Below are 57,380 nucleotides of genomic sequence, written 5' to 3' on the forward strand. Positions count from 1 at the left end.
ACCACCCCGACCGGTCCTGCGGCTGCCCGCTGCTCGGCCCGCCCGGGCCGGTGGACCGCTACCGGCCCTCGGCCGCCCAGCAACGGTTCCTCGCAACGCGGGATCGCACCTGCCGGCACCCCGGCTGCACCGTGCCCGCCGGCTGGGCCGACCTCGACCACGTCATCCCGCACGCCGACGGCGGCGCCACGGCCTGCGAGAACCTGTGCTGCCTGTGCCGCCACCACCACCGGCTCAAGACCTTCGCCCCCGGCTGGACCCACACCCTCAGCGACGACGGCGTCCTCACCGTCATCACCCCCACCGGGGTCACCCGCACCACCCGACCACCCGGCTATCGCGTCCTCACCGCACCACCGCAACCACCACCGCCACCACCGGCGGAGGACCCACCACCCTTCTGAGGCCCCGCCGCGGGCGCCGGCCGCCGTCAGTCGCGGGCAGGGAGCGCGTTCCACTCCGCCCAGGTGAGGTCCCGGCCGACGAGCCGGGCAGGGGCGGGCAGCGGCCACTCCTCGGCCAGCCACCGGGGCACGAACTCGTCCAGCGCGCGCTCGACGTCGCTGCCCACGAGCCGGTCGACGACCCACCACGACACCTCGGCCCCGACGTCGCCGGTCTTGGTGGGCGGGTCGATGTAGACACAGCCGAGCAGCTCGGCCTCGTCCTCGGGGAAGACCCCGTAGAGAAAGCTCTCGTGCGCGGCGATCTCGCGCTCGTGGTGCGCGAGGTCCTCGCGATCGGCCTCGACCGTCATGTGCGCCGGGGGCCAGCCCCACGCCTCGCCGTAGATCGACCACAGCCGCTCCCGCGATCCCATGACCGCCGGGTGGTCGATCTCGGTGTCCGCCGCCCCCATCGGGCGCAGGTGCTCCCCCGTGGGCAGCTCGGCACGCAGGGGGTGGGTGAAGGTCTCCGGCAACCAGGGCACGCGCCGGAACCTAGCGCCACCGGCGTCAGCGCGTCCGGCGGAGCAGCGCCATGAACATGGCGTCCGTGCCGTGCCGGTGCGGCCACAGCTGCGCGTAGTCGCCGCGCGCGATGCCGGGGATCTCGGGGAACAGCGGCGCCACCGGCAGCACCTCGACGTCGTCCCGGGCGGCGGCGGTGTCGACGACGGCCACCGTCTCCTCGGTGTGCGGCGAGCACGTGACGTAGGCCAGCACGCCGCCCGGGCGCACCGACGCCAGCGCGGCGGCGAGCAACTCGGTCTGCAGTTCCACCAGCGACGGGACGTCCTCCGGTGTCCGCCGCCAGCGGACCTCCGGACGGCGCCGCAGCGCGCCGAGCCCGGTGCAGGGCGCGTCCAGCAGCACCCGGTCGAAGCTCCCGGGCGCCCACGGTGGTTCGCGGCCGTCGGCGGCCACCACCTCGACGTCGTCCTCGCCGGTGAGCGCCTGGCGCACCAGCTCGGCCCGGTGCGGGGCGCGGTCGGCCGCGGTGAGCCGCACGCCCCCCGGCCGGGTGGCGGCGAGCAGCCCCGCCTTGCCGCCCGGCCCGGCGCACATGTCCAGCCAGGCGCTCTCCGGCCCCTCGATCGGCGCCCGGGTGAGCAGCAGCGCGGCCAGCTGGCTGCCCTCGTCCTGCACCGCGGCGCGGCCCGAGCGCACCGACGCCAGGCGGCCGGGGTCTCCCCCGCCCAGCCGTACCGCGTACGGCGACCACGGCCCCGGCTCGCCGCCGGACTCCTCGGCGAGGTCCTCCCGCGCCATGCGCCGGGCGACCAGGTGCACCTCCGGGGCGGCGTCGTCGGCCAGCAGCGCCTGCTCCAGCTCCGCCTCGTCGCCGAGCGCGTCCCGCCAGGCGTCGACGATCCACCGCGGGTGGTCGGTCGTCAGCGCCAGCCGCTCGTCGCCCTCGGGGGCCAGCCTCGCCAGCCACGCGGCCCGGTCACCGCCCGCGGCGACCTTCCGCAGCACGGCGTTGACCAGCCCGGAGGCGCCCGCGCCCACGATCGCCCGGGTGAGGTCGACGGTGGTGTCCACGGCCGCGTGCGAGGGCACCCGGAGGTCGACCAGCTGGTAGGCGCCCAGCCGGAGCAGGTCCAGCACCCGGGGGTCCAGCTCGCCCAGCGGGCGGGAGACGAGGCCGGAGAGGATCGCATCGAGCGTCCCCTGCGCGCGCAGCGTCCCGTAGGCCAGCTGGGTGGCGAAGCCGGCGTCCCGCGGGTCGAGCTGCCGCTCGCGCAGCAGCTGCGGCAGCAGCAGGTTGGCGAACGCCTTCCGCGAGGAGACGGCGTCCAGGACGTCGTAGGCGGTCAGCCGGGCGCCGTCCAGCACCGGGCGGCGGGTGGCCGGGTGCCGCCGTCGCCCCTGACCGCCGCCGCGCGCCGGGCGGGTCACTCGCCGCCCAGCCGCTCGCCGGGGGCCGGCCGGGCGCCGCGGGCCCAGTCGGCCGCCGGGAACATCCGCTTGCCCGCCGGCTGCACGTCGCCCAGCCGCACCGGGCCGCTCCCGGTACCCACGAGCACCTCCCGGCCCTCGGCATGCACCTCGCCGGGATCCAGTGCGGCTCCGTCGGGCAGCGGCGTGACGGGCCCGAGCCGCAGCCGCTCGCCGCGCCACGTCGTCCAGGCACCGGGCGCCGGCGTCACCCCCCGGATCCGCCGGTCCACCACGTGCGCGGGCAGCGCCCAGTCGACCCGGGCGTCCGCGGTCTCGACCTTCGGGGCCAGGCTGACGCCGTCGGCCGGCTGCGGACGGGCCTCCAGTGCTCCGGCGGCGATGCCGTCGAGGGTCGCCAGGAGCAGCTCCGCGCCGCTGACCGCCAGGCGCTCGAGCAGGTCACCGGCGGTGTCCCGCGGCCTGATCGTCTCGGTGAGGGTGCCGTACACCGGGCCGGTGTCCAGCCCCGCCTCCAGGAGGAACGTCGATGCCCCGGTCACCTCGTCGCCGGCCATGATCGCGTGCTGCACCGGCGCGGCGCCCCGCCACGCGGGGAGCAGCGAGAAGTGCAGGTTGACCCAGCCGTGCCGCGGCACGTCGAGCGCCGCCTGGGGCACGAGGGCGCCGTAGGCGACGACGGGCACACAGTCGACGCCGAGCTCCACGAGCTGCTCGAGGAACTCCGGGTCCCGGGGGGTCCGTGGCTGGAGCACCGGGACGCCGGCGGCATCGGCCCGCTCGGCGACCGGCGAGCGGCTGACCTTGCGGCCTCGCCCCGAGCGGGCGTCCGGGCGGGTGAGGACGGCGACGACCTCGTGGTCGGAGGCGAGCAGCGCCTCCAGGGACGGGACGGCGGGTGCCGGGGTGCCGGCGAACAGGAGCTTCAGTGCGGACTCACCTTCACGACGGGGAGGTAGCTGCCGTAGCCGGCCCACTCGGCGGCCTGGATCTCGGCGAGCGCGGCGGCGCGGTCGACCTCGGACAGCCGGTCGACGAACAGGACGCCGTCGAGGTGGTCGGTCTCGTGCTGGATGGCCCGGGCCAGCAGCTCCGAGCCCTCGACGCGCACCGGGTCGCCGTGCATGTTCCAGCCGGAGGCGACCACGTGCAGGTGCCGGCGGCAGTCGTAGCGCAGGTCGGGGATGGACAGGCAGCCCTCGGGGCCGTCCTGCACCTCCTCGCCCACGGCAGCGACGTCCGGGTTGACCAGGTGACCCACCTCGCCGTCGACGTACCAGGTGAACACGCGCAGCCCGACGCCGATCTGCGGCGCCGCGAGCCCGGCACCCCCGGCCGCCTGCATGGTCTCGGTCAGGTCGGTGACGAGCTGCCGGAGCTCGGCGTCGAAGTCGACGACCGGCGCGGCCGGCCGGTGCAGCACCGGGTCGCCGAACAACCGGATGGGGGTGACGCTCACCCGACGATCGTAGGCGGCCGCCGGTTCACACCAGGGTGAGCGGGTCCAGCTGCACCCGGACGTGCTCGGGCACCTTGCGCGCGCTGCGCACGCCCTGCACCTCCGCCAGCGCGTGCGCCAGCGCGGCGCCCTCGGTGCGCGGCACCCGCACCAGGTAGCGCTCCCGCTCGCCCTCCTGCCCCTGCCTGGGCGGCTCCGGGACCGGCCCGAGGAGGTCGGCGTCGGCGGGCAGCCGCGCCGCGGCCAGGAAGTCGCCCAGCGCGGCCGGCGAGCCCACCAGCGACGCCATGCGGGTCACCGGCGGGAAGCCGAGCTCGCGGCGGTCGGCCAGCTCGCGCTCAGCGAGCCAGCCCGGGTCCCAGCGCACCAGCGCCTGGACGACGGGGTGCCCGGCGTCGGCGGCCACGACGACCTGCCCCCCGGCCGAGGCGGGCCGCACCAGCGATGCGGCGTTGGTCCACCGGCGCAGCGCCTCCTCGCCGGCGCGCAGGTCCGCCCGGCCGAGCAGCGCCCAGGAGTCCAGGAGCAGCGCGGCGCCGTACCCGCCGTCGGCCACCGGCTCGGCACCGGGCGTGGCCACGACCAGCGCGGGACCCGCCGGCACCGTGGCCAGGACGCCGGAGGTGCTGCCGGAGGTGCGCACGGTCGTGCCCGCGAACGCCCGCGCGAGCTCCTCGGCGGTGCGCGACTCCCCCACCACCGCGGCCCGCAGCTTCGTGCCGTGGCAGTGCGGGCAGTCGAAGGTGGCGGCCGGGCGGGCGCACCAGCGGCAGGCCGGGATCCGGGTGCCGCCGGGGCCCGGCCGCGGGGAGATGCCCAGCGGACCGGCGCAGTGGGCGCACCGTGCCGGCGCCCGGCAGCGCGCGCAGGACAGCGACGGGACGTAGCCGCGGCGGGGCACCTGCACCAGCACCGGGGCGCCGGCGGCCAGCGCCCTGCGCGCCGCGTCGTAGGCCAGCGAGGGCAGCCGGGCGGTGCGGGCCGCTGCGTCGCGCGCCAGCTCGAAGTCGTCCCCGAGCGCCTGCACCCGGGGAGCCGCGGCGCGCAGCACCGCGCGGTCGGCGACCAGCTCGTGCGCCCAGCCGGACTCCACCAGCAGCGCGGCCTCGGCGGTGCGCGAGGTCCCCGCGACGACCGCGGCGCAGGAGTCCAGCCAGGCCCGCTGCACCAGCACGTCGCGGGCGTGCGGGTAGGGGGCACGCTCCTCGGAGTGCAGGTCGTCGCCGTCGTCCCACACGACCACCAGACCGAGGTCGCGGACGGGGGCGAACATCGCCGCCCGGGTGCCCAGCACCACCTGGGCGGCGCCGCGGGAGGCCGCGAGGAAGCGGCGGTAGCGCTTCTCCGGCGCGTCGTCGGCCCGCAGCACCGTGAACGAGTGCTCCGGCAGCAGCCGCTCCGCCGCCGCCGTCAGCCGGTCCAGGTCCTTGCCGTCGGGCACGACGACCAGGGCGCCGCGTCGGCCCGACAGCGCGGCGCGGCAGAGCTCGACCATCCGGGTGGGCCAGTCCTCACCGGGCAGCGCCGTCCAGACGGCGCGCGCCGGGCGCCCCTCGGCCAGGGCACCCAGCAGCGCGGGGCCGGCCTGGTACCGGGCGAAGCCGACCGCATCCGGCGGGGCGGGCAGCTCCTCGGGGGTGGGCGAGGGGCGCTTCTCGGCGGCCCCCCGGCGCGGCGGCAGGGCCAGGCGGAGCACGTCGCTCGCGGTGCCCGCGTACCGGTCGGCGACGGCGCGGACCAGGCGGGCGACCTGCGGGGTGAGCACCGGCTCCCCGGAGGGCACGTGCGACAGCGGCTGCAACCTGCCCGCGAACTCGGTGGTGCCCGCCAGCTCCCACACCACGCCGTCGACCAGCCGGCCGTGGAACCGGACCCGTACCCGGCAGCCGGGCCGCACCGTGTCGGCGTACTTCTCCGGGACCGCGTAGTCGAACGGCCGGTCCAGGTGGGCCAGCGGGACGTCGACGACGACCCGGGCGACCTGCACCGGACCAGTGTCCCCGGCCCCACCGACAGGACCGCGCTCCTCCCCCGGCCCCGCGGCGGGCGGGCGGGGCCGGGGGGCGGGCTCGGGCCTCAGGCCCCCACGGCCGAGCGCAGCGCCTCGACGCGGTCCAGCCGCTCCCACGGCAGGTCCAGGTCGGTGCGGCCGAAGTGGCCGTAGGCGGCGGTCGGCCCGTAGATGGGGCGCAGCAGGTCCAGGTCGCGGACGATGGCGCCGGGGCGCAGATCGAACACCGAGGTGATCGCCTTCTCCAGCACCTCGTCGGCGACCGTGCCGGTGCCGTGCGTGTCGACGAACAGGCCGACCGGGTGCGCGGCGCCGATGGCGTAGGCGACCTGCACCTCGCAGCGGCGGGCGAGGCCGGCGGCGACGACGTTCTTCGCCACCCAGCGCATCGCGTAGGCCGCCGAGCGGTCCACCTTCGACGGGTCCTTGCCGGAGAAGGCGCCGCCGCCGTGGCGGGCCATGCCGCCGTAGGTGTCGACGATGATCTTGCGGCCGGTCAGGCCGGCGTCGCCCATCGGGCCGCCGATGACGAACTTGCCGGTCGGGTTCACCAGCAGCCGGTGGCCGGTGGTGGGCAGGCCGAGGGCGGCCAGCTCCGGCTCGACGACGAGCTCCTCGATGTCGGGGGTCAGCAGCGTCTCGATCGAGATGTCCTCGGCGTGCTGCGAGGAGACGACCACGGTGTCGACCGCCACCGGCCGGTCGTCCTCGTAGACGACGGTGACCTGGGTCTTGCCGTCGGGCCGCAGGTAGGGCACCGAGCCGTCCTTGCGCACCGCGGACAGCCGGCGGGAGAGCCGGTGAGCGAGCGCGATCGGCAGCGGCATCAGCTCGGGGGTCTCGTCGGTGGCGTAGCCGAACATCAGGCCCTGGTCACCGGCGCCCTGGCGCTCGATCGCGTCGTCCTCGGAGCTGCCGCCCGTGCGCGACTCGTACCCGGTGTCGACGCCCTGGGCGATGTCCGGCGACTGGGCGCCGATCGACACGCTGACGCCGCACGACGCGCCGTCGAAGCCCTTGCGGGAGGAGTCGTAGCCGATGCGGAGGACCGTCTCGCGGACGATGGCCGGGATGTCGACGTAGCCGGCGGTGGTGACCTCACCGGCGATGTGCACCTGGCCGGTGGTGATGAGGGTCTCGACGGCGACCCTGCTGCGCGGGTCCTGCGCCAGCATCGCGTCCAGGATCGAGTCGCTGATCTGGTCGGCGATCTTGTCCGGGTGGCCCTCGGTCACCGACTCGGACGTGAAGAGACGGCGTGGCATGTCGGTACTCCTGGGTCGCGGGACACGATTCGGCGAGCCGCTCGGTGCCACGACTCGTGGAGGGACGTTACCCGGGCGAGACCGGGCGCCCCTCGGCGCGGGTGGACCCGTGCCAGGGCCTCGGCGCCGGCGCCTCCGCGCCGCAGTGCGCCCGCGTCCGTGCGGGAGCCCGACCCGGTCCGCGCCGGACCCCGCCGAGGAGGCGGCCCCGCCCCGGTCGCGTGAAACCACCGGGGGCGGGGCCTGGGCCCGCCGCTCATGGCGAGTGGGCGGAGGACCTGGACCCGACCGTACGTGCCGACGGCCCCGCCCGTGGACGGGTGGGGTCGGGCACGGGAACGCGCGGTGGCGGGAGAACGCGCCCGGCACGGTGACTAGACAGAGCGTCTGAGTAGAGGCACTATCGAGTCATGACCGGCCCCGCCCAGCCCAGTGAGTGGCTGCGCGGGGTCCTGGAACTGTGCGTGCTGCGCGTCATGGCCGACGGACCGACCTACGGCTACGCCATCGCCAGCGAGCTGGCGGCCGCCGGTTTCGGGGACGTCAAGGGCGGCACGCTGTACCCACTGCTGGCCCGGCTGGAGAAGAACTCGCTGGTCACCGTGGCCTGGCGGACGGGAGACGGGGGGCCGGAACGCAAGTACTTCACGCTCACCGACGCCGGGCGCCGCGAGCTCGAGCACGGCCAGGACCGGTGGCAGAGCTTCTCCGCCCGGGTCACCGACCACCTGTCGGCCGCCGACGCCATCACCCCGAGGAGCAGATCGTGAACGAGACCCCGCGCGTCCAGGAGCCGCACCAGGAGGTCTGGCAGCGTCCCTTCGTCCTCGCTCAGCAGGAGTGGTGCGGCGCGTTCGTGCTCGAGCTGCGGCTGCGCGACGTCCCCGGTCCGGTGATCGGGGAACGCCTGGCGGAGGTGGAGCGGCACTGCGCGGAGAGCGGCGAGACGCCAGCCGAAGCGTTCGGCGATCCGACGTCCTACGCCCGGCAGATCGACACGGAGAGCTCGCCCGAGCGGGTGTCCGGGGTCTGGACGGTCGCGGCGCTGGGCGCGGCGCAGGCCGTCGCCCTGATCGTGGGCACGGCAGCCACGCGGACCTGGGCCGAGGGTGGCGTCCTGACCTGGAACGGCGTCCAGGTCGGCTGCCTCGCCCTGGTCCTGCTCGTGGTGCTGGCCGTCCCCCGACTGGTCCGTCCGCTGATCACCCACACGTGGGTGGTCGGCCCCGCCGTGGTTGCCCTCGTCGTGCTGGCCTCGCTGGGCTCGGCGGTGTCCGGCCGGTTCGTGACGTCGTCGGTCCTGCCCGTGCCGGCGGCCGTGGTGGCCGTCGGGTTGTTCGGCGTGGTCGTGGTCCTGGCCTGGCTCGAGTACCGGGAGCTGGCGACCGACGACCTGGTCACCTCACCGCTGCCCCCCGCTGCGGGCGACGGGGCGCAGCAGGTCCGGCGTCGCTGGAACGCGCTCGTGCCGACAGCGCTGGTCCCGGTCTGCTACCTCGCCCTGGGGGCCGCTCCCTGGTTCGTGGGCTGAGCCTCGTCGCCGGGCCGCGATGGGCCCCCAGGGCGAGCTCCGGGCCGTGCTGGGCCCACCGGACGGGTCAGCGGCCCGTCAGCCGGGCTGCCGCCACGGTCCAGATGCCGGCGGCCACGGCGTCCTTGCTGCCCCGCGGCACCTCGGTCGCGGAACCGTCGGCCGCGAGCACCACGACGGCGTTCTCGGACCGGCCGAAGACCTGGCCGGCCGACACGTCGTTGACCACGAGCAGGTCGCAGCCCTTGCGGGCGAGCTTCGCGCGGGCGTGGGTGAGCACGTCGCCGTCGTCGTCACCGGTCTCGGCGGCGAAGCCGACCACGAGCCGGCCCGGCGCGCGTTCGGCGACCAGCTCGGCCAGGACGTCGGGGTTCCGGACGAGCTCGACGGCGCTCGGCTCGCTGGCCGCGCCCTTCTTCAGCTTGGTGGCGGCGACGCCGGCCGGCCGGAAGTCGGCGACCGCGGCGCTCATGACCACGACGTCGGCGGCGCCCGACTCCGCCAGCACGGCCGTCCGCAGCTCCTCGGCCGTCCCGACCGGGACCACCCGGACGCCGAAGGGCGCGGGCAGCTCCACGTTGGCGGCCACCAGCACGACCTCCGCGCCGCGGGCGGCGGCGACCCGCGCCAGGGCCCAGCCCTGCTTGCCCGACGACCGGTTGCCCAGGTAGCGCACCGGGTCCAGCGGCTCGCGGGTGCCGCCGGCACTGATGACGACCCGGCGGCCGGCGAGGTCCTGCGGCAGCGCGTCGGCGCCCCCGTCGAGCACGACCGCGGCCAGCGCGGCGATGTCGGCGGGCTCGGGCAGCCGGCCGGGGCCGGAGTCCGGTCCGGTGAGCCGGCCGACGGCGGGCGGCAGGACCACCGCTCCGCGGCGGCGCAGCGTGGCCACGTTGTCCTGCGTGGCGGGGTGCAGCCACATCTCGGTGTGCATGGCCGGGACGAACACCACCGGGCAGTGTGCGGTGAGCAGCGTCGCGGTCAGCAGGTCGTCCGCCCGGCCCGCCGCGGCCCGGGCCAGCAGGTCGGCGGTGGCCGGGGCGACGACGACGAGGTCGGCGGTCTGCCCGATCCGCACGTGCGCCACCTCGGGGACGTCGGACCAGACGTCGGTGGTGACCGGGTTGCCCGACAGCGCCTCGAACGTGGCCGCGCCGACGAAGTGCAGCGCGCCGGGCGTGGGGACGACGCGGACGTCGTGCCCGGCCTCGGTGAAGGCCCGCAGCAGCAGCGCGGCCTTGTAGGCGGCGACGCCGCCCCCGACGCCCAGCACGATCCGGCTCATGCGCTCATCCTCCCCCACGCACGACGACGCCCCCGGCACAGGCCGGGGGCGTCACCAGAAAGGGATGGAACGGCCCCCTCGCAGGGCCCCACCACGAGCGGAGCGAGTGGTGGGGGGCGAGGGGGTCCTTCCTCAGTTCTCGCCGGCGGTGTGCGCCAGGAGCCCCTCGTTGATCTCGCGGAGCGCGATGGACAGCGGCTTCTCCTGGGGCGCGGTGTCGACCAGCGGGCCGACGTACTCCAGCAGGCCCTCGGAGAGCTGGCTGTAGTAGGCATTGATCTGGCGCGCGCGCTTGGCGGCGAAGATGACCAGGCCGTACTTGCTGCTGGTGCGCTCGAGCAGCTCGTCGATCGGCGGGTTGGTGATGCCCTCGGGGGCGGGTGCGACTCCGGACACGGTCGGACGGGTCTCCTCGATCGTTTTCGTGGGAGCGGGCGGGCCGGCTGACCGGCGGGCTCACTCGTGGGCGCCGCTGCCCGGAACGAGACCGGGTGACGGCGCAGTCAGCAAGCCTACCAACTCGTCCGCGGCGCGGGACACGTCGTCGTTGACGACCACCACGTCGAACTCCCCGGACGAGTCGAGCTCGGCCTGCGCGATCGCCAGCCGCCGCTCCTGCACGGCGACCGGCTCCGACCCCCGGCCGGCCAGCCGGCTGACCAGCTCGGCCCAGGACGGCGGGGCCAGGAAGACCAGCTGCGCCTCCGGCGCCCGCGCCCGCACCTGCCGGGCACCCTGCAGCTCGATCTCCAGCAACGCCGGCCGCCCGGTGGCCAGCTGGGCCCGGACCGGCGCCACCGGGGTGCCGTAGCGGTTGCCCGCGTACTCGGCCCACTCCAGCAGCCCGTCCTCGGCGATCAGCCGGTCGAACTCCGCGTCGGAGACGAAGTGGTAGTGCACGCCGTCGACCTCACCCGGCCGGGGACGACGAGTGGTGGCCGACACCGACACCCACACGTCGGGGTGCCGCCGCCGGACCTCGGCTATCACGGTGCCCTTGCCGACCCCGGAGGGTCCGGAGAGCACGGTCAGCCGTGCCGGTGTCGCTGCAGCCACTCGTCGTCCTCGCCCGGGGTCGTCGGCGGTGCCGGCGGCCCCTCCTCAGACGGAGCCGTCAGCGGGAACCTGCTCGGCGTCGACCTTCTCGCCGCCGAACTCGGCCTCCAGCGCCCGCCGCTGGTTGGCGCCCAGCCCCCGCACGCGTCGCGTGGGGGAGATCTCCAGGCGTTCCATGATCTTCGCAGCCCGGGCCTTGCCGACCCCGGGCAGGGATTCCAGGACGGCGGAGACCCGCATCTTGCCGATCACTTCGTCGGTCTCGCCCTGCTTGAGGACGTCGCCGACCGTGGCGCCCTTGCTCTTGAGTCGCTCGCGCAGCTCGGCGCGCGCCTTGCGGGCGGCGGCCGCCTTCTCGAGAGCGGCGGCCCGCTGTTCCGGGGACAGGTCAGGCAGGGGCATGGTGCAACCCAATCGTCTCGTTCGTCGACCGTGCTCCGGCCGGCGGTCGTTCGGTTCGCGGGGACGCACCGCGCCCCCGCTGCGAGCCTCACCGTCGCGTTGGTTCCCGGCAAATCCGCTGGTCACGCACGAACGAGCAGGGCGGTCGCGGAGCCGTACGACCCCGGGTCCGCACGATAGCCGCCCATTGGGTCACTCGGTGTGATCATGCCTGGTCAGCCCCGGTATTCGGACGGTCTGGTTTCGCCGGGGCGGCTCCCGGCGCAGGTGGCGCGCCCGCCCCCGACACGCCGACGACACGACACGCCCGGCAGGGATGCGGCGCTGCTCAGGGGCCCGGCTGGACGGCGACGATGGCCACGTCGTCCTGACCACCGCGGGGCACCATCCGCGCGAGGACGGCATCGCACAGGTCCTCCAGCTCCTCCCCGGCGTGGTGGCCGACGGTCGCGAGCAGCAGCTCCAGTCCGTCGTCGAGCGTGTGCCCGCGGTCCTCGACGAGACCGTCGGTGAACAGCAGGAGTGTCGACCCGGGCGGCAGGGTCGTCTCCTCGGTGCGCCGGTGCGCGGCCGGGTCGACGCCCAGCAGCAGATCGGGTCGCCCGGCGCGGTACGTGAGCAGCCGGGCGGTGCCGTCGGGTTCGAGGAGGACCGGTGGGGGGTGCCCGGCGTTGGACCAGCGCAGCCGTGCGCCGCCCCCGCCACCGGCACCCGTCGGCGACAGCTCGGCGAGGATCGCCGTCGCCATCGTCGCGAGCTCCAGCCCCTCGGCGGCCTCGTCGACCGCGGTCAGCACCTGGTCGGGCGCGCCCGCGGTGGTGTAGGCGATGCCGCGCACGAGCGACCGCAGCTGGCCCATGGCCGCCGCTGCCCGCGTGTCGTGTCCCACGACGTCGCCGATGACCACCGTCAGGTCGCCGGTGCGCCGGCGGAAGGCGTCGTACCAGTCGCCACCCACCTGGGCCTCCCGCGCCGCGGCGACGTAGCGCACCGCGACGCGGGCGAAGGGCAGGTCCGGCGGGGCGGTGAGCAGGCTGTTCTGCAGCTCGGTGGCCAGGTGCCGCTGGCCGGCGTAGAGCCGGGCGTTGTCGAGCGCGATGCCCGCCCGCCGGCCGATCTCCCTCGCCAGGGACAGGTCGCGCTCCCCGAAGGGCGCGGCACCGGCCCCGCGGGCCAGCAGCAGCGAGCCCAGGATGCCGGACCGCCCGGGCACCGGCACCGCCAGCGCGCTCGCCGTACCCAGGCGCTCCACGAGACCGCGCAGCTCGACGTCGGGCACTTCCTCGACCAGGGTGCCGGCGTCGACGACCGGCAGCAGGACCGCCTCCCCGGCCGCCGCCCGCCGGCCGAGCCCGCTCCCCGTACCCCGCGCGGCCACGAGCGCCTCGATCCGGCGGGCCACGGGCGCCAGCGCCGGGTCGCGCTGCCGGACGACGTGGGCGGCGAGCCGGTCGTGCTCCTCGCGCACCTGGACGCTCGCCCAGTCCGCCATCGCGGGGACCACCGCCTCGGCCAGCCGGGCGATCGATTCGGAGACGTCCAGGGAGCCGGCGAGCGACTCCGAGACCCGCGCGAGCAGGCTGACCTGACCGGCGAGCCGGTCCCGCTCCCGCTCCGCCTCCCGACGGGCGGTCACGTCGACCGCCAGGAGGAGCGCCACGGGCCGGCCGTCGTCGGTCTGGCTGCGGACCGCGGTCAGCTCCACGTCCACGCGGCCGCCGACGAGGACGTGGGCCGCCGTCGGGGTCGCCTCCGGGAGCTCGCTGCCCGAGGTCGCCCCGGCGAGGACCGGCGCCAGGAAGGCGGCGGCGCCCGGGAGCACGGTGTCCACCGGCCGGCCGGTGGGCGTGCGGACGAGCTCGAACAGGACCTCGGCACGGCGGTTCCAGCCCACCAGCGCCCCGGCGGGGTCCACGACGAGCACCGCGATGGGGGCGTGCTCGAGCACCCCGCCCACCTCCGCCGGGCCGCGCGGGGCGTCCTCGATCGCACCGGCCGCCCGGCGGGCCACTGCGGCCAGCACGGCGCTGTGCCGGCGCCGGTCGACGGCCGCCCGGCGGATGGCGCGCAGGCGCTCGGGCAGGTCCGGCTCGCCGGGCGAAGCGACCAGCAGCTCGAGCGGCACCCCCGGGGCGTACGACGTCTCGCGCCGCAGCGTCGTCGGGGTGGTCGACAGCACGGCCACGGCCGCCCCGGGCGCCAGCCGGTGCGCGCGCTGCACCAGCGCCACCGGAGCGGCGGCCAGCGAGCCGATCACCACCAGGTCGACCGGTTCGGGCGGGTCGACGAGGCGGACCTCCAGCTCCCCGGGGGCGACGTGGTCCATGCCGGGCAGCGCCCGGAGCAGCTCGACGTCGGTGGTGGAGGGCTCGACCAGGACCCAGCGGCCCGCGCCGTCCGGGGGGCCGGTCACTCGCCCAGCAGCGGCAGGCCGAGCGCCGCCCGGCCGGTCCAGGTGCGCAGGATGTCGGTCGTCGGGCTCATCACGTCGGCCGCCCGGGCGTCGCGCAGGTGACGCTCCAGCGGGGACCGGTCCCGGTAGCCGATGCCACCGACCAGGGTCATGGCCTCGTTGGTCACGTCGACGGCGCACCGGGCCACCTCGGCCTTCGCCGACGTCAGGCCCGGCAGCGCCGCGGGTCCGCCGGCGTCGGCCTCCTCGGCCGCCCAGTGGACCAGCCGGCGGGTGCGCTCCACCTGCGCCCAGAGGACGCCGAGCCGGTGCTGCAGCAGCGGCTCGCCCGCCAGCCGGCGGCCGGTGTGCGCGTGCGCCCGGCGGGACAGGTGCGCGGTGGCCTCGTCGAGCGACGCCTGGGCCACGCCGACGTAGGTGCCCGCCATGGCCATCAGGAAGTACGGCGCCACGACCTCGAAGACGTACCAGATCTGGTCGCCCTCGGTGCCGAGCAGGTGCTGGGGGGCAAGCCGGACGTCGTCGAGCCGCATGCCCCGGGAGGAGTTGCCGCGCATCCCGATGCCGGTCCACTCGTGCCCCCAGGCCACGCCCTCGGCGTCCGCCGGCACCAGGACGCAGGAGAACTCGCCCACCGGGGCCCCGGGGTCGGCCGCCACGGTGCTCACGACGTAGGAGTCGGCCCTGCCCCCGTTGGTCACGAACGACTTCTCCCCCGCGACCAGCAGGCCCTCGCCGTCCCGGGTCATCCGGGTCTGCGGCAACCAGAACTGGGCTCCGGTGCCCGGCTCGGACAGGGCCAGGGTGGTGAGGTGCTCACCGGCCACGATCGCGTCGAGGAACTCGCTCCGCTGCCGGTCGGTGTGCTTGGCCGACAGCACGGCGGTGGCCACGCAGTGCATGCCGAAGCACAGCGCCGTCGACGCGCACACCCGGCCCAGCGCCTCGCAGACCGCCTCCACCCCGCGCAGGCCCAGCCCGGAGCCGCCCACCGACCGGGGCGCGGCCAGCCCACCCAGCCCGGCGGCCTGCAGCGCGCGCACCGCTTCGGCCGGCCAGACCCCGGAGTCGGTCCGCTCTACCAGGGGCAGCGCGACGGTCCGCGCCACCTCCTCCGCGCGGGCGACGGCGTCCGCCACGCTGGTCGGGGTCGTGGTCACGATCGCCGAGGATAGGCGGACCGCTGCGCGGTCGAGGCGGCCGGGAGCAGGGCGTTCACCCGACGGAGGCCCACGGCCGCACCCGCCTCACGCGGCCAGCGCCTCTGCCCAGCGCTCCGCGGCGGCGCGCAGTGCGGCCGGGTCCGGACCGGCGCCGAGCACGTCGCGGGAGACCGTCGGCACGACGGCGCGCCCGGCGCCGAAGAGCCGGCGCAGGTCGGCCGCTGTGCCCCCCTGGGCGCCGAGGCCGGGCGCCAGGATCGGCCCGCCGAGCCCGTCGAGGTCCACGTCGAGCTGCTCGAGCGTGGCGCCGACGACGACGCCGAAGGACCCCAGGGCCGGGCCGAATCCGATGTCCGCCGTCCCGCCGGAGACGTTCCAGCCGCGGACGGTGTCGACGACGACCTGGGCGACCGACCGCTCCCCCACCACGGCGTGCTGCAGGGCGGCCGCGTCGGGGTTGGACGTGCGGGCGAGGACGAACAGCCCGCCGCCGGCGGCGCTCGCCGTGGCGACCGCGGGCGCCAGCGACTCCGGCCCGAGGTAGGGGCTGACGGTCATCGCGTCGACCTGCAGCGGGTGGCGGTCGCTCAGGTAGTCGGCGTAGGCGGCCATCGTCGAGCCGATGTCGCCGCGCTTGGCGTCGAGCAGCACCAGGGCGCCGGCAGCACGGCTGGCGGTGACCGCCTCCTCCAGCACCGCGATCCCCCGGGAGCCGAAGCGCTCGTAGAAGGCCAGCTGCGGCTTCAGCACGGACACCGTGCCGGCGAGCGCCTCGACCACCGCGTCGGTGAAGCGGCGGAGCCCGTCCAGCGAGTTCCCCACCCCCCAGTCGAGCAGCAGCTGCTCGTGCGGGTCGATGCCGACGCAGAGCGGGCCGCGCTCGGCGACGGCGGCCGACAGGCGCTGCCCGAAGGGGTCGGTCACGGGGCCTCCACGGCTCGGGGCAGGGTCTCGCCCAGGGCGGCGACGCACCGCTGGGCGAGGAACGGGTCGGCGAACGCGCCGGCCGCGGACTGCACCGCGTCGGCGCCGGCGGTGAAGATCGCCTCGAAGGACGCCGGGTCGGTGACCCCGCCCATGGCGAGGACGTCGAAGGGCACCCCGCCGGCCTCCCGCAGCGCGACGAGCCGCCGGGTGAAGTCCAGCGCGGAGTCGCGGACCGCGATGCCCGAGAGCCCGGCCAGCTCGCGGCCGGGGAAGGTGGGCCTGCCGTCGCTGCGGCGCACCCGGCTCTGCAGCGTGTTGATCCCGGCGATGCCGTCGACCAGCGGGGCGAGCCGCGGCACCAGGGCCGCGAGCCGGGCCTCGTCGAGCCAGGACAGCTTCGCCACCAGCCCGGTGCGGTCGTCCAGCGCCCGGCGCACCGCCTCCACCACGGCGACGGTCGCGTCGGGGTCCAGGCACAGCGGCGGCTTCACGCCGCTCCCGGAGGCCGACAGCGTGTTCGGGCACGACAGGTTCAGCTCGACGACCGACGCCCCGGCCTCCTGCGCCAGGCGTGCGGTCCGGGCGAAGTCCTCGACCAGCTCGAGCCCGTTCCCCTCCCCCATGACGCTCACCAGCAGCAGCTGCTCGTCGCCGACCGCGTCGACGGCGCGCGCCAGGTCGGGCATCCACTCCTCCGGCGCCGGGGAGGGGACGCCGAAGGAGTTGACGCTGCTGACCGCCGGCGAGCCCGGCGCGACCCAGTCCCAGGGGTCGGCGACCACGTCGGCGTCCGCTCCCGGCGGGAGGCCGGCGGTCTCCCGGGCGGCGAACACCCAGTTCGGCTGCTCGTTGGGCGGGTGGGCGCGGCCGCGGACGGTCTTGTAGGTCAGCACGTTCCAGCCGTTGGCCGCGTTGTGCCGCACCCACGCCTCGCTGCCGTTGAGCACGCAGGCGGGCACGCCGATCGGGAAGCCCACGGTGCGCCCCAGCAGCTGCCAGCGCCGGCCGCCTGCCGTCGGCCGCTCGGGCAGCCGCGGGCCGAGCGGCCGGTCGAGGTTCTCCCGGAAGGACCCGAGGACGTCGTACGCCGGCGTGGGCAGCCCGTGGGCGGCCAGCAGCTCGGGCTGCCGGGCGAAGAAGAGCACCCGGGTCAACAGCGGCAGGTCGTCCTCGCCGGCCGCCCCGGAGGCCAGCCGGGCGGCCAGGTCGGTGGCCGCGCCGGTCAGCGCGTCGAGCTCCGGCCGCGGGGGCCGCCCGAACCGGGTGACCCCCGCGGCGAACGCCGCCGGCAGCCCCTCCAGGAGGCCGCGCGCGACGAGGTCGTCGCGCAGCCCCTGGACCGCACCCGGCGACGGCGTCGTCACGCCCCCGTCCCGGCGAAGCTGCTCGGCCCGCCGTGCGTGCCGCCGGCCAGCGCCGCGTGCACCTCCTGCAGGCTGCGCACGCCGATGCCGCCCTGCCGCAGCGCCTCGATGCCCTGGACCGCGGCCGCCATGCCCTGCACCGTCGTGATGCACGGGATGCCGGCGCTCACCGCGGCCGTGCGGATCTCGTAGCCGTCCAGGCGGGGGCCGCTGTTGCCCGGCGCACCGAACGGCGTGTTGAACACCAGGTCGACGTCGCCGGCCTGGATGAGCTCCACGATGTTGCCCGGGCCCTCGCTGAACTTGCCGACCACCTCGGCGGCCACCCCGTGGCGGCGCAGCACCTGCGCCGTGCCGGTGGTGGCCAGCAGGCGGAAGCCCAGGTCGGCCAGCCGCTTGATCGGGAAGACCGCGGAGCGCTTGTCCCGGTTGGCCAGCGACACGAACACCGTGCCCTCGGTCGGCAGCGAGCCGTAGGCGGCGGCCTGCGACTTGGCGAACGCCGTTCCGAACTGCGCGTCCAGGCCCATGACCTCGCCGGTGGACTTCATCTCCGGGGACAGCACGGTGTCCACCCCGAACCCCTCGACGGTGCGGAAACGGTGGAAGGGCAGCACCGCCTCCTTGACTGCGATCGGCGCGTCTTCGGGCAGGTCGGTGCCGTCGCCGGTGGCCGGGAGCACGCCGGCGGCGCGCAGGTCGGCGATGGACTCGCCGACGGCGATCCGCGCGGCCGCCTTGGCCAGCTGCACCGCCGTCGCCTTGGAGACGAAGGGCACCGTGCGGCTGGCCCGCGGGTTGGCCTCGATGACGTAGAGGATGTCGTCCTTGATCGCGTACTGGACGTTCATCAGCCCGCGGACGCCGATCCGCTCGGCCAGCTTCCCTGTCGCCGCGCGGATCTTCAGCAGGTCCGCGGAGCCGAGGGTGATCGGCGGCAGGGCGCAGGCCGAGTCACCGGAGTGGATGCCGGCCTCCTCGATGTGCTCCATGACCCCGCCCAGGTAGAGGTCGGTGCCGTCGTAGAGCGCGTCGACGTCGATCTCGACCGCGTCCTCCAGGAACCGGTCGACCAGCACCGGGTGGTCGGCGCTGACCTCGGTGGCCTTGGCGATGTACGCCTCGAGCGTGGCGTCGTCGTACACGATCTCCATGCCGCGCCCGCCCAGCACGTAGGAGGGTCGCACCAGCACCGGGTACCCGATGCCGGAGGCGACCTCGTGCGCCTCGGCGAACGTCGTCGCCGTGCCGTGCTTCGGGGCGAGCAGGCCGGTGTCGGCCAGCACCCGGGAGAACGCCCCGCGGTGCTCGGCGTCGTCGATCGCCTCCGGCGACGTGCCCAGCACCGGCACCCCGGCGTCCTTGAGCCGCTGCGCCAGCCCCAGCGGGGTCTGCCCGCCGAGGGTGCAGATGACCCCGGCCACCGGGCCGGCCGCGCGCTCGGCCTCGACCACCTCGAGGACGTCCTCGAACGTCAGCGGCTCGAAGTACAGCCGGTCGGCGGTGTCGTAGTCGGTGGAGACGGTCTCCGGGTTGCAGTTGACCATCACCGCCTCGTAGCCGGCGTCCTGCAGCGCCATGACCGCGTGCACGCACGAGTAGTCGAACTCGATGCCCTGCCCGATCCGGTTGGGGCCCGAGCCGAGGATCAGCACCGCCGGCTTCTCCCGCGGCTGCACCTCGGTCTCCTCGTCGTAGGACGAGTAGTGGTACGGCGTGCGGGCGGCGAACTCCGCGGCGCAGGTGTCCACGGTCTTGTAGACCGGCCGCACGCCCAGCCGCCAGCGCAGCACCCGGACGCCGTCCTCGCCGGCGAGCTCCGGCCGCAGCGCGGCGATCTGCCGGTCGGAGAGGCCGTGCCGCTTGGCCCGCCGGAGCAGCTGCGGCGTCAGGGCCGGTGCGTCGCGGACCTCGGCCGCCACCTCCTGCACCAGCACGATCTGGTCGACGAACCACGGATCGAACCCGCTGGCCTCGGCGACCTGCTCGACCGTCGCACCGGCGGCCAGCGCCCGCTCCGCGGTGTAGAGCCGGCCGTCGACCGGGGTGCGCAGGACCTCCAGCAGCTCCTCGGCCGAACGGGGATCCGGCGTCCCCGTCCAGAAGCCGGCCACCTTCGTCTCGGTGGAGCGCATCGCCTTGCCCAGCGCCTCCGGGAAGTTCCGCCCCATCGCCATGACCTCGCCGACGCTCTTCATCGTCGTGGTCAGCCGGGGGTCGGCGCCGGGGAACTTCTCGAAGGCGAACCGCGGGATCTTCACCACGACGTAGTCCAGCGTCGGCTCGAACGCCGCCGGGGTGACGCCGGTGATGTCGTTGGTGATCTCGTCGAGCGTGTAGCCGATGGCGAGCTTCGCCGCGATCTTCGCGATCGGGAAGCCGGTCGCCTTGGACGCCAGCGCGCTGGAGCGGGAGACCCGCGGGTTCATCTCGATGACGACCATCCGGCCGTCGGCCGGGTTGACGGCGAACTGGATGTTGCAGCCGCCGGTGTCGACGCCGACCTCGCGCAGCACCGCGATGCCGACGTCGCGCATCCGCTGGTACTCGACGTCGGTGAGGGTCATCGCCGGGGCGACGGTCACCGAGTCGCCGGTGTGCACGCCCATCGCGTCGATGTTCTCGATCGAGCAGATGACGACCACGTTGTCGCTGCGGTCGCGCATCAGCTCCAGCTCGTACTCCTTCCAGCCCAGCACCGACTCCTCGATCAGCACCGTGTGCACCGGGGAGTCGGCCAGCCCGTGGGCGGCCATGCGGCGCAGCATCGGCTCGTCGGTGGCGAAGCCCGAGCCGAGGCCGCCCATGGTGAAGCTCGGCCGGATGACGACCGGGTAGCCGACCTCCTCGGCGGTCTCCAGCGCCTCCTCGACGGTGCCGCAGACCCGCGACCGCGGGGCGTCGGCGCCGATCGAGCGGACGATGTCCTTGAACAGCTGCCGGTCCTCACCGCGGTTGATCGCGGCGACGTCGGCCCCGATGAGCCGGACGCCGTACTTCTCCAGCACGCCGTTCTCGTACAGGCCGATGGCGATGTTGAGCGCGGTCTGGCCGCCGAGGGTGGCCAGGAGCGCGTCGGGCCGCTCCTTGGCGATGACCTTCTCGACGAACTCCGGCGTCAGCGGCTCGATGTAGGTGGCGTCGGCGATCTCCGGGTCGGTCATGATCGTCGCCGGGTTGCTGTTCACCAGGCTGACCCGCAGCCCCTCGGCCCGGAGCACCCGGCAGGCCTGGGTGCCGGAGTAGTCGAACTCCGCGGCCTGCCCGATCAGGATCGGCCCCGAGCCGATCACCAGCACGTGCTCGATGTCGGTGCGCTTGGGCATCAGTTCTTCTCCCCCGTGCTGGACTGGACCTGCGGTGCCGGCCCGCCGGCGCGGGCCTCGCCGTCGCGGGCGGACTGCATGAGGTCGACGAAGCGCTGGAACAGGGGTGCGGCGTCGTGCGGGCCGGCCGCCGACTCCGGGTGGAACTGCACGCTGAAGGCCGGCGTCTCGAGCAGCCGCAGGCCCTCGACGACGTCGTCGTTGAGGCCCACGTGGCTGACCTCGACCTGCCCGTAGGGGGTGTCGGTGGGCCGGTCCAGCGGGGCGTCCACGGCGAACCCGTGGTTGTGGCTGGTCACCCGGACGGTCCCGCTGACCCGGTCGAGCACCGGCTGGTTGAGCCCGCGGTGCCCGAAGCGCAGCTTGTAGGTGCCCAGGCCCAGCGCGCGGCCGAGGATCTGGTTGCCGAAGCAGATCCCGAACAGCGGCCGGCGGGCGTCGAGCACCCCGCGCACCGCTTCCACGGCGTAGTCGGCGGCGGCCGGGTCGCCGGGGCCGTTGGAGAGGAACACCCCGTCCGGGCCGGCCGCGAGCAGCTCCTCGGCGGTCGCCGTCGAGGGCAGTACGTGGGTCTCGACGCCGAGCGCCGCCAGGTGCCGCGGGGTCGCCGTCTTGATCCCCAGGTCGAGCGCGGCGATGGTGAACCGCTTCTCCCCCACCGCCGGGACGACGTAGGGCTCGCCGGTGCTCACCGTCGGTGCGAGGTCGGCGCCGGTCATGCCCTCGGCCGCGGTGACGCGGGCCAGCAGCTCCTCGGCGGTCAGCTCGGTGCTGATGCCGGCGCGCATCGCGCCGCGCTCGCGCAGGTGGCGGGTGAGCGCGCGGGTGTCGATCCCGCTGATGCCCACGACCCCCTGCGCGACCAGCTCGTCGTCGAGGGTGCCGGTGGCCCGCCAGTTGGCCGGGCGGCGGGCGGGGTCGCGCACGACGAAGCCGGCCACCCACATGCGGCTGCTCTCGTCGTCCTCGCCGTTGACCCCGGTGTTGCCGATGTGCGGGGCGGTCATCGCGACGATCTGGCCCGCGTAGCTGGGGTCGGTCAGCGTCTCCTGGTAGCCGGTCATGCCGGTGGCGAACACCGCCTCGCCGACCGTCGTCCCCGTCGCTCCGTAGGCCTCGCCCCGGAACGTGCGCCCGTCCTCGAGCACGAGGAGCGCTTCTGTCACTTGACTGCCTTTCCGTCCAGAACGGTCGGCGTCCCCCGCAGGAACGTCGCGACCACCCGGCCGGGGAGTTCCCGGCCGGCATAGGGGCTATTGCGGCTGCGGCTGGCCAGCGCCGCGGGGTCGACCACCGCGCGGGCGGCCGGGTCGACGAGCACCAGGTTGGCCGGCTCGCCGGGGGCGATCGGCCGGCCGTGCTCACCGAGGCGGCCGATGGCGGCGGGCCGGACCGACATGCGGTCGGCGACGCCGGCCCAGTCCAGGCGACCGGGCTCGACCATCGTCTCGATCACCACCGAGAGCGCCTGCTCCAGCCCGAGCATGCCGGGCCGGGCCTGCGCCCACTCGCTCTCCTTGTCCTCCACCGCGTGCGGGGCGTGGTCGGTGCCGACGGCGTCGATGGTGCCGTCGGCCAGGCCCGCCCGGAGTGCCTCGACGTCGGCGTCGGTGCGCAGCGGCGGGTTGACCTTGAAGACCGGGTCGTAGGACTCGGCGCAGGCGTCGGTGAGCAGCAGGTGGTGCGGCGTGACCTCGGCGGTCACCTGCACGCCGCGGGACTTCGCCCAGCGCAGGATCTCCACCGACCCGGCGGTCGAGACGTGGCAGACGTGCAGCCGCGCGCCGACGTGCTCGGCCAGCAGCACGTCGCGGGCGATGATCGCCTCCTCCGCGGCGGCCGGCCAGCCGGTCAGGCCTAGCCGGGCCGAGCGGTCGCCCTCGTGCATCTGCGCGCCGGCGGTCAGCCGCGGCTCCTCCGCGTGCTGGGCGACCACACCGTCGAACGCCTTCACGTACTCCAGCGCCCGCCGCATGAGCGCGGGGTCGGCGACGCAGTGCCCGTCGTCGGAGAACACCCGCACCCGGGCGGCGGAGTCGGCCATCGCGCCGAGCTCGGCCAGCCGCTCCCCCGCCAGCCCGACCGTGACGGCGCCGACCGGGACGACGTCCACCAGCCCGGCCTCCTGCCCCAGCCGCCAGACCTGCTCCACCACGCCGGCGGTGTCGGCCACCGGGTCGGTGTTGGCCATCGCGTGCACCGCGGTGAACCCGCCGAGCGCGGCGGCGCGGCTGCCGGTCTCGACGGTCTCGGCGTCCTCCCGGCCGGGCTCGCGCAGGTGGGTGTGCAGGTCGACCAGGCCGGGCAGCGCGATCAGACCGGCGGCCTCGACCACCTCGGCGCCGGGGACGTCGAGCGACGCGCCGACCGCGGCGATCCGGCCGTCGGTCACCAGGATGTCGGCAGGGTCGCCGCCCAGCGGCCTGGCCCCCGTGATCAGGTAGGTGCTCACGTGTTCCCTCCGAGCAGCAGGTAGAGCACGGCCATGCGGGTGGAGACCCCGTTGGCGACCTGCTCGACGATCGTGGAGCGGACGGAGTCGGCCACCTCGGCGGCGATCTCCATGCCGCGGTTCATCGGGCCGGGGTGCATGACGATCGCCTCGTCGGGCAGCGCGGCCATCCGCGGCGCGTCGAGGCCGTAGCGGCGGCTGTACTCGCGGGCGCTGGGGAAGAACGAGGCGTTCATCCGCTCGGCCTGGACCCGCAGCATCATCACCACGTCGCTCTTGGGGAGCACGGCGTCGAGGTCGTAGCCCACCTCCGCCGGCCAGCTGCCCACGCCCACCGGCAGCAGCGTCGGCGGCGCGACCAGCGTGACCTGCGCTCCCAGCGTGTGCAGCAGCCCCACGTTGGAGCGGGCCACCCGGCTGTGCAGGACGTCGCCGACGATCGTCACGCGGACGCCGTCGAGCCGCCCCAGCCGCTGCCGGATCGTGTAGGCGTCCAGCAGCGCCTGGGTGGGGTGCTCGTGGGTGCCGTCGCCGGCGTTGACCACGCTGCCGCGCACCCAGTTCGCCAGCCGGTGCGGCGCACCGGAGGCCGAGTGCCGGACGACGACGGCGTCGGCGCCCATCGCCTCCAGGGTGAGCGCGGTGTCCTTGAGGCTCTCCCCCTTGGAGACGCTGCTGCCCTTGGCCGAGAAGTTGATGACGTCGGCGGAGAGGCGCTTGGCGGCGAGCTCGAAGCTGATCCGGGTCCGGGTGGAGTCCTCGTAGAAGAGGTTGACCACCGTGCGCCCGCGCAGCGTCGGGAGCTTCTTCACCTCGCGGCCGGCCAGGGCGGCGTCGATCTGGGCGGCGGTGTCCAGCACCAGCGTCGCGTCGTCCCGGTCGAGGTCCGCGGCCTCCAGCAGGTGCCGCTTCACGCGCCCTCCCCCTCGGTCAGCAGGACCTCGTCGACGCCGTCGACCTCCTGCAGGTGCACCTTGACCTGCTGGCTGCGTGCCGTCGGCACGTTCTTGCCGACGAAGTCGGCCCGGATCGGCAGTTCCCGGTGCCCGCGGTCGACCAGCACCGCCAGCTGGACGCCGCGCGGGCGGCCCAGGTCGCGCAGCGCGTCGAGCGCCGCCCGGACCGAGCGCCCGGAGAAGAGCACGTCGTCGACGAGGACGACGAGCCGGCCGTCGATGCCGGCGTCCGGGAGCACGGTGGGCTCGAGGGCCCGGACGCCGCGCAGCCGCAGGTCGTCGCGGTACAGGGTGATGTCGGCGGTGCCGACGTCCACCGCGGTGCCGGTGAACGCCTCGATGCGCGCGGCGAGGCGGCGGGCGAGCGGGGCCCCGCGGGTCGGGATGCCGACGAGGACCAGGTCGGAGAGCCCGCCGTCGGCGTGGTCGGCGCCGTCGTCGGCCCGGAGGCTCGCCGCCCGCTCGATGAGCTGGTGGGCCATGCGGTCGACGACGCGGGCGACGTCGGCGGAGGAGAGCAGGGTTCCGGGGGCGCTGCCGGGAGACAGGCTGCGGGCAGGCTCGGGTGAGCGGGCCATGAGGCCTCCTTCCCCGCCTCACTGGACGGGTCGTTAAAGGAGTGGTCGGACCGCGGTCGACGGTACTGCACGTCCGCTCGCGTCCCGCCGGCGCCCGGCCCGTGCCCGGCCCTGCGCCCGGGGTGGTCGCCCGGCGCGGCGCCCGGGGCAGCGCCTGCCCCGGCACCAACCTGCGCTTTCGCGTCCACCCGCCTGTTGTGATCCCCGCTTCGCACGTACGCTGCGTGACGAACAACCTCGATCCGAGACGACGGACAGTGAGCAGACAGCGATGAGCACCGACTACTCACGGGCCCTCGGCGCCCGGCTTCGCGCGATCCGCAACCAGCAGGGCCTCTCCCTGCAGGGTGTGGAGGACAAGTCGCACGGCCGCTGGAAGGCGGTCGTGGTCGGCTCCTACGAGCGCGGGGACCGCGCCGTGACCGTGCAGCGCCTCTCCGAGCTCGCCGTCTTCTACGGCGTCCCGGTCTCGGAGCTGCTGCCCGACCCGCGGCCCAGCTCCGCGGTCACCTCGACGAACAAGATCGTCCTGAACCTGGAGTCGCTGGGCTCCCTGCCCGCGGACGAGGCCGGCCCGCTGGCCCGCTACGCCTCGACCATCCAGGCCCAGCGGCACGACTACAACGGCAAGGTCCTCTCGATCCGCGCCGAGGACCTGAAGTCGCTGGCCATCATCTACGACATGAGCCCCGACGAGCTCACCTCCCGGCTCATCGAGTGGGGGGTGCTCTCCCCCGGCATGGAGGGCATCGTCAGCTCCGGTGGCGACGACGACCTCGAGGAGGACGTCGACGAGTCCGCCTGGGGCGACCGCCGGCGCGCACCCCGCTGACGACCGGCTCCACCCAGCGAGTCACGAAGGCCCCCGCCGATCGGCGGGGGCCCTCGTCGTTTACGGCCCGGCCCGGTCTCGACACGCAGGTCGGGACACTGTTCCCGCAGCACCACGTGTGCCACTGTGCTGCCAGCCGGGTGCCCGGCCCGGACGAGCAGGGAGGCCGCATGCCGGCGGTGCAGATGGCGGGGGTCACCAAGACCTACCGCGGGAAGGGCGGGCAGCCGCACAAGGCGCTCGACGGGCTGGACATGACCGTCGACACCGGCGGCGTCCACGGCCTGCTCGGCCCGAACGGCTCGGGCAAGACGACGTCGATCCGGGCGCTGCTCGGGCTGGTGCGCGTCGACGCCGGTGACATGCAACTGCTCGACCGCCCGGTGCCCGCCGGCCTGTCCGGCGTGATCGGCGACGTCGGCGCCCTGGTCGAGACACCGCTGTTCTTCCCCGGCTTCTCCGGCCGGCGCAACCTGCGCCTGCTGGCCGAGACCGCCGGCGTCGCGCGGGCCCGCGTCGAGGAGTGCCTGGAGCTGGTCGACCTGCGCGACCGGGCCGACGACCGGTTCAAGGGCTACTCACTCGGCATGAAGCAGCGCCTCGGCATCGCCGCCGCGCTGCTCAAGGCGCCCCGGCTGCTGATCCTCGACGAGCCGAGCAACGGGCTGGACCCCGCCGGCATCCGCGACGTCCGCGAGCTGATCCGACGCCTGGGGTCCGACGGCCGGACGACGGTGCTCGTCTCCTCCCACCTGCTCGCCGAGATCCAGCAGGTGTGCGACTCCGTGACGATCCTGGCCCGCGGCCGGCGGGTGGCCTCCGGACCGGTCGCCTCGGTGCTCTCCCAGGCCGGCACGGGCGACGTCCGCGTGGCGGTCCCCGACCCGGCGGCCGCGGCCGCGGTGCTCGGCGCCGCCGGGTTCAGCCTCTCTCCCGCGCCCGACGGCCAGGTGCTGGTGCACGGCGCGCCCGCCACCGGCGAGATCACCCGCGTGCTCGCCGAGCACGGCCACTACGTCGAGGAGCTGGTCCGCGTGACCCCCGACCTGGAGAGCGCGTTCCTCGCCATCACCGGGGGCCAGGCATGAGCGCGGTGACCGAGCAGCCGACTGCCTCGCCCGAGCCGACGTCGGCCCGGCGGGGCGGCAGCCTGTTCCGGGCTGAGCTGCACCGGTTCACCGCCCGCCGGTTCATCCAGGTCCTGCTGGGGCTGGCCGTCCTCGGCTGGCTGGCTGCGATCGTCATCGGGTTGCTCCAGTTCGGCGAGCCGACCGACGCCGACTACGCCGCCGCCCGCGAGCGCATGGACGAGATCATCGCCAGCGAGGAGGCCTGGCGCGCGGACTGCGCGATCGAGGCCGAGAACGTCGGCGAGCCGGTCGACCAGTTCTGCGGCCCACCGCTGGATGCCTCCGCCTGGCGCGTCGAGGACTTCCTCGACAAGGCCCCCTTCGACCTCGGCGCGCTCGGGGAGCCCGGCGCGATCGGCTTCGCGGCCGCCGCCGCGGTGCTCGCCTTCCTCGTGGGCGCCACCTGGATCGGCGCGGAGTGGTCCACCCGGACCATCGTGGCGCTGCTGTTCTGGGTGCCGAACCGGCTGCGGGTCATCGGCACGAAGATCGGCGTCCTGGTCCTGGCCGCGCTGGTCATCGGCGTGGCGGCCCAGGTTGCCTGGCTGGTCATGGCCTGGGTCCTGCGGACCTTCGTGGGCACCGACCAGGCTCTGCCGGAAGGGTTCTGGGGAGAGCTGCTGGCCGCGCAGGGGCGCGGGGTCGTGCTCGGCGTCCTCGTCGCGCTGATCGGCTTCGGGCTGGCCAACCTGGTGCGCAACACCGGGGCGGCGCTCGGCATCGGGTTCGTCTACTTCGCGATCGTCGAGACCGCGCTGCGGATCTACGACCCCATGCTCGAGCGCTGGCTGCTGTCGACCAACGCGGTCGCCCTCGTCGTCCCCGGCGGCGTCCCGGTCGTCGACTACAGCGTCATGAGCACCGGGCCCGAGGGACCGCCGACCTACCTGGTCACGAACCTGCAGGGCGGCCTGGTCGTCGGCGCGTTCGCCACGGTGATCCTCGGCGCCGGCATCTGGCTCTTCGCCCGCCGCGACCTGCAATGACATCGTCGTCCTCCGGACGACACCGCGGCCAATGGCCGTTCCCGACCGGCGACGAGCGTGTCCGCACGCTCCTCGCCGGACCCTCCGGACCCACCTCGTCGGTGCCGTGCGCCCTCGCTAGGCCGTGGGGACCTCGGCGGCGAGGATGGCGCCGAGGACGCCGTTCACGTACTTCGGCGACTCGTCGGTGGAGAGCGCCTTGGCCAGCTCCACCGCCTCGTCGATGACGACGGCGTCGGGCACGTCGTCGACCCAGAGCAGCTCGAAGGTGGCCATCCGCAGGATCGCGCGGTCGACGTCGGGCAGCCGCTCCAGCGACCAGCCGGAGGTGTGCGCCTCGATCAGCGCGTCGATGCGCGCGCCCTGCTCCTCGACGCCCTCGACCAGCCGGATGGTGTGCTCCGGGACCGGCGGGTTGCCGTCAGCGACCCGCTCCCGGAGCAGCTCCAACCGGTCCCGCCCCCGGACGTCGGCCTCGTACAGGACGTCCACGGCGCGCTTGCGGGCCTTGGACCGTGCAGCCACGCGTCTGGCCCGCGCTCAGTTGACGCGGCCGAGGTACCGGCCGTCGCGGGTGTCGACCTTCAGCTTCTCGCCGGTCGTGATGAACAACGGCACCTGGATCTGCGCGCCGGTCTCCAACGTGGCGGGCTTGGTGCCGCCGGTGGAGCGGTCGCCCTGCAGCCCCGGGTCGGTGTGCTCGACGACGAGCTCCATGGTGACGGGGAGCTCGACGTACAGCGGGGTGCCGTCGTGCACCGCCACGATGACCTCGGTGTTCTCGAGCAGGTAGTCCGCGCCCCCGCCGACCGTCTCCGCCGGCACGTAGATCTGGTCGAACGTGTCGCCGTCCATGAAGACGAAGTCGGTGCCGTCCTTGTACAGGTACGTCATCGACCGCTTGTCCACGTTGGCCGTCTCGACCTTGGTGCCGGCGTTGAAGGTCTTGTCCACGACCTTGCCCGACAGCACGTTCTTCAGCGTCGTGCGCACGAAGGCCCCGCCCTTGCCGGGCTTGACGTGCTGGAAGTCGGTGACGGTCCAGAGCTGGCCGTCCAGGTTGAGGACGATGCCGTTCTTCAGGTCGTTGGTGGTAGCCATCTAGAGGACCAGCAGTTCCTTGCTCGTAAGGGTCAACAACTCGGGCGCGTCGTCGGTGACGATCAGGGTGTCCTCGATCCGGACACCGCCGTGGCCGGGCAGGTACACGCCTGGCTCCACGGTGACGGCCATACCGGCGGCAAGCCTACCCGCGCCCTGGGGGCCGATGCCGGGCGCCTCGTGGATCTCCAGCCCCACCCCGTGGCCGAGGCCGTGGGTGAAGTGCTCCCCGTGGCCCGCGGCGACGATCACGTCGCGGGCGGCGGCGTCCACCGCGACGACGTCGACGCCCACCGCCAGCGCGGCCCGGCCGGCGGCCTGGGCGGCGGCGACGAGCTCGTAGATCTCCCGCTGCCAGTCGGCCGCGTGGCCCAGCACCAGGGTGCGGGTCATGTCGGAGTGGTAGCCGTCCACGGTGGCGCCGAAGTCGAGCTTGAGGAAGTCGCCCTCACGCAGGACGGTCGAGTCCGGGCGGTGGTGCGGGATCGCCGAGTTGGCGCCGGTGGCGACGATCGTCTCGAACGACGGCGCCTCGGCGCCGAGCGCCAGCATGCGCGCGTCGAGCTCGCGGCCGACCTCCAGCTCGGTGCGCCCCGGCCGCAGCGACCCCTCGGCGGCGAGCTCGGCCAGCGCCTGGTCGGCGACGGCGCACGCGCGGCGCAGGTACTCGACCTCGGTGTCGTCCTTGATCGCCCGCTGCCCCTCGACCGCCCGCCGCACGGAGGCCAGCTCCGGGACCGTGCCACCCGCGGCGGCGTCCGCCAGCACCCGCTCCAGGCCGTGCAGCCCGTCGACGGTGAGGTCGTGGGACTCGTAACCGATCCGCCCCGCGCCGCGCCGCACCGCCTCCCGGGCCAGGGCCGGCACCGTGGCCCGGTCGACGAGCAGCTCGACGTCGGGCACCTGCGCGCCGGCCTGGGTGGTGTAGCGCCCGTCCGTGCCGAACACGTCCCCGCCGTCCACCCGCAGCAGCAGGGCGCCGTTGGAGCCGGTGAAGCCGGTCAGGTACCGGACGTTGAGCAGGTTGGTGACCAGCACCGCGTCCAGGCCGCGCCCGGCCGCGGCGGTCCGCAGCGCGTCACGCCGGGCGGCCTCCCGCGCGGTGTCCCGGCTCACGACACGCCTCGCAGGGTCATCCACTGCAGCGCCAGCACGTAGCCGTGCACGCCGAGCCCGGCGATCACCCCGTCGGCGACCCGGGAGACGTAGGAGTGCTGGCGGAACTCCTCGCGCCGGTGGATGTTGCTGATGTGCACCTCGATCACCGGTGCGCCCACCGCGGCCAGCGCGTCGTGCAGCACCACCGAGGTGTGCGTCCAGCCGCCGGGGTTCACCACGATGGGGTCACCGGCGTCGGTCGCCTCGTGGATCCAGCGCAGCAGCTGGCCCTCGTCGTCGGTCTGGCGCACCAGCACGTCGACGCCGAGCTCCCGCGCCGCGGTCTCCACCAGCTCGACCAGCTGCGCGTAGGTCGTCGTGCCGTACACCTCGGGCTCGCGCGTGCCGAGCCGGCCGAGGTTGGCGCCGTTGAGCACCTGGATGGTCATGGCGTCTCCGATACTGCGGCCCACGCCGCATCGAGCCAGGCCTGCTGCGGGTCGGTCAGGATCCTGGGATGGCCGAGCCCGTCGAGGACGACGAACCGCAGCGACGCGCCTCGCGCCTTCTTGTCCACCCGCATCACCTGCTGCAGGCGCGCCCAGTCCCCGGCGTAACTGGTCGGCAGCCCCATCGCCGCGATCAGCGTGCGGTGTCGCGCGACCTCCGCCGGGGTCAGGAGGCCCGCCTGACCGGCCAGCTCGGCGGCGAAGACGAGGCCGACGGCGACGGCCTCGCCGTGCCGCCAGCCGAAGTCCTCGACCCGCTCGATCGCGTGGCCGAGGGTGTGGCCGTAGTTGAGGAACTCGCGCACCCCGGTGTCGAGCAGGTCCTCCCCCACCGCCGCGGCCTTCACCCGCACCGCACGCTCGATGAGTTCCTCGGTGTCCCGGCGGCCGGTCGGATCGGCGTCCAGCAGCTCGAGGATGCGGCCGTCGGCGATGAACCCGCACTTGACCACCTCGGCCAGCCCGGCGCGGAACTCCGCCTCGGGCAACCCGGCCAGGAGGTCGGTGTCGGCCAGCACGGCGGCCGGCGGGTGGAAGGCGCCGACGAGGTTCTTCCCGGCGGCGGTGTTGATGCCCGTCTTGCCGCCCACGGCCGCGTCGACCATGCCGAGCAGGCTGGTGGGCACCTGCACGACGCGGATGCCGCGGGTCCACGTGGCGGCCAGGAAACCGGCCAGGTCGGTGACCGCGCCCCCACCCACCCCGACGACGGCGTCGGAGCGGGTCAGCCCGAGCCGGCCGAACTCCTCCCACACCTCGGCGGCGACCTGCGCGGTCTTCGCGGCCTCGCCGTCGGGGACGACGACCGCCTCGGCGGCCACACCGGCGGTCTGCAGCGTCTCGACCGCGGCGCCGGCCGCGGCGGCCAGCGGTGGCGCGTGGACGACGGCGACCTTCGCCGTGCCGGCCAGCACGAGCGCCAGCTCGGTCTGGGCGCCGGCACCGATGACGACCTCGTAGGGCTGCTCCCCCGCGACCGCGACGCGACGGCTCACCGGGCCTCCTCCGGGGTCAGGACGGCGAGCACCTCGGCGACGACCTCCTCCGGCGACCGCCCCGCGGTGGCGACCCGGTGCGTGGCCACCTCCGTGTAGAGCGGCGCACGCTGTTCGAGCATGGTGCGCAGCATGGCCCGCGGGTTGACCGCGAGCAGCGGCCGGTCCCGGGAGAGCCCCACGCGCCGCGCGGCGGAGGCGACGTCGACGTCGAGCCAGACCACGGCCCCGCCGGCGCTGCCGTGGGTGACCAGCAGCTCGCGGGTGGCGGCGCTGGTCACCGCCCCGCCGCCGAGCGCCAGCACCCCGGTGTGGTCGGCGAGCGCCCGCGCGACCGCCTGCTCCTCCAGCGCGCGGAAGTGCGGTTCACCGTGCTGGACGAACAGGTCGGCGACGGTCGACCCGGTCGCCTCCTCGACGTCGCGGTCGGTGTCCCGGAACGCCAGCCCCCGCGCATCGGCGACGGCCGTGCCGACCGTCGTCTTCCCCGACGCGGGCGGGCCGACGAGGACCAGGGCCGGCCCGCTCACCGGTACGGCAGGGAGTCGAGGTAGGCCCGCGCGTTGCGCCGGGTCTCGGCCACCGAGTCCCCGCCGAACTTCTCCAGCGCCGCGTCGGCCAGCACCAGCGCCACCATCGCCTCCATCACCACGCTGCCGCGGGGCACCGCGCAGGCGTCGCTGCGCTGGTTGATCGCGACCGCGGCCTCCCCGGTGGCGACGTCGACGGTCTGCAGCGCGCGCGGCACGGTGCTGATCGGCTTCATCGCGGCGCGCACGCGCAGCACCTCGCCGTTGGTCATCCCGCCCTCGATGCCACCGGCCCGGTCGGTGAGCCGCTGCACCCGCTGCACGCCGGCGCCGGCGTCCGCGTCGGCGAGCACGATCTCGTCGTGGGCGACCGAGCCGCGGCGGCGGGCGGTCTCCAGCCCGTCGCCGACCTCGACGGCCTTGACCGACTGCACGCCCATCAGCGCCGCGGCCAGCCGGGCGTCCAGGCGGCGGTCCCAGTGCACGTGGCTGCCCAGGCCCGGCGGGAGCCCGTGGACGACGACCTCGATGACCCCGCCGAGGGTGTCACCGTTCTTCCGGGCGTCGTCGATCTCGGCGGTCATGCGTGCGCTGGTGCCCGGGTCGGCGCAGCGCACCGGGTCCTCGTCGAGACGCGGGTTGTCGTCGGGCCCGGGCACGATGCCGTCGGGCGCGACGACCGGGCCGATGCCGACGACGTGGCTGACCACCGAGACGCCGAGCGCCTGGCGCAGGAACGCCTGGGCGATCGCGCCGAGCGCCACCCGGGCGGCCGTCTCGCGGGCGCTGGCGCGCTCCAGCACCGGGCGGGCGTCGTCGAAGCCGTACTTCTGCATGCCGGCGAGGTCGGCGTGACCGGGGCGGGGCCGGGTGAGCGGCGCGTTGCGCGCCTGGCCGGCGAGGATCTCGGGGTCGACCGGGTCGGCGGACATGACCGTCTGCCACTTGGGCCACTCGGTGTTGCCCACCTGCACCGCGATCGGGCCGCCCTGGGTGCGGCCGTGGCGCACCCCGCCGGTGAGGGTGACGACGTCCTGCTCGAAGGACATGCGGGCGCCCCGCCCGTGCCCGAGCCGGCGGCGGGCGAGCTGCAGGTCGAGGTCGGCGGTCGCCACCTCGACCCCGGCCGGGAGCCCCTCGAGGATGGCGGTGAGCTGCTGGCCGTGCGACTCACCGGCGGTCAGCCAGCGCAACATGCCGGCAATTCTAGAAGGACCACCCTTCCCCCCTTCCCTCGCGGGCTCGGGCGGGCCCCGGAAGGGTGGCCGTCAGGGGGCTGGGACGCCGCCGACCGCCAGCGCCAGGACGGCACCGACCAGCAGCGGCGGGCCGAACGGCACGGTGCTGCGCCACCCCGCCCGCCCGGTGGCCACCAGGACCACCGACACCGCGGCGCCGGTGACCAGGCCGAGGAACAGCCCGGCGAGCAGCACCCCCCAGCCGGACCACCCGAGCACCAGCCCCAGCAGGCCGAGCAGCTTGACGTCACCGAGACCGAGGGCGGCCGGGGCGGCCAGCCGTGCCGCACCGGAGACGGCCAGCGCGGCGGCCCCCGCCGCGACGCCCCGGACCAGCGCCCCCCACGTGCCGAGGACGGCGGCGTCGACGAGCAGGGCCACGCCGCAGACGACGGCCGCCGGGAGGAGGACGCGGTCGGGCAGCCGGTGGGCGGCGAGGTCGACGCCGGCCAGCACCACCGCCGCGCCCGCGGCCCACACCAGCGCGGCGGTGGCCGGGCGGCCGCCCCCGAGCAGGACGGCGGCGGTGAGCAGGCCCGCGGTCAGCGCAGCGGTCAGCGCCGTGCGGGAGCCGGACGGCGCCGCCGCGTCGTCGCGGGTGGCCAGCCGGACGGTGCTGCGCGCCAGCGCCGGCCCGACGAGGAGCCCGGCCAGCACGGCGACCCCGGCGAGGACGGGGCGGGAGACGTCCACGGCGGGGACGTCAGCGCGCGTCGAGCGCCGCGCGCATCGCGCCGATGGGGGCCGGCCGGCCGGTCATGAGCTCCACCTGCACGGTGGCCTGCCAGAACAGCACCTCCAGCCCGCTGATCACCGCGCCGCCGGCGGCGGAGACGCGCTCGGCCAGCGGCGTGGGCCAGGGTGCGTAGAGGACGTCGAGCACCGTCTGCCCTCCGCGCCACTCCAACGCGGCGACGGCAGGCTGACCGTCGACCGGAACGGTGCTGACGACGACCGGGGCCTCGACGCGCACCCCGGCCAGGGGGAGCACCCGCGTGGGCACGCCCAGGGTGTCGAGGACCCGCACCACCTCACCGGCGCGGGCGGGCTCGCGCACGACGACGTCGACGCGGTCGGCCCCCAGCGAGGCCAACGCCACCGCCGCGGCAGCCGCGGTCCCCCCGGCGCCGAGGATCGCGGCGTGCCGCACCTGGTCGACCCCGCCCACCTGCAGGGCGGTGCCCACGCCGGTGACGTCGGTGTTCTCGGCCCGCCAGCCGGCCCCGGTGCGGACCAGGGTGTTCGCCGCGCCCAGCAGCCGCGGGAGCGGCTCCACCTCGTCGGCGACCTCGACCGCGGCCTGCTTGCACGGCATGGTCACCGAGAAGCCGCGCCACTCCTCGCCCAGCCCGGCCAGCAGGTCGGGCAGGTCCCCGGCACCCACGTCGAGCGCGTCGTAGGACCAGTCGGCCAGCCCGAGCGCCGCGTAGGCGGCGCGGTGCAGCAGCGGCGAGAGCGAATGGCCGACCGGCCGCCCGAGGACCGCTGCCCGCTGCGGCCGCTCAGCCACCGCACCCGAGACCGGCGTCGGCACACCGCTGGCGGGCCTGCTGGAACTCGGCGTAGTCGCTGGTGAAGAAGTGCGACCCGTCCTCCGACTCGAGCACGTAGTACAGGAGGTCGCCGCTGCTCGGGGCCAGCGCCGCCTCCAGGCTGGCCTCCCCCGGCGAGCTGATGGGGGTGGGCGGCAGCCCCTGGCGCGTGCGCGTGTTGTACGGGCTGTCGGTCTGGAGATCGGTGACGGTGAGCTCGTTGCCGCTCTTGTCCAGCCCGTAGGCCAGCGTCGCGTCGATGCCGAGCGCGATGCCGGCGTCGAGCCGGTTGTAGATCACCTGGGCGACGTCGGGCCGCTCCTCGTCCAGCCGGGTCTCCGACTGGACCATGGAGGCGACCGTCACGATCTCGCCCGGGGTCCGCCCGAGGGCGGCGGCCCGCTCCTCCAGCCGCAGCCGGGCGGCCGTCTGGTTGAAGGTCTCGACCATGCGCTGCAGCATCTGCTGCGGCGTGGTGCCGGGCTCGAAGTCGTAGGTGGCCGGGAAGAGGTAGCCCTCCAGCTGCCCACCCGCATACGCGGGCAGCGGCAACGCCGCCGGATCGGCCGCCGCCTCCAGCTCCGCGAGCGGTGTGCCGGTCTGCTCCGCGAGCCGGGCGAGGATCTGGTCGACCGTGAACCCCTCGGGCACCGTCACGCGGGAGATCTGCCGGGAGGCCGGGTCCAGCAGCAGCTCCAGTGCGGCCTCGCCGCTCATCTGCTCCCGGAGGGTGTACACACCGGGCTGGATCGAGGTGGCCGCCGGGTTCTCCTGGGCGGCGCTCACGAACGGCCCGGTGGAGGCGATGACGTCGGCGTCGGCCAGGGTGCGGGCGATGTCGGTGAGCGTGTCCCCCTGCTGCACCCGCACGTCCACGCTGCCGCTGCCCGTGCCGGTGTAGTCGCGCGCGGCCGGGTCGAGCATGGAGAACAGCTGCTGGCCGCCGACGACGATGCCGGCGACGATGCCGCCGAGCACCAGGACGACCAGCGCGATCGCCAGCGGGCGGCGGCGCCGGCGCCGCCGGTCCCGGTCGCTGCGCGAGTCGTAGGGCGCGATCGGGATCTCGTCGTCGTGCAGCAGGGCGCCGTCGTCGAGGTGGTCCCCGTCGACCGCGGTGGCCCCGTGGGCGGCGTCGTCGTCCTGCCAGCCCGTCCGGTCGTCGTCGACGTTCGCGCCGATCACGTCCAGCCCGCCGGTCGGGTCGTCCGCCGAGGCGGGGCCGGGTGCGGCCGGCGTCTCGTCCGGGGTGTCGTCGGGTCCGGTGGACAGCCGGGGCGCGGCGACGGTGGCGTCGTCGCCCACGGCGTCCTCGCGCGGCCGCAGCCGACCCCACGCACCGGTCGGCAGCGGCGGCAGCGGGGCGGACGGGTGCTGGGCGCCGTAGCCGTGCCCGTCCCCGTCCCCGTGCCGGGAGGTCATCGGGAACCCCGGCGACGCCCAGCCGGACGCGCCCAGCGGCCCGGTCTGGTCGCCGGCGTGCCGCGGGTACGCGGTGCGGCCCGGCGGGAAGCCGCCGACAGGGGAACCGGAGCCGGTCGGGAACGGGAACGGCATGCCACCGGTCCCGTCGTCGAACGCGTGCCTCCCCCGCGGCGGCCGTCCGCCGGGCGCCGTCACGAGGGCGCCTTCCGGCTGTCCAGGTACTGCTGCAGGATCACCACGGCCGCGGCCTGGTCGATCACCGCCCGCTGGCGACGGCTGTCGATGCCGCCCTCCCGGAGGTGGCTGGCTGCGGTCACGGTCGAGAGCCTCTCGTCGATCAGGTTCACCGGCACGTCCGGGATGCGGTCGGCCAGTTCCTGTGCGTAATCGGCAGCATCCTGCGCGGAGACACCGGCCGCGCCCGACAGGTGCACCGGCTCTCCCACGACCACCTCTGTCACCTCGTGTTCCACCACCAGCGCGGCGAGCCGGTCGAGGTCTGCCTTGTCCTTGGCCCGGCGGAGGGTCTCCAGCGGGCTGGCGAGCGTGCCCGTGGCGTCCGACAGCGCCAGGCCCACCCGGACGGTCCCGACGTCGACGCCGAGGACCCGGCCGCGGGCGCGCGGCGCGCCGGGGCGGCGCGGCGGGATCTTGAGGTGCTGCGGCCAGCCACCGGACAGGTCGATCTCCGTGGTCTCGTGCTTGACCGGCGGGAACCCCTGGCTCAGGTCGATCTCGGTGGTCGGGTGGTGCGTCGGCTGCTCCCCCGTGGCCGGGCGCGGACGCGCGGGCGGGACGGCGGGCAGCTCGCGCCGCCGGCCGCCGACCGGCCCGGTGTCCTCGGGGCTGTGCTCGGATCCGGACACGATGCTCTACCTCCCAGTGACGGCCGCGACCGCCTGCTCGCCGGCCTGCAACGCCGCGGGGATACCCGCAGGATCGGTTCCGCCTCCCTGGGCGACGTCGGACTTGCCGCCACCGCGGCCCCCGACGGGGGCCGAGGCCGCCTTCAGGACGTCGTTGGCCGACAGCCCCTGCGAGACCGCGGCCGGGTTGAGTGCGGCCACCAGAGCTACCTTGCCACCGGACTCCGATGCCAGCAGCACGACGGCCGGCCGGTCGGACCCCAGCCGCCCGCGGACGTCGAGGGCCAGCGTGCGCAGATCGCCGCCGCCGAGGCCGGCCGGGGACCCGGTGACGACGGCGACGCCTCCGACGTCGCGGGCCGAGGCGGCCAGCTCGCCGGCGGCGGCGAGGGTCTGCTGCGCCCGCAGGTCGGCCAGCTCGCGGTCCAGGTCGCGCAGCCGGGCGACCATGCCGCTGACCCGCTCCACCAGGCCGTCCTGCGGCGCCTTGAGGATGTCCGCCAGCTGGCGCACCAGGTCGCGCTCGCGCGCGAGGTACCGGAACCCCTCGAGCCCGACGACGGCCTCGACCCGGCGGGAGCCCGAGCCCACCGACGACTCACCGGTCAGGGCGAGGGTGCCGATCTGCGCGCTCCCCCGCACGTGTGTGCCGCCGCAGAGCTCGCGCGACCACGGGCCGCCGATCTCCACGACGCGCACCTGCTCGCCGTAGGTCTCGCCGAACAGCGCCAGGGCGCCGAACGCCTGCGCCTCCGGCAGCGTCATCCACGAGGCGGTGACCGTGTGGTCGGCCCGGACGGCGGCGTTGGCGACGTCCTCGATGTCGGTGCGCTGCTGCTGGGTCAGCGCGCCCTGCCAGGCGAAGTCCAGCCGCAGGTAGCCCGGCCGGTTGTAGGAGCCGGACTGCAGGGCCTGCGGGCCGAGCACCTGCCGCAGCGCCGCGTGCACCACGTGCGTGCCCGAGTGGGCCTGGCAGGCGGACAGGCGCCACTCCCGGTCCACCTCGGCGGTGAGCTCCGCACCACGGGAGAGCTCGCCCTCGAGCACCCGCACCTGGTGGGCGACCAGACCCTTCACCGGGCGCTGGACGTCGATGACCTCGGCCCGGCCGCCGTCCCAGGTGAGGAGTCCGGCGTCGGCCACCTGGCCGCCGGACTCCGCGTAGAACGGCGTCCGGTCCAGCACCACCCGGGTGATCTCCCCGGGGCCGGCCGGCCGCTCGCCCTCGTCGTCGCCCTCGGCCACGATGCCCAGCACCCGCGAGTCGGTGCGCAGCGTCTCGTAGGCCCGCCAGTCGGTGGGCCCGTGCTCGGCCAGCAGCCGGCGGTAGGCCAGGACGTCGACCGAGCCGGTGCGCTTGGCCCGGGCGTCGGCGCGGGCGCGGTCGCGCTGCTCCTTCATCAGGGCCCGGAAGCCCTCCTCGTCGACGGTCACGCCCTGCTCGGCGGCCATCTCCAGGGTGACGTCGATCGGGAAGCCGTAGGTGTCGTGCAGCGAGAACGCCTGCTCGCCGGAGAGGGTCGGGGCGCCGGCCTGCTTGGCCTGCTTGACCGCGGTGTCGAACAGCGCCGTCCCCGACGTGAGGGTGCGGCGGAACGCCTCCTCCTCGGCGTAGGCCACCGACGAGATGCGGGCGAAGTCGGTGTCCAGCTCGGGATAGCTGGCCTGCATGGCGTCCTTCGACACCGGGAGCAGCTCCGGCAGCGTCGACTCGTCGACGCCCAGCAGCTTCATGGAGCGCACGGCGCGGCGCAGCAGCCGGCGCAGGATGTAGCCGCGCCCCTCGTTGCCCGGGGTCACGCCGTCGCCGATCAGCATCAGCCCGCTGCGCACGTGGTCGGCCACCACCCGCAGCCGGACGTCGGCGTCGACGTCCTTGCCGTAGGTGACCCCGGCGAGGTCGGCGGCCCGGCGCAGCACCGGGGCGACCTCGTCGATCTCGTACATGTTGTCGACGCCCTGCAGCAGGTACGCGACCCGTTCCAGGCCCATCCCGGTGTCGATGTTCTTCTTCGGCAGCTCGCCGACGACCGTGAACTCCTCCTTGCCGCGGACGTCGGTGAGCTCGTACTGCATGAAGACGAGGTTCCAGATCTCCAGGAACCGGTCACCGGCGGTGTCCACCAGCGGGCCGCCGTCGGGACCGAACTGCGGACCGCGGTCGAAGTAGATCTCCGAGCACGGGCCCCCGGGGCCGGCCGCCCCGGTGTGCCAGTAGTTGTCCTTCTTCCCCAGCCGCTGGATCCGCTCGACCGGGAGGCCGGCGATGCGGCGCCAGGCGTCGGCAGCCTCGTCGTCGTCGAGGTAGACGGTCACCCAGATCCGGTCGGGGTCGAAGCCCAGCCCGCCGTCCTTCAGCCGCCCGGTGATCAGCTCCCAGGCGTGCTGGATCGCCCCCTCCTTGAAGTAGTCGCCGAAGGAGAAGTTGCCGTTCATCTGGAAGAACGTGCCGTGGCGGGTCGTCTTGCCCACCTCCTCGATGTCGAGGGTGCGCACGCACTTCTGCACGCTGGTGGCCCGCGGGAACGGCGCGGGTTCGCGGCCGGTCAGGTACGGGATGAACGGCACCATGCCGGCGACGGTGAACAGCAGCGACGGGTCGGGGGACACCAGCGAGGCGCTGGGCACGACGGTGTGCCCGCGCTGGGCGAAGTGCTCCAGGAAGCGGCGGCGGATCTCGGCGGTCTGCATCGTCTACTCAGTTCTGCGGGGCCCGCCACGGGTGCGGCGGGCCGGGGGGTCAGAGGTCGGCGGCGTGCGATCCGCGGCGCAGGGCCGCGGCGTCACCTGCGTCGGGCAGGGGCGCGTCCAGGCCGGTGCCGGCACGCAGCTCCAGCTCCCGCTCGCTCATCGCCTCGCGGACGTCGGCGCCGAAGTCGCCGATCGCGTCGGCGAGGTCGCGCAGCCCCTCGGCGATGGAGGCCCCGATCCCCGCAGGTGTCATCTTCTCCGCCGCGGCGGAGAGCTTGCGGACGACGAGCGCCCCGATGGTGATCCCCATGGCGAGCCAGAACAGCCGGCGCATCAGGCGGCCCGCCGGGCGGCCCGGCGCGCGCGGCGCGCCTCCTTGTCGCGACGGGCGGCGTCGGCGATGGCCTGGCCCTCCCGCTTCTTCTTCGCGGCGCTGCGCACGCCGTAGCTGAATGCGGCGACCTTGATCAGCGGGCTGCCCAGGGTGGCGGCGACGACGCTGGTGAGCGCGGCGACGTTGCTGGAGACGTTGGCGGCGTTGCCGGTGATGTCGTCGACCCGCTCCAGGTTGCTGTTCACGTGCGCGACCGTGGTGCTGGCCTGGCCGAGGATCGGCGCGCTCTGCTCGCGGACCTGGCGGATGGTCAGGGTGGTCTCGTCGAGCGTCCGGCCGAGCTTGAGCAGCGGGACGGCCACCAGGACCACCAGCAGCACCAGGGCCCCGGCTGCGATCAGCCCGGCGATCTCTCCTACGGACACGCGTGCTCCTGTTCTGAGGGGAATCGGCGCCGGGAAGCGACGTTCCGGCCACGCCACACTAGTCGCGGGCCCGCCCCGCCGTCCGTCCCCCGCCGGAGCGTCAGCGGGTTCGGCGGAGGATCGCCCGCAGCTTGCCCAGCCGTTCCGCCAGCCGCGCCTCCACGCCGCGGTTGGTCGGGCGGTAGTAGTCCCTGCCCACGAGCGCGTCGGGCGGGTACTGCTGCGGCACGATCCCGTCGGGGTGGTCGTGCGGGTACTGGTAGGTCTTCCCGTGGCCGAGCTTCTTGGCCCCCGCGTAGTGCGCGTCGCGCAGCCCCGGCGGCACCGGGCCGGCCAGGCCCGCGCGGACGTCGGCCACCGACTCGCCCATGGCCACTGTGACCGCGTTGGACTTCGGGGCGGTCGCCAGGTGCACGACGGCCTGGGCCAGCGGGAAGTGCCCCTCGGGCATGCCGATGAACTGCACCGCCTGCATCGCGGCCACCGCGACCTGCAGGGCCGTCGGGTCGGCCATGCCGATGTCCTCGCTGGCGCTGATCACCAGCCTGCGGGCGATGAAGCGCGGATCCTCCCCGGCCTCCACCATGCGGGCCAGGTAGTGCAGCGCGGCGTCCACGTCGCTGCCGCGGATCGACTTGATCAACGCGCTGGCGACGTCGTAGTGCATGTCGCCCTGCCGGTCGTAGCGCACCGCCGCCTGCGCCACCGCCGTCTCCAGGGTGGCGAGGTCGATCTCCGTCGCGCCGACGGCCCGCGCCGCCCCGGCGCCGGACTCCAGCGCGGTGAGCGCCTTGCGCCCGTCGCCGCCGGCGATCCGGACGAGGTGCTCCTGCGCCTCGTCGGTGAGCGTGACCTCCCCGTTCAGCCCGCGCTCGCTGGTGAGCGCGCGGTGCAGCAGCGCGCGGACGTCGTCGTCGGTGAGCGGCTGCAGCGCCAGGACGAGGCTGCGGCTCAGCAGCGGGCTGACCACGGAGAAGAACGGGTTCTCGGTGGTGGCGGCGATGAGGCTGACGATCCGGTCCTCGACCGCGGAGAGCAGGCTGTCCTGCTGGGTCTTGGAGAACCGGTGCACCTCGTCGATGAACAGCACGGTGCGCCGGCCGGCGTAGGTGAGCTCGCGCTTCGCGCTGGAGATGACCGCCCGCACCTCCTTCACCCCCGAGTCGAGGGCCGACAGCTGCACGAACTGGCGCTTGGTGGCCAGCGAGATCACGTGGGCCAGGGTCGTCTTGCCGGTACCGGGCGGGCCGTAGAGCACCAGCGACATCGGCTCGTCGGACTCGACCAGCCGGCGCAGCGGGGCGCGGTCACCCAGGAGGTGCTGCTGCCCGACCACCTCGTCGAGCGCGCGCGGGCGCATCCGCACCGCCAGCGGCGCCCCCGGGTCGACGACCGGCGCGCCGTCCTCCTCGGGAGCGGGGTCGAACAGCGAACTCACGGGTGAGGACGCTACCCGCGGGGCACGACGCTTCCCATGCAGCAGCGACGCATCGGGGACGCGACGGTCAGCGCGATCGGGCTGGGGGCGATGCCCCTGTCCACCAAGCAGGACCGGCCCTCCCGCGAGGAGGCGGTCGGCGTCGTGCGAGCCGCCCTGGACGCCGGCGTGACCCTGATCGACACCGCCGACGCCTACGCCCGCGACGAGGCCGAGTTCGGGCACAACGAAGAGCTGGTCGCCGAGGCGCTGCGCTCCATCGGCGGCGGCGACGTCCTGGTGGCGACCAAGAGCGGGCACACCCGCCGCGGCACCGACTGGGAGCTCGACGGGTCGCCGGCCTACCTGCGGCGGGCGTGCGAGGCATCGCTGCGCCGGCTCGGGGTCGACGCCATCGGGCTGTACCAGTTCCACCGGCCCGATCCCGCGACCCCGTGGGAGGAGTCGATGGGGGCGCTGCGACAGCTCGCCGACGACGGGCTGGTGCGGATGGTCGGCATCTCCAACGCCGACGTGGGGCAGATCGACGTCGCCCGGTCGATCGTGGGCGACGCGCTGGTGAGCGTGCAGAACCAGTTCTCGCCGGGCTACCGCTCCTCGCACGGCGAGCTCGAGCACTGCGCGGCGCACGGGCTGGCGTTCCTCCCGTGGAGCCCGTTCGGCGGGGTGAGCGCCGCGGGCTCCCTCGGCTCGTCGGCACCGGCGTTCGCGGAGGTGGCCCGGGAGCTCGGGGTGTCGGTCTACCAGGTGACGCTGGCCTGGCACCTGGCGCAGAGCGAGGCCGTCGTCCCCATCCCGGGCGCGTCCCGGGCGGCGACGATCGTGGATTCCGCGGCCGCCGCCGACCTGGCCCTCTCCCCTGACCAGCTGGCCCGCCTGAACGCCGCCTGACGGGCCGGCCGGCGGTATCCCGACCGCCGAGTGCGCAGTTGCTGCCGCCGACACGCGCCGACACTCCGGCGGCGGCGACAAGGACCACGCACTCGGCGCCGTCCACAGGCTGGGCGCCGTCCACGGATGGCGCCGCGACGATCGCGACGGGCGCACCACGCCCGACGCTCCGCCGGTGGACCGGACCGAGCTCCCCCCGGCCTACACCCGGGGCCAGGCGCTGGCCGCCGGGCTGACCCGCGCGCAGCTCCGGGACGACGGCGTGCGGGTGACTCGCGGCGCCTACGTCTCCCGGGCCGTACCGCTGTCGCTCCGAACGGCCTGCGCGGCGGCCCTGCCGGTGCTGCCACCCGACGTGACGTTCTCCCACCGGACCGCTGCCGGCCTGCTCGGCACACCCGTGCCGCACGAGTGGCCCCTGTCTGTCAGCGTGCCGCCCGGGTCGACACGACCCAGACGGGAGCGCATCCGCACGCACGTACGCCGACTCGAAGCCGCCGACGTGGTGCGGCACCGCGGCATCCCGGTGACCAGCGGCGCCCAGACCTGGCTCGACCTCGTCGCGGCGCTGCCTCCCGGCTCGAGCGGGCCGGTGGCACGCGGGGCATCGTCCTCGCCCGGGAGCTGGCGCCGCTGCTCTCGCCGTTCGCCGCCTCCCGCCCGGAGAGCCTGGTCCGGTATGCGCTGGTCAGCGCCGGACTCCCCCACCCCCGCGTGCAGGTCCCCATCCTCGACCGGGCGGGCCGCGTGGTGGCGCACGCCGACCACGGGTGGGAGCGCTGGAGTGTGGCGCTGGAGTACGAAGGCCGGCAGCACGCCGAGCGCGAGCAGTTCGGCCGCGACATCGACCGGTACTCGCTCATGGCAGCCGGCGGGTGGCTGGTCCTCCGGTTCGCCGGCCGCCACCTGGGCCGCCTGGACACCGTCGTCGACCGTGCAGCCGGCGCACTGCGGAGGCGTGGCGCCCAGTGGTGAGTCCGAGGCGTCAGCCGGGCCGGGCAGAGAGCTCCTGCGGCTGATCGGCCCGCGAGCCCGCCGGCGGTCGCAGCCGCGGGAGGACGACGGCCACCGCCGCCGCTCCCGCGATGGCGGCCAGCCACGGCACCAGGTCCCGGTTCGCCGGCAGCGACGCGAGGCCGAACACATGCCAGGCCGCGTCGAGCGCGTCGGGCAGCGTGGCCGGCAACCCGGCGCCTGGCCGCAGCAGCTGCTCGAGGTAGCTCACCGCGGTCAGGGCCGGGGCGACGAACCACGCGAGGAGCACCACGGCCGGCCACCACGCGAGCCGGGCGACCGGCCGGGCACCCACCACCACCAGGGCCGTTCCGAGTAGCGCGGCACCCAGCCACGACCCGAGGCGCCCCAGGGAGCCCGCACCGCCGACACCGACGAGGGCGAGCACGACCTGCGACACCCACCAGGAGGCGGCACCGGCGAGCACCGCCAGCCCCGGCGCGGCACCGGCGGCACCGAGGGCGGCCGGCGCGCCCAGCGCCCAGCCCGCCGCCGAGACCAGCACGACGACCACGCTCAGGCCTCCGACGACCGCCGGGTCCGTCTCGAACGTGTCCGGCGCGTTCGTCCGGAGCGTCGACGCGGTGCTCACCAGGGCGAGACCGACGGCCAGCGCCATCCCCGCCGCAGTGGCCGGCACCCCGGCCGCACGGCGCTCCGCGGCCCGGGCGAGCAGCCCCGCGGCCACGCCCCCGACCAGGGCCCCCAGCACGAGGGCACCGATCATCGAGGCAGCAGCGGGAGCGCGGTCCGGGCCCCGACCGGCACCATCCGCAGGCCGTCGAGCAACCAGGACAGGTAGCCGCCGACCCACCAGACGGCGGCCGCGAGCGGGACCGCGCCCACCAGGGCAACCGCCGCCTGGCCCGGTTCGCGGGGACGACCTGGGCCACGGGCACCTCCTGGTTGCGGAACGCCCCAGGACCCTAGCGCCCGAGGACCGCCTTCAGCGCCGACAGCACGAGCGCCACCTTCGCGGGGGCCGCGTTCGGGCCCATCAGGCCGATCCGCCAGACCGTCGAGGCGTACGCGCCCACTCCCCCGCCGATCTCCAGGTCGAAGCGCTCCAGCAGCTCGCGGCGGACGGCGGCCGAGTCCACGCCGTCGGGAACCTTCACCGTGGTCAGCTCCGGCAGCCGGTGCCCCTCCGCCGCGAACAGCTCCAGGCCCAGCCCGGCCAGCCCCTCGTGCAGCAGCCGCCCGGCCTCCGCGTGCCGGGCGTGGACGGCGTCCAGCCCCTCGTCGAGGATGCGCCCGAGCCCCGCGTGCAGCGACACGACCATCCCGGTCGGCGCGGTGTGGTGGTACGTGCGGCCACCGGACCCGGCCGCCTCGCCCGCGTACCCGCCGAGCATGCCCAGGTCGAGGTACCAGCTCTGCGGCTTCTCGATCCGCCGCTCCCACGCGCGGTCGTTGATCGTGAACGGCGCGAGCCCCGGCGCGACGCCCAGGCACTTCTGCGACCCGGAGTAGGCGAGGTCCACCCCCCACTCGTCGAGCTGCACCGGGATGCCGCCGAGCGAGGTGACGCAGTCGGCCAGCAGCAGCGCGTCACCCTTGCCGGCAGCCAGCGGCTGGAGGTCGGAGCGCACCCCCGTGGAGGTCTCGGCGTGCACGGCGGCGATGAGCTTCGGCGACGGGTGGGCGGCCAGCACGCGCTCGGCGTCGACCGGCTGCCCCCACTCGTGCTCCACCGCGATCACCTCGGCGCCGCAGCGGGCGGCGACGTCGGTCATCCGCTGCCCGAACAGGCCGTTCACCGCGACGACGACGACGTCTCCGGGCCCCACGGTGTTGACGAACGCCGCCTCCATGCCCGCCGACCCGGTGGCCGACAGCGGCAGCGTGCGCCGGTTCGCCGTGCCGAACACCTGGCGCAGCCGGTCGGATGTCTCGTCCAGGATCCGCAGGAACTCCGGGTCGAGGTGGCCGAGCAGCGGCTGCGCCAGCGCGACCTGCGCCTCCGGGTACGGGTTCGACGGGCCGGGTCCGAGCAGGGTGCGGGCACGCAACGGCATACGGGGCAACCTACCCAGGGTCGGGCCCGGCCACCGGGTTCGGGCCGGCGGGCCGGAGGGTCAGGCGGGGCGGTGGTGCAGCGCCGACCGGGGGCAGGTCATGGTCGCGGCCGTGGATCCGGAGCACCGTCCAGTCGTGCGGGTCCAGACCGGCCGGCGTCTCGATGACGGTGACGTGGGCGGCGAGGTCGGCGCTCATCGCCCCACCGCCGGAGTCGCGCACCGCCACGGACACGGTGAGGCGGCCGCCCTCGACCTCGACGTCGACCGGCATGCCCGGAGCGCTGCTGCTCCCCCAGGTGGTGATCGCCAGACGGGCGCCACCGTCGACCCAGACGGCCGGGGCAGCGGTCCGGTCGGGGGACCCGCGCCCGGGGCCCGGCTGCGAACCGGCCAGTGGCCGGCGCGCTCCGTCCGGTCGCCCCTCGTCGACCACGACCGGGACCACGACCGGCCCGCTCAGCCCTTCGTCGGGTCGGAGGGGCCGGGGGCGCCCGGCTCGCCCGGCAGTGCCGGCTCCTCCGGCTTCGCGTCGATGCCGGCCTCCTTGCGCTGCGCCTCGGTGATCGGCGTCGGCGCGCCGGTCAGGGGGTCGAACCCGGCGCCGGTCTTCGGGAAGGCGATGACCTCGCGGATCGACTCCACCCCCGACAGCAGCGCCGACAGCCGGTCCCACCCCAGCGCGGCACCGGCGTGCGGCGGCGGGCCGTAGGCGAACGCCTCGAGGAAGAACCCGAACCGCTCGCGGGCCTCCTCGCGCGACATCCCCAGGGTCTCGAACACCCGCTCCTGCAGCTCGGCGTCGTGGATACGCACCGACCCGCTCATGACCTCGTTGCCGTTGATCACCATGTCGTAGGCGTCGGACAGCGCCGCGCCCTTGTCCTCGGCGAACCGGTCCCGCCACTCGGGGGTGGGCGAGGTGAAGGGGTGGTGCATGAACGTCCAGTCGCCGTCCTCGGTCTCCTCGAACATCGGGAAGTCGACGACGAACAGGAACGACCAGGTGCCGGGCTCGATCAGGTCGAGGCGCTTGGCGATCTCGTTGCGCGCGGCGCCGAGCAGTTCCTGGGAGGAGCGCCGGGCCCCGGCGGCGAAGAAGACGCAGTCGCCCGGCTTGGCACCGACGGCCTCGACGAGACCCTCGCGCTCGGCGTCGGAGATGTTCTTGGCCACCGGGCCGCCGAGCGTGCCGTCCTCGGCGATCGTCACGTAGGCCAGCCCGCGGGCACCGCGGGACTTGGCCCAGTCCTGCCAGGCGTCGAACGCCCGCCGGGGCTGCGACCCGCCGCCGGGCATCACGACGGCGCCGACGTACGGCGCCTGGAAGACGCGGAACGGCGTGTCGGCGAAGTAGGAGGTCAGCTCGGTCAGCTCGACGCCGAACCGCAGGTCCGGCTTGTCCGAGCCGAACCGGTCCATCGCCTCGCGGTAGGTCATCCGCGGGATCTCGGGGATCTCGTACGACGCCAGCTCCCGCCACAGCGAGCGGACGACGTCCTCGGCGATCGCGAGCACGTCGTCGCGCTCGACGAAGCTCATCTCGAAGTCCAGCTGGGTGAACTCCGGCTGCCGGTCGGCGCGGAAATCCTCGTCCCGGAAGCAGCGGGCGATCTGGTAGTAGCGCTCCAGCCCACCGATCATCAGCAGCTGCTTGAACAGCTGCGGCGACTGCGGCAGCGCGTACCACTTGCCCTGCTGCAGCCGCACCGGCACGAGGAAGTCCCGGGCGCCCTCGGGCGTGGAACGGGTGAGGTTCGGCGTCTCCACCTCGACGAAACCGTGCTCCGCCATCACGCCGCGGGCGATGCGGCTGATCTCCGAGCGCAGCCGGATCGCCCGCGCCGGGCCCTGACGGCGCAGGTCGAGGTAGCGGTACCGGTAGCGGACGTCGTCGCTGGCGGCCTGGTCGGTCTCGATCGGGAACGGCAGCGGGGCCGACGTCGACAGCACCCGCAGCTCGGAGGTGGCCACCTCGATCTCGCCGGTGGGCAGCTCGGGGTTCTCGTTGCCCTCGGGCCGCCGGCGCACCTCGCCGGTGACGAGCACGCAGTACTCGTTGCGCAGGTGGTGGGCCTCCTCCTCGCGGACGACGACCTGCACGTAGCCGGAGGCGTCGCGCAGGTCGAGGAAGACCACGCCGCCGTGGTCGCGGCGGCGGGCGACCCAGCCGGCGAGGGTGACGGTGGTGCCGGCGTCGGACGCACGCAGCGTTCCGGCGTCGTGGGTGCGGAGCACGTCGGGCCTTTCGGTGGAGCGGAAGGAGGGGGTGGCTTACCAGCGGTCGTGCACGTGGGCGCGGATGCGCTCGTCGTACACCCGCTCGAGGTCGGCGAGCTGGGCGTCCGACAGCGGCGCCATGGTGGCTGCGGCGACGTTGCCGCGCACCTGGGTGACGTTGCGCGCCCCCGGGATGACGGTGGTGACGCCGGGCTGGTCGATCACCCAGCGCAGCGCGAAAGCCGCGGTGGGCACGGCGTCGCCGGCGATCTCGGCCACCTCGCGGGCGGCCGCGACACCGACGTCGAAAGGCACGCCGGCGAAGGTCTCGCCCACGTCGAAGGCCTCGCCGTGCCGGTTGAAGTTCCGGTGGTCGTTCTCCGGGAACGTCGTCGACTCGTCGTACTTGCCGCTGAGCAGGCCGCTGGCCAGCGGAACGCGGGCCAGGATGCCCACGCCGGCGTCGGCAGCCGCGGGCAGCAGCTCCTCCAGCGGCTTGCGCCGGAAGATGTTCAGGATGACCTGGATGGTGGCCACCCCCTCGTGCTGCAGCGCGGTGAGACCCTCGGCCACCGTCTCGACCGAGACGCCGTAGGCCGCGATCGAGCCGTCCGCCACGAACCCGTCGAGGGCGTCGTAGACGCGCTGGTCGGAGTAGACGGCGGTGGGCGGGCAGTGCAGCTGGACCAGGTCGAGGGTGTCCACGCCCAGGTTCCGACGCGACCGGTCGATCCACGCGCGCAGGTTCTCGGGCGTGTACTGCTCCGCGGTGAAGGGGTCGGCACGGCGGCCGGCCTTGGTGGCGACGAACGGCCGGTCGGCCCGGGGCGCGAGCGCCTTGCGGATGCGCTCCTCCGAGCGGCCGTCGCCGTAGACGTCGGCGGTGTCGAGCAGGGTCACCCCGGCGTCGAGCGCGGCGTCGAGGACCTCGGCGGCGGTGTCCTCGTCGACGTCGCCCCAGTCACCGCCGAGCTGCCACGTGCCCAGCCCGATCACGCTGACGTCGGCCCCGGTCTTCCCGAGCGGTCGCTGCTCCATCGAAGAAGTCACCCCTCCACACTCGCACGCACCCGGTCGAACAGCTCACCCACGGGGACGGCGACCTGCTCACCTGTGCGCATGTCCTTGAGCTGGCCCACGCCGTCGGCGAGGTCCCGCTCCCCGATGACGACGACGTGCGAGGCACCCGACCGGTCGGCGGCCTTCATCGCGCCCTTGAGGCCGCGGTCGCCGTAGACCGTGTCGGCCGCGACCCCGGCGGCGCGCAGCTGACCGACCAGCCGCACGGCCACCCGCTTCGCCTCGGCGCCCAGCGGGACCACGAACGCCTGCACGCCCGCGACCGCGCCGACGTCGAGCCCCTCGGCCTGGACGGCCAGCAGGGTGCGGTCCACCCCGACGGCGTAGCCGATGCCGGATACGTCGGGGCCGCCGAGCGCGGCCGAGAGCCCGTCGTAGCGCCCCCCGCCGCCGATGGCCGACTGCGCGCCGAGGCCGTTGTGCACGAACTCGAACGTCGTCTTCGTGTAGTAGTCCAGCCCGCGCACCAGCCGCGGCGCCTCGGTCCAGGTCACGCCGAGGTCGGTGAGGTGCTGGCGGACGGCGTCGTAGTGCGCCTTCGTGGTGTCCGACAGGTGGTCGACCATCAGCGGGGCCTCGTCGAGCTGGGCCTGCACCTCGGGCCGCTTGTCGTCGAGCACCCGCAGCGGGTTGATCGCCGCCCGGCGCCGGGTCTCCTCGTCGAGGTCGAGCTTCGCCAGGTAGGCCACCAGCAGCTCGCGGTACTGCGGCCGGCAGGTGGCGTCTCCCAGCGAGGTCAGCAGCAGCTCGAAGTCGGTGAGCCCGAGGTCGCGGAACCCCTGCACGCCCAGCGCCACCACCTCGGCGTCCAGCGCGGGGTCGTCGACGCCGAGCGCCTCCATGTCCACCTGGGTGAAGTGCCGGTAGCGGCCGGCCTGCGGGCGCTCGTACCGGAACGCCGAGCCGACCGTCCACAGCTTCACCGGCAGTGCGGCGGCGTGCAGCCGGTGCTCGATGAACGCCCGCATGAGCCCGGCGGTCAGCTCGGGGCGCAGGGTCAGCGACCGGCCGCCCCGGTCCTCGAACGTGTACATCTCCTTGGTCACGACGTCGGTGGACTCACCGACCCCGCGGGAGAAGACGGCGGTCTCCTCGAACACCGGCGTCTCGACGTACCCGTAGCCGGCCCGGCGCAGCGGCGCGGTCAGCGCGTCCCGGACGGCGAGGAACCGTGCCGAGTCCGGCGGCAGCGTGTCGAAGGTGCCCTTCGGGGCGGTCAGCCCGCTCACAGCCCGCGCCCCTTCGGCGCCTGCGCGGCCTCGGCCAGGTAGGGGTTGGTCGCCCGCTCCCGACCGATCGTGGTCGCCGGGCCGTGGCCGGGCAGCACCACGGTCTCGTCGTCCAGCGGCAGCACGACGTCGCGCAGCGAGCGCAGCATCGCGTCCCACGAGCCGCCCGGCAGGTCGACGCGGCCCACCGAGCCCGCGAACAGCACGTCCCCGGCCAGCAGCCCGGGCGCCTCACCGAGGTCGAGGGAGAACATCACCGAGCCCTGGGTGTGCCCGGGCGCGTGCCGGACGGTGAGATCCACCCCGGCCAGCGACAGCACCGCGCCGTCGTCCAGCGTGCGGACCTCCGACGGGTCCGGGAGCCGGACCCCCGTGATCAGCGGCGCCAGCTGCGGCCCGTGCCAGCGCACCGGGTCGGAGAGCATCCCGAAGTCGTCGGGGTGCAGGTAGGCGGGGATGTCGTAGCCGTCGCACACCGGCAGCACCGAGAAGGTGTGGTCCAGGTGCCCGTGGGTCAGCACGACCGCGACCGGCTTGAGACCGTCGTCGGCGAGCATGCGGGCCAGGGGCTCGACGGCGTCCATGCCCGGGTCGACGACGACGCACTCCTGGCCCGGCCCGGAGGCGACGGCGTAGCAGTTGGTGCCGAACGCGCCGGCGGGGAACGAGCGGATGAGCACCCGTGCAGGTTACGCGGGGCTCCCCGCCGCACCCGGCGCTGCCAGGGATCGCCCAGCCCCGGCACCTAGACTCGCACCCCGACCAGCGCCGCCGCCCGCCGCACCCGGCCGTGCACCGCGCCCCGTCCGCCGAGGAGTCCGCCCCCGTGCCCACGAACAAGCAGCGCCGGGAAGCCGCGCAGCGCCACCTGCAGCGCCAGCTGGAGCGCCGCACCGAGCAGGCGAAGAAGCGCCGCCGCAACCTGGGGCTGCTGCTCACCGCGATCGCCGTCGTCGCGATCGTGGGCGCCGCGCTGCTCATCACCAACGTGTTCGGCGGGGACGACGAGACCGACGACCTGGCGGCCGACCCGACGACCCCGGCGGCCACCTCGTCAGCGGCGCGCACCACCAACGCCGACGGCACCGTCACCTGCGAGTACCTGCCCGACGAGTCGGGGAACACCAACCTGACCGACGTCGGGACGCCGCCGAACCCGGAGGCCACCCCCACGCAGGGCACCGCCACCCTCCTGATGAGCACGAACCAGGAGGATCTCACCCTCACGCTGGACCGGGCGCAGGCCCCGTGCGCGGCGGCGAGCTTCGTGTACCTGACCGAGCAGGGCTTCTACGACGACACCTCCTGCCACCGGCTGGTGAACGCCGAGACGTTCGGGGTGCTGCAGTGCGGCGACCCGACCGGCACCGGCGCCGGCGGCCCGAGCTACAAGTACGCCGAGGAGGTCACCCCGGACACCACGTACCCGCGGGGCACCGTCGCCATGGCGAAGACCGCCGCGCCCAACAGCACGGGCGGTCAGTTCTTCCTGACCTTCGTCGACACCGAGCTGCCGCCGGAGTACACCGTGGTCGGCTCGATCGACGAGGCGGGGCTGGCCGTGCTCGACGAGGTGGCCGCCGGTGGGGTCCAGGGCGCGGACGGCCCCGGCGACGGCGCGCCGAACATCCCGGTGACGATCGAGGACATGGCCGTCGTCGGCTGAGGCGCGGCGCCGCCGTCGGGCGCCGGCACGTCCTGGCTCACCTGGCGGGGTCCTGGCTCAGCGTCGACAGTGAGCCAGGACCCCGAACGATCAGGTGACCTGATCATCAGGGGACGGCCCGGTCCGGCGGTCGCCGTGCGGGCTGCGGCTACGCGGTGACGCGCTCGACGTCGAAGACGCCGTCCACGTTGCGCACCGTCTGCAGCACCGCGCCCAGGTGCGCCGGGTCCGCCAGCTCGAAGGTGAACCGGCTGATGGCCACGCGGTCGCGGCTGGTCTGCACCGACGCCGAGAGGATGTTGACCCGCTCGTCGGCCAGCGCCTTGGTCACGTCGGAGAGCAGCCGGTGCCGGTCGAGGGCCTCCACCTGGATGGCCACGAGGAACACCGACCCCGGCGACGACGCCCACTCGACCTCGACCAGACGTTCAGGCTTGCTGCGCAGGTCCCCGGCGTTGGTGCAGTCGGTCCGGTGCACGCTCACGCCGCCGCCGCGGGTCACGAACCCAAGGACGTCGTCGCCGGGGACCGGGGTGCAGCACTTGGCGAGCTTGGCCCAGACGTCGGTCATGCCGTGCACGACGATGCCCGGGTCGCCACCGGCCGAGCGGCGCGCCACCGGCCGGCGGGTGGGGATCGCGGTCTCGGCGATGTCCTCGGTCGCGCCCTCGCTGCCGCCGAGCGCGGCCATGAGCTTCTCGACCACGGAGGCCGCGGAGAGCTGGTTCTCCCCCACCGCGGCGTAGAGGGCGGTGACGTCGGCGAACCGCAGGTCCTTGGCCAGCGTCGACAGCGCCTCGCCGCCGAGCAGCCGCTGCAGCGGTAGCCCGGCCTTGCGCATCGCGCGGGTCAGCGACTCCTTGCCGGCGTCGACGGCGTCCTCGCGGCGCTCCTTGGTGAACCACTGACGGATCTTGGTGCGGGCGCGGGAGGAGCCGACGAAGGTCAGCCAGTCCTTCGAGGGGCCGGCCGTGGGCGACTTCGAGGTGAAGATCTCGACCACGTCGCCGTTGCTGAGCTTGCTGTCGAGCGACACGAGCGAGCCGTTCACGCGGGCGCCGATGGTGCGGTAGCCGACCTCGGTGTGCACCGCGAAGGCGAAGTCGACGGGCGTGGAGTCCCCGGGCAGGCTCACCACGTCGCCCTTGGGCGTGAAGACGAAGACCTCCTGCGGCCCCAGGTCGTAGCGCAGGGTCTCGAGGAACTCCCCCGGCTCCTGGGCCTCCCGCTGCCAGTCCAGCAGCTGGCGCAGCCACAGCATGTCGTCGGGCGAGCCGGCCTTGGGCGGCGCACCGCTCTCCCCCGCGGCCGGCTTGCCCCCGGCGCGGGCCTTCTCCTTGTACTTCCAGTGCGCCGCGATGCCGTACTCGGCGGTGCGGTGCATGTCGTGGGTGCGGATCTGCAGCTCGACCGGCTTGCCCTGCGGCCCGATGACCGTCGTGTGCAGCGACTGGTACATGTTGAACTTCGGCATCGCCACGAAGTCCTTGAAGCGGCCCGGCACCGGCTGCCAGTGGGCGTGCATGATGCCGAGCGCGGCGTAGCAGTCGCGCACCGAGTCGACCAGGATGCGGATGCCGACGAGGTCCCAGATGTCGGTGAAGTCCCGGCCGCGGACGATCATCTTCTGGTAGATCGAGTAGTAGTGCTTCGGCCGCCCGGTGACGACCGCGTCGATCTTGGCCGCCTTCAGCTGCTCGGTCACCGACGCGGCGACCTCGGCCAGGTAGGTGTCGCGGGAGGGGGCCCGCTCGGCCACCAGCCGCACGATCTCGTCGTAGCGCTTGGGGTAGAGCGTGGCGAACGCGAGGTCCTCCAGCTCCCACTTGATCGTGTTCATGCCCAGCCGGTGGGCCAGCGGGGCGAGGATCTCGAGCGTCTCGCGCGCCTTCTTCTCCTGCTTCTCGGGCGGGAGGAAGCGCAGCGTGCGCATGTTGTGCAGCCGGTCGGCCAGCTTGATGACCAGCACCCGCGGGTCGCGGGACATCGCCACGATCATCTTGCGGATCGTCTCGGCCTGGGCGGCGTCACCCAGCTTCACCTTGTCGATCTTGGTGACCCCGTCGACCAGGTGGGCGACCTCCGAGCCGAAGTCGGTGGTGATCGTCTCCAGGGTGACGCCGGTGTCCTCGACCGTGTCGTGCAGCAGCGCCGCGATCAGGGTGGTCGTGTCCATCCCGAGGCCGGCCAGGATGGTGGCGACGGCGAGCGGGTGGGTGATGTAGGGGTCGCCGCTCTTGCGCTTCTGGCTGCTGTGCGCGGTCTCGGCGACGTCGTAGGCGCGTTGCAGCAGCGCCAGGTCGGCCTTGGGGTGGCTCTGCCGGTGCAGCGACGCCAGTGGCTCGAGCACGGGGCGCACCAGGCCGCTGCGCTGCCCGGCGACGATCCGCCGGGCGAGGCGGTCGCGCACCCGCCGGCGGGGGGTGCCGAGGTCGGCGTCGGGCGGGTCGGCGCCGACGTCGTCGGGACGGCGGACCGCGGGCCGCTCGGGCAGCGGGCTGCGGACCGGCGCCTCACCCACCGCATCAGCGACGGCCCCACCGGAGACCGCACCGGGCCGCGCCACAGCCGCGTCGGCGGCTACTTCGGAGGCCACGGGCGACTCCTGCGGCTGGCAGAGGGGGGACCCCCACCATGCTAGCCGGACCACGCCCGCCGCCGCCCGGGCGGCGAGCGGGTTCTCCCTCGGTCAGGTGGTCCAGAGTGCGTGCACCGGGTGCGGTGCCAGGAGCTGCCGCCCCCCGAGGGCCGCCAGCTCGACGACCACCGAGATCGCCGCCACCACGCCGCCGAGCTGCTCGACCAACGCCACGGCGGCGCCGAGCGTGCCGCCGGTGGCGAGCACGTCGTCGACGAGCAGCACCCGCTGACCGGGGCGGACCGAGTCCGCGTGCAGCTCCAGCGTCGCCGTCCCGTACTCCAGGGTGTAGTCGGCTGACACCCGCTCGCGCGGCAGCTTGCCCGCCTTGCGGATGGGCACCACGCCCACCCCGGCGTCGAGCGCCACCGCCGCGGCCAGCAGGAACCCGCGCGCCTCCACCCCGGCGACGACGTCGAACGGCCGCGGACCGGACCCGTGCGGCGCCGCCAGCCCGTCGACCATGCGCCGGAAGGCGGGCCCGTCGGCGAAGACCGGGGTCAGGTCGCGGAAGACGATGCCCGGTTCCGGGTGGTCGGGGACGTCGACGGTGAGGGAGGCGATGAGCTCGTCGAGCGGCTGCTCGACCGGCGCCGCGCTCACCGGCGCCGCTTGCCCGACGGCCGGCTGGACCCGGGGCGCTGCGGGCGGGCACCCGGCCGCGGGGCGGCGCTGGCGCCCCGTGGCGCGTCCGGCCGCACCGACGGCGGCGACTCGACGACGACGTCGGCGGTGACGGCACCGGGCAGCTCGGAGGCCGCGGCCGCGCCGGTGCTCCGGCGCCGGCGGGCACTGGCCACGGGACCGGCCGGGACGGCGGCGCCGTCGGCCCGCGCGGCCGAGGAGCGCCTGGCCAGCACCCGCCGGCGCAGCGCCTGCTGGGCCGGCTCGCGCTCCTTGAGGTCGGCGACGATCGGCGTGGCGAGCACGATCGACGAGTAGGTACCGGCGGCCAGGCCCACGAAGAGCACGAGGGCCAGGTCCTTGAGGGTGCCCACGCCGAGCAGGCCGGCACCCACGAAGAGCAGGCCGGCGACCGGGAGCAGCGCGATGACCGAGGTGTTGATCGACCGCATCAACGTCTGGTTGACGGCGAGGTTGGCCGCCTCGCCCCAGGTCATGCGGGCGCTGCGCTCCAGGTCGCGGGTGTTCTCGTCGACCTTGTCGAACACGACGACGGTGTCGTACAGGGAGAAGCCGAGGATCGTGAGGAAGCCGATGACCGTCGACGGCGTGACCTCGAAGCCGACCAGGGCGTACACCCCGGCGGTGACGACGATGTCGTGCACGAGCGCGGCCATGGCGCCGACGGCCATCTTCGGCTGGAAGCGCACGGCGAGGAAGAGCACGACGGCGACGAGGAAGACCGCCAGCGCCACGAGCGCCTGGTCGGTGATGTCCTGGCCCCACTCCGCGCTGACCGACTCCGGGCTGACCTGCTGCGGGGCGATGCCGACGGCCTCGGCCATCTCCTCCACCACGGCGCGCTCGGTCTCGTTGTCCAGCTGCGAGGTGCGGATGAGCAGCGTGTTGCCGCCGACGACCTGGGCGGAGGCGACATCGGCGCCGGCGTCCTCCGCGGCGGCGCGCGCCTGCTGCAGCTGCTGCTCGGTGCCGGGCAGCCGGAAGCTGTTACCGCCCTCGAAGTCGATGCCGAAGTTGAACCCGCGGAAGACCATCGAGAGCAGGCACAGCAGCACCACGACCGCGGTGATCCGGTAGATCAGGCGGCTGCGACCGACGACGTCCAGGCCGGCCTCGCCGTTGTAGAGCCGGTGGGCCAGTCCGCCGCGTCCGCCGCGTCCGCCGGGCGCGGCCGGGGTGGCGGCGTCGTCGTCGCTGCCCGGGTCCTGGGGCAGCCCGGCGTCGGCGAGCGCCTCCTCGCCGGTGCTCACCGGCGGCTGCTCGGAGGTCGGCTCGGCCGGGTCCGTCGGGCGGGTCATGAGGTGCTCCTGTCCTGCCGGCCGCCGACCGCGGCGGTGGCACCGACGAGTTCCCGCGCCGGTGCGGCGGGGCCCGTGCGACGGGTGTGCTCCACCCGGCCGAGGCCCGAGAACCGGTTCTTGCCGAAGTTCTTGAACCGGGAGAGCACGGCCATGAGCGGGTGGGTGAAGAGGAAGACGACGACGAGGTCGAGCACCGTCGACATGCCGAGGGTGAAGGCGAAGCCCTTCACGTCGCCGATGGCGAGCAGGTACAGGATCGCCGCGGCCAGGAAGCTGACCGCGTCCGCGGACAGGATGGTGCGCCGCGCCCGGACCCAGGCCCGGGGAACCGCCGACCGCAGCGACCGGCCCTCGCGGATCTCGTCCTTGAGCCGCTCGAAGTACACGACGAAGGAGTCGGCGGTGATGCCGATCGAGACGATGAACCCGGCGATGCCGGCGAGGCTGAGGGTGAAGCCGATCTCCCGCCCCAGCAGGATCAGGCAGGCGTAGACGACCACCGCCGAGAGGATCAGGCTGGCGATCATCACGAGGCCGAGCAGCCGGTAGTAGACCAGCGCGTACACGAAGACCAGCGCGATGCCGAGGGCGCCCGCGATGAGGCCTGCCTCCAGCTGCTCCTCGCCGAGCTCGGTGGAGATCGACTGGGCGGTGGCCTGGGTGAAGGTCAGCGGCAGGGCGCCGTACCGGAGCTGGTTGGCCAGCTCGGTGGCCGACTCCTGGTCGAAGCTGCCCTGGATGGTGGTCTGGCCGTTGATGGCGCCCTGGATGGTGGGCGCGGAGACGACCCGGCCGTCCAGGGTGAAGGCCACGTTCGACCCCACGTTGGCCGCGGTGTAGTTGGCCCACGTCTCCCGCCCGCCGGACCGGAAGTCCAGCAGGACGATCCAGCTGCCGTCGGTCGGGTGGGTGGCGGCGTTGGCGTCGTCGATCTCGGTGCCCTCGATGATCGTGGGGCCGAGCAGGTACTTGACGGTGCCGTCCTCGCTGCACGCGGCCACGAAGTCCTCGGGCCGGG

Annotated in this window: 55 protein-coding genes (1 of these 55 running past the window's edge); 9 read left to right on the plus strand and 46 right to left on the minus strand. The window is 74.8% G+C overall.

What is annotated here, in order from left to right; genetic code table 11:
• Positions 1-404 (plus strand): HNH endonuclease signature motif containing protein (locus ACI79Q_RS12465; protein ID WP_456614782.1); only part of this gene is annotated, 404 nt, incomplete at its 5' end.
• A 26-nt stretch (positions 405-430) separates the two neighbouring features.
• On the opposite strand, the gene ACI79Q_RS12470 is transcribed toward ACI79Q_RS12465, so the two are convergent.
• From ACI79Q_RS12470 to metK, 6 genes are all read right to left on the minus strand, one after another.
• Positions 431-931: a hypothetical protein gene (locus ACI79Q_RS12470; RefSeq protein ID WP_456599370.1), complete on the minus strand. Its 501-nt coding sequence runs from the start codon at positions 929-931 to the stop codon at positions 431-433.
• A gap of 25 nt (positions 932-956) precedes the next feature.
• Entirely contained in the window at positions 957-2,342 is a 1,386-nt protein-coding gene (locus ACI79Q_RS12475) for an RsmB/NOP family class I SAM-dependent RNA methyltransferase (RefSeq protein ID WP_456614783.1), read from the minus strand.
• Positions 2,339-3,319, minus strand: a complete 981-nt coding sequence (fmt, locus tag ACI79Q_RS12480; RefSeq protein WP_456599368.1) for a methionyl-tRNA formyltransferase — start codon at positions 3,317-3,319, stop codon at positions 2,339-2,341. The genes ACI79Q_RS12475 and fmt overlap by 4 nt, the downstream gene beginning before the upstream one ends.
• The gene (gene def / locus ACI79Q_RS12485) at positions 3,268-3,801 is read right to left on the minus strand and encodes a peptide deformylase (RefSeq protein WP_456597758.1); all 534 of its coding nucleotides are present in this window, start codon (positions 3,799-3,801) and stop codon (positions 3,268-3,270) included. Before def ends, fmt begins: the two co-directional genes overlap by 52 nt.
• Positions 3,802-3,826: 25 nt before the next feature.
• Complete coding sequence (locus tag ACI79Q_RS12490) at positions 3,827-5,788, minus strand: primosomal protein N' (RefSeq protein ID WP_456614784.1); 1,962 nt, start codon at positions 5,786-5,788, stop codon at positions 3,827-3,829.
• Between the two features lie 89 nt (positions 5,789-5,877).
• On the minus strand, positions 5,878-7,077 hold the full coding sequence (gene metK / locus ACI79Q_RS12495; protein ID WP_456588676.1) for a methionine adenosyltransferase: 1,200 nt from the start codon (positions 7,075-7,077) through the stop codon (positions 5,878-5,880).
• Positions 7,078-7,487: 410 nt separating this feature from the next.
• Between metK and ACI79Q_RS12500 the strand changes: the two genes are divergently transcribed.
• Together ACI79Q_RS12500 and ACI79Q_RS12505 are read left to right on the plus strand one after the other, a co-directional pair.
• Positions 7,488-7,847 (plus strand): PadR family transcriptional regulator, encoded by a 360-nt coding sequence (locus ACI79Q_RS12500; RefSeq protein WP_456599366.1) that lies wholly within the window; start codon positions 7,488-7,490, stop codon positions 7,845-7,847.
• Entirely contained in the window at positions 7,844-8,608 is a 765-nt protein-coding gene (locus tag ACI79Q_RS12505) for a hypothetical protein (protein ID WP_456599365.1), read from the plus strand. Before ACI79Q_RS12500 ends, ACI79Q_RS12505 begins: the two co-directional genes overlap by 4 nt.
• Before the next feature lie 67 nt (positions 8,609-8,675).
• Here the strand turns inward: ACI79Q_RS12505 and coaBC are convergent, their stop codons facing one another.
• The 13 genes from coaBC to pyrR all read right to left on the minus strand — a co-directional run bounded on the left by coaBC (position 8,676) and on the right by pyrR (position 24,530).
• On the minus strand, positions 8,676-9,893 hold the full coding sequence (gene coaBC / locus ACI79Q_RS12510) for a bifunctional phosphopantothenoylcysteine decarboxylase/phosphopantothenate--cysteine ligase CoaBC (RefSeq protein ID WP_456614785.1): 1,218 nt from the start codon (positions 9,891-9,893) through the stop codon (positions 8,676-8,678).
• 132 nt (positions 9,894-10,025) lie between these two features.
• Positions 10,026-10,289, minus strand: a complete 264-nt coding sequence (rpoZ, locus tag ACI79Q_RS12515) for a DNA-directed RNA polymerase subunit omega (protein ID WP_014376157.1) — start codon at positions 10,287-10,289, stop codon at positions 10,026-10,028.
• A gap of 60 nt (positions 10,290-10,349) precedes the next feature.
• Positions 10,350-10,949: a guanylate kinase gene (gmk, locus tag ACI79Q_RS12520; RefSeq protein WP_456599363.1), complete on the minus strand. Its 600-nt coding sequence runs from the start codon at positions 10,947-10,949 to the stop codon at positions 10,350-10,352.
• A 45-nt stretch (positions 10,950-10,994) separates the two neighbouring features.
• The gene (gene mihF, locus ACI79Q_RS12525) at positions 10,995-11,351 is read right to left on the minus strand and encodes an integration host factor, actinobacterial type (RefSeq protein WP_456582244.1); all 357 of its coding nucleotides are present in this window, start codon (positions 11,349-11,351) and stop codon (positions 10,995-10,997) included.
• Positions 11,352-11,679: 328 nt separating this feature from the next.
• Positions 11,680-13,764: a SpoIIE family protein phosphatase gene (locus tag ACI79Q_RS12530; RefSeq protein ID WP_456599362.1), complete on the minus strand. Its 2,085-nt coding sequence runs from the start codon at positions 13,762-13,764 to the stop codon at positions 11,680-11,682.
• Positions 13,761-14,924, minus strand: a complete 1,164-nt coding sequence (locus tag ACI79Q_RS12535) for an acyl-CoA dehydrogenase family protein (protein WP_456588670.1) — start codon at positions 14,922-14,924, stop codon at positions 13,761-13,763. The genes ACI79Q_RS12530 and ACI79Q_RS12535 overlap by 4 nt, the downstream gene beginning before the upstream one ends.
• An 87-nt stretch (positions 14,925-15,011) precedes the next feature.
• Positions 15,012-15,851 (minus strand): orotidine-5'-phosphate decarboxylase, encoded by an 840-nt coding sequence (gene pyrF, locus ACI79Q_RS12540; RefSeq protein WP_456614786.1) that lies wholly within the window; start codon positions 15,849-15,851, stop codon positions 15,012-15,014.
• The gene (locus ACI79Q_RS12545) at positions 15,848-17,218 is read right to left on the minus strand and encodes a dihydroorotate oxidase (RefSeq protein ID WP_456614787.1); all 1,371 of its coding nucleotides are present in this window, start codon (positions 17,216-17,218) and stop codon (positions 15,848-15,850) included. The genes pyrF and ACI79Q_RS12545 overlap by 4 nt, the downstream gene beginning before the upstream one ends.
• Positions 17,215-20,544: a carbamoyl-phosphate synthase large subunit gene (carB, locus tag ACI79Q_RS12550; protein ID WP_456614788.1), complete on the minus strand. Its 3,330-nt coding sequence runs from the start codon at positions 20,542-20,544 to the stop codon at positions 17,215-17,217. The genes ACI79Q_RS12545 and carB overlap by 4 nt, the downstream gene beginning before the upstream one ends.
• Positions 20,544-21,710 carry a glutamine-hydrolyzing carbamoyl-phosphate synthase small subunit gene (gene carA, locus ACI79Q_RS12555; RefSeq protein WP_456588666.1) on the minus strand — a complete coding sequence of 389 codons (1,167 nt, stop codon included), beginning with the start codon at positions 21,708-21,710 and terminating at the stop codon, positions 20,544-20,546. The genes carB and carA overlap by 1 nt, the downstream gene beginning before the upstream one ends.
• Positions 21,707-22,996 (minus strand): dihydroorotase, encoded by a 1,290-nt coding sequence (locus ACI79Q_RS12560; protein WP_456588665.1) that lies wholly within the window; start codon positions 22,994-22,996, stop codon positions 21,707-21,709. Before ACI79Q_RS12560 ends, carA begins: the two co-directional genes overlap by 4 nt.
• The gene (locus ACI79Q_RS12565) at positions 22,993-23,910 is read right to left on the minus strand and encodes an aspartate carbamoyltransferase catalytic subunit (RefSeq protein WP_456588664.1); all 918 of its coding nucleotides are present in this window, start codon (positions 23,908-23,910) and stop codon (positions 22,993-22,995) included. Before ACI79Q_RS12565 ends, ACI79Q_RS12560 begins: the two co-directional genes overlap by 4 nt.
• Positions 23,907-24,530, minus strand: coding sequence for a bifunctional pyr operon transcriptional regulator/uracil phosphoribosyltransferase PyrR (gene pyrR, locus ACI79Q_RS12570; protein WP_456614789.1), 624 nt, complete (start codon positions 24,528-24,530; stop codon positions 23,907-23,909). Before pyrR ends, ACI79Q_RS12565 begins: the two co-directional genes overlap by 4 nt.
• A 271-nt stretch (positions 24,531-24,801) precedes the next feature.
• Between pyrR and bldD the strand changes: the two genes are divergently transcribed.
• From bldD to ACI79Q_RS12585, 3 genes are all read left to right on the plus strand, one after another.
• Positions 24,802-25,362, plus strand: coding sequence for a transcriptional regulator BldD (gene bldD / locus ACI79Q_RS12575; RefSeq protein ID WP_456588662.1), 561 nt, complete (start codon positions 24,802-24,804; stop codon positions 25,360-25,362).
• 170 nt (positions 25,363-25,532) lie between these two features.
• Positions 25,533-26,450: an ABC transporter ATP-binding protein gene (locus ACI79Q_RS12580; protein ID WP_456599357.1), complete on the plus strand. Its 918-nt coding sequence runs from the start codon at positions 25,533-25,535 to the stop codon at positions 26,448-26,450.
• The gene (locus tag ACI79Q_RS12585; RefSeq protein WP_456588660.1) at positions 26,447-27,478 is read left to right on the plus strand and encodes a hypothetical protein; all 1,032 of its coding nucleotides are present in this window, start codon (positions 26,447-26,449) and stop codon (positions 27,476-27,478) included. The genes ACI79Q_RS12580 and ACI79Q_RS12585 overlap by 4 nt, the downstream gene beginning before the upstream one ends.
• A 117-nt stretch (positions 27,479-27,595) precedes the next feature.
• Here ACI79Q_RS12585 and nusB read toward each other — a convergent pair whose 3' ends face one another.
• The 15 genes from nusB to ACI79Q_RS12660 all read right to left on the minus strand — a co-directional run bounded on the left by nusB (position 27,596) and on the right by ACI79Q_RS12660 (position 41,660).
• On the minus strand, positions 27,596-28,003 hold the full coding sequence (nusB, locus tag ACI79Q_RS12590) for a transcription antitermination factor NusB (RefSeq protein ID WP_456588659.1): 408 nt from the start codon (positions 28,001-28,003) through the stop codon (positions 27,596-27,598).
• Positions 28,004-28,018: 15 nt separating this feature from the next.
• Complete coding sequence (efp, locus tag ACI79Q_RS12595; RefSeq protein ID WP_456597742.1) at positions 28,019-28,579, minus strand: elongation factor P; 561 nt, start codon at positions 28,577-28,579, stop codon at positions 28,019-28,021.
• Positions 28,580-29,695 carry a M24 family metallopeptidase gene (locus tag ACI79Q_RS12600; protein ID WP_456614790.1) on the minus strand — a complete coding sequence of 372 codons (1,116 nt, stop codon included), beginning with the start codon at positions 29,693-29,695 and terminating at the stop codon, positions 28,580-28,582. It abuts the gene before it with no gap.
• Positions 29,692-30,126 (minus strand): type II 3-dehydroquinate dehydratase, encoded by a 435-nt coding sequence (gene aroQ / locus ACI79Q_RS12605; RefSeq protein WP_456588656.1) that lies wholly within the window; start codon positions 30,124-30,126, stop codon positions 29,692-29,694. Before aroQ ends, ACI79Q_RS12600 begins: the two co-directional genes overlap by 4 nt.
• The gene (gene aroB / locus ACI79Q_RS12610; protein ID WP_456588655.1) at positions 30,123-31,181 is read right to left on the minus strand and encodes a 3-dehydroquinate synthase; all 1,059 of its coding nucleotides are present in this window, start codon (positions 31,179-31,181) and stop codon (positions 30,123-30,125) included. The genes aroQ and aroB overlap by 4 nt, the downstream gene beginning before the upstream one ends.
• On the minus strand, positions 31,178-31,711 hold the full coding sequence (locus tag ACI79Q_RS12615; RefSeq protein WP_456588654.1) for a shikimate kinase: 534 nt from the start codon (positions 31,709-31,711) through the stop codon (positions 31,178-31,180). Before ACI79Q_RS12615 ends, aroB begins: the two co-directional genes overlap by 4 nt.
• Positions 31,708-32,907: a chorismate synthase gene (gene aroC / locus ACI79Q_RS12620; RefSeq protein ID WP_456588653.1), complete on the minus strand. Its 1,200-nt coding sequence runs from the start codon at positions 32,905-32,907 to the stop codon at positions 31,708-31,710. The genes ACI79Q_RS12615 and aroC overlap by 4 nt, the downstream gene beginning before the upstream one ends.
• 72 nt (positions 32,908-32,979) lie before the next feature.
• Positions 32,980-33,642 (minus strand): prepilin peptidase, encoded by a 663-nt coding sequence (locus ACI79Q_RS12625; RefSeq protein WP_456588652.1) that lies wholly within the window; start codon positions 33,640-33,642, stop codon positions 32,980-32,982.
• 10 nt (positions 33,643-33,652) lie between these two features.
• Positions 33,653-34,459: a shikimate dehydrogenase gene (locus ACI79Q_RS12630; protein ID WP_456614791.1), complete on the minus strand. Its 807-nt coding sequence runs from the start codon at positions 34,457-34,459 to the stop codon at positions 33,653-33,655.
• Complete coding sequence (gene mltG / locus ACI79Q_RS12635; RefSeq protein WP_456613095.1) at positions 34,452-36,038, minus strand: endolytic transglycosylase MltG; 1,587 nt, start codon at positions 36,036-36,038, stop codon at positions 34,452-34,454. Before mltG ends, ACI79Q_RS12630 begins: the two co-directional genes overlap by 8 nt.
• A gap of 59 nt (positions 36,039-36,097) precedes the next feature.
• Positions 36,098-36,772 carry a Holliday junction resolvase RuvX gene (gene ruvX / locus ACI79Q_RS12640; protein ID WP_456588649.1) on the minus strand — a complete coding sequence of 225 codons (675 nt, stop codon included), beginning with the start codon at positions 36,770-36,772 and terminating at the stop codon, positions 36,098-36,100.
• Between the two features lie 6 nt (positions 36,773-36,778).
• Positions 36,779-39,463, minus strand: a complete 2,685-nt coding sequence (alaS, locus tag ACI79Q_RS12645) for an alanine--tRNA ligase (protein WP_456614792.1) — start codon at positions 39,461-39,463, stop codon at positions 36,779-36,781.
• A gap of 49 nt (positions 39,464-39,512) precedes the next feature.
• Positions 39,513-39,797: a hypothetical protein gene (locus ACI79Q_RS12650; RefSeq protein WP_456588647.1), complete on the minus strand. Its 285-nt coding sequence runs from the start codon at positions 39,795-39,797 to the stop codon at positions 39,513-39,515.
• Positions 39,797-40,222, minus strand: coding sequence for a DUF948 domain-containing protein (locus ACI79Q_RS12655; protein WP_456588646.1), 426 nt, complete (start codon positions 40,220-40,222; stop codon positions 39,797-39,799). Before ACI79Q_RS12655 ends, ACI79Q_RS12650 begins: the two co-directional genes overlap by 1 nt.
• A gap of 100 nt (positions 40,223-40,322) precedes the next feature.
• Positions 40,323-41,660, minus strand: a complete 1,338-nt coding sequence (locus ACI79Q_RS12660) for a replication-associated recombination protein A (RefSeq protein ID WP_456599352.1) — start codon at positions 41,658-41,660, stop codon at positions 40,323-40,325.
• 36 nt (positions 41,661-41,696) lie between these two features.
• Here ACI79Q_RS12660 and ACI79Q_RS12665 point away from each other — a divergent pair, with 36 nt between their 5' ends.
• Both ACI79Q_RS12665 and ACI79Q_RS12670 read left to right on the plus strand, forming a co-directional pair.
• Positions 41,697-42,551, plus strand: a complete 855-nt coding sequence (locus tag ACI79Q_RS12665; protein WP_456614793.1) for an aldo/keto reductase — start codon at positions 41,697-41,699, stop codon at positions 42,549-42,551.
• A 714-nt stretch (positions 42,552-43,265) separates the two neighbouring features.
• Positions 43,266-43,526, plus strand: a complete 261-nt coding sequence (locus tag ACI79Q_RS12670) for a DUF559 domain-containing protein (protein ID WP_456614794.1) — start codon at positions 43,266-43,268, stop codon at positions 43,524-43,526.
• A gap of 10 nt (positions 43,527-43,536) precedes the next feature.
• Here ACI79Q_RS12670 and ACI79Q_RS12675 read toward each other — a convergent pair whose 3' ends face one another.
• From ACI79Q_RS12675 to ACI79Q_RS12710, 8 genes are all read right to left on the minus strand, one after another.
• Positions 43,537-44,292: a hypothetical protein gene (locus ACI79Q_RS12675; RefSeq protein ID WP_456614795.1), complete on the minus strand. Its 756-nt coding sequence runs from the start codon at positions 44,290-44,292 to the stop codon at positions 43,537-43,539.
• Positions 44,289-44,411, minus strand: a complete 123-nt coding sequence (locus ACI79Q_RS12680; protein ID WP_456614796.1) for a hypothetical protein — start codon at positions 44,409-44,411, stop codon at positions 44,289-44,291. Before ACI79Q_RS12680 ends, ACI79Q_RS12675 begins: the two co-directional genes overlap by 4 nt.
• A gap of 80 nt (positions 44,412-44,491) precedes the next feature.
• A complete protein-coding gene (locus tag ACI79Q_RS12685; protein ID WP_456588641.1) occupies positions 44,492-45,583 on the minus strand; it encodes a pyridoxal-phosphate-dependent aminotransferase family protein in 1,092 nt (363 codons plus the stop codon).
• A 10-nt stretch (positions 45,584-45,593) separates the two neighbouring features.
• Positions 45,594-46,031: a hypothetical protein gene (locus ACI79Q_RS12690; RefSeq protein ID WP_456614797.1), complete on the minus strand. Its 438-nt coding sequence runs from the start codon at positions 46,029-46,031 to the stop codon at positions 45,594-45,596.
• An 11-nt stretch (positions 46,032-46,042) separates the two neighbouring features.
• Positions 46,043-47,821, minus strand: a complete 1,779-nt coding sequence (aspS, locus tag ACI79Q_RS12695; protein WP_456614798.1) for an aspartate--tRNA ligase — start codon at positions 47,819-47,821, stop codon at positions 46,043-46,045.
• A 36-nt stretch (positions 47,822-47,857) separates the two neighbouring features.
• Positions 47,858-48,841 (minus strand): aldo/keto reductase, encoded by a 984-nt coding sequence (locus ACI79Q_RS12700; protein WP_456597728.1) that lies wholly within the window; start codon positions 48,839-48,841, stop codon positions 47,858-47,860.
• Between the two features lie 8 nt (positions 48,842-48,849).
• Positions 48,850-50,112, minus strand: a complete 1,263-nt coding sequence (hisS, locus tag ACI79Q_RS12705; RefSeq protein WP_456613102.1) for a histidine--tRNA ligase — start codon at positions 50,110-50,112, stop codon at positions 48,850-48,852.
• Positions 50,109-50,792: an MBL fold metallo-hydrolase gene (locus tag ACI79Q_RS12710; RefSeq protein ID WP_456588636.1), complete on the minus strand. Its 684-nt coding sequence runs from the start codon at positions 50,790-50,792 to the stop codon at positions 50,109-50,111. Before ACI79Q_RS12710 ends, hisS begins: the two co-directional genes overlap by 4 nt.
• A 146-nt stretch (positions 50,793-50,938) precedes the next feature.
• On the opposite strand from ACI79Q_RS12710, the gene ACI79Q_RS12715 reads away from it, so the two are divergent.
• Complete coding sequence (locus ACI79Q_RS12715) at positions 50,939-51,778, plus strand: peptidylprolyl isomerase (RefSeq protein WP_456614799.1); 840 nt, start codon at positions 50,939-50,941, stop codon at positions 51,776-51,778.
• Positions 51,779-51,926: 148 nt separating this feature from the next.
• Here the strand turns inward: ACI79Q_RS12715 and ACI79Q_RS12720 are convergent, their stop codons facing one another.
• The 4 genes from ACI79Q_RS12720 to secD all read right to left on the minus strand — a co-directional run.
• Complete coding sequence (locus ACI79Q_RS12720; RefSeq protein WP_456599344.1) at positions 51,927-54,374, minus strand: RelA/SpoT family protein; 2,448 nt, start codon at positions 54,372-54,374, stop codon at positions 51,927-51,929.
• Between the two features lie 93 nt (positions 54,375-54,467).
• Positions 54,468-55,019, minus strand: coding sequence for an adenine phosphoribosyltransferase (locus tag ACI79Q_RS12725; protein WP_456614800.1), 552 nt, complete (start codon positions 55,017-55,019; stop codon positions 54,468-54,470).
• Positions 55,016-56,359, minus strand: a complete 1,344-nt coding sequence (secF, locus tag ACI79Q_RS12730) for a protein translocase subunit SecF (protein WP_456614801.1) — start codon at positions 56,357-56,359, stop codon at positions 55,016-55,018. Before secF ends, ACI79Q_RS12725 begins: the two co-directional genes overlap by 4 nt.
• Positions 56,356-57,380 carry the 3' portion of a protein translocase subunit SecD gene (secD, locus tag ACI79Q_RS12735; RefSeq protein WP_456614802.1) on the minus strand. 607 nt of this gene lie beyond the right edge of the window, so the window shows 1,025 of its 1,632 coding nt (coding positions 608-1,632); its start codon lies off the right edge, out of view; it ends in the stop codon at positions 56,356-56,358. The genes secF and secD overlap by 4 nt, the downstream gene beginning before the upstream one ends.

The organism is Blastococcus sp. SYSU DS0828 (assembly GCF_054050975.1).

Bases quoted from the DNA above. Each gene is read 5' to 3' on its own strand.
- ACI79Q_RS12685 (WP_456588641.1), bottom strand. From the start codon at position 45,583: ATGCCGTTGCGTGCCCGCACCCTGCTCGGACCCGGCCCGTCGAACCCG.
- metK (WP_456588676.1), bottom strand. From the start codon at position 7,077: ATGCCACGCCGTCTCTTCACGTCCGAGTCGGTGACCGAGGGCCACCCG.
- secF (WP_456614801.1), bottom strand. From the start codon at position 56,359: ATGACCCGCCCGACGGACCCGGCCGAGCCGACCTCCGAGCAGCCGCCG.
- mihF (WP_456582244.1), bottom strand. From the start codon at position 11,351: ATGCCCCTGCCTGACCTGTCCCCGGAACAGCGGGCCGCCGCTCTCGAG.
- ACI79Q_RS12500 (WP_456599366.1), top strand. From the start codon at position 7,488: ATGACCGGCCCCGCCCAGCCCAGTGAGTGGCTGCGCGGGGTCCTGGAA.
- coaBC (WP_456614785.1), bottom strand. From the start codon at position 9,893: ATGAGCCGGATCGTGCTGGGCGTCGGGGGCGGCGTCGCCGCCTACAAG.
- ACI79Q_RS12580 (WP_456599357.1), top strand. From the start codon at position 25,533: ATGCCGGCGGTGCAGATGGCGGGGGTCACCAAGACCTACCGCGGGAAG.
- ACI79Q_RS12585 (WP_456588660.1), top strand. From the start codon at position 26,447: ATGAGCGCGGTGACCGAGCAGCCGACTGCCTCGCCCGAGCCGACGTCG.
- ACI79Q_RS12675 (WP_456614795.1), bottom strand. From the start codon at position 44,292: ATGATCGGTGCCCTCGTGCTGGGGGCCCTGGTCGGGGGCGTGGCCGCG.
- aroQ (WP_456588656.1), bottom strand. From the start codon at position 30,126: ATGACCATCCAGGTGCTCAACGGCGCCAACCTCGGCCGGCTCGGCACG.
- aroC (WP_456588653.1), bottom strand. From the start codon at position 32,907: ATGTTGCGCTGGCTGACCGCCGGTGAGTCGCACGGCCAGCAGCTCACC.
- carB (WP_456614788.1), bottom strand. From the start codon at position 20,544: ATGCCCAAGCGCACCGACATCGAGCACGTGCTGGTGATCGGCTCGGGG.
- ACI79Q_RS12700 (WP_456597728.1), bottom strand. From the start codon at position 48,841: ATGGAGCAGCGACCGCTCGGGAAGACCGGGGCCGACGTCAGCGTGATC.
- pyrR (WP_456614789.1), bottom strand. From the start codon at position 24,530: ATGGCCCGCTCACCCGAGCCTGCCCGCAGCCTGTCTCCCGGCAGCGCC.
- ACI79Q_RS12650 (WP_456588647.1), bottom strand. From the start codon at position 39,797: ATGCGCCGGCTGTTCTGGCTCGCCATGGGGATCACCATCGGGGCGCTC.
- efp (WP_456597742.1), bottom strand. From the start codon at position 28,579: ATGGCTACCACCAACGACCTGAAGAACGGCATCGTCCTCAACCTGGAC.
- ACI79Q_RS12665 (WP_456614793.1), top strand. From the start codon at position 41,697: ATGCAGCAGCGACGCATCGGGGACGCGACGGTCAGCGCGATCGGGCTG.
- bldD (WP_456588662.1), top strand. From the start codon at position 24,802: ATGAGCACCGACTACTCACGGGCCCTCGGCGCCCGGCTTCGCGCGATC.
- mltG (WP_456613095.1), bottom strand. From the start codon at position 36,038: ATGCCGTTCCCGTTCCCGACCGGCTCCGGTTCCCCTGTCGGCGGCTTC.
- alaS (WP_456614792.1), bottom strand. From the start codon at position 39,463: ATGCAGACCGCCGAGATCCGCCGCCGCTTCCTGGAGCACTTCGCCCAG.